Consider the following 57,671-nt stretch of genomic DNA (forward strand, 5'->3'; position numbering starts at 1 on the left):
TAATCTCAGTTGCACTCGACTTAATAAATCCTCAACATTTAAGAAACTGGTTTGCCAGTTGCTGCTACTGTACCTCATAACAGCCGTAAATGCTGTAACTGCTGGAGAAGTATGATTAAACTTCTTTGCCTGCTACTACCTTGTTTACCCTACTCCCTCCGCCCTCTCATACTTTGCAGTACGACAAATAAGATGCCGATAAATCCCAAAATTGGGAGAGCGATCGCTAAAAGTGGTAATTGTCTAGATTCACTTTGTGCTACACCACTATTGACATCTTGCAAATCTTGTGAACTATTAGAAGTACCAGCCGCTACGGTAACTTCAAATTTAAAATTAAATGGTTTAAAAGTTGTCTCAGAGGCCGGTTTACCATTCAGTTGCAGCTGATAAATTCCTGGCTTGGGGAAAACAATTTCTGCACCTGGTATACCTTGATAACGCTCAGCCGCCACAGCGTTTAAAGATGGCTCCAGTAGTGGCGGCTCTCCTGGTGCATAGGGTTGGGCATAAACAGCTAGTCGGCAATTACACTGCGCTAGCGGAATCACCCTTCCGCCTTTGCGAGTAAGCGCAAACCAGGCTTGCGTAGGTTCTCCAGCACGAGGATTATCATTTGGTTCAATGTGAAGAGTGCCGCCGACATCTCCTGCTATTTTCACACTATGGGCAGAGGCGGGATGAACATTAGTTATTGGTATAACTAAGCAACTCAGCAGTAATAAATACTTGATTGTTCCTTTATTTGAGTTAGGAGAGTTTGGTTTACCGGGATTTTGGGGGGACATAAAACTTTTCTAGAGTTAATTTTGACCAAAACAAGCGCGATACCTACGGCAAGGGCTTTGACCTACGCACTAGCAACACACCGAGGGTGACAATTCCCATCAGTATTGCCGCTAATTTATTCCCCCAATTTGATTGTAAGGAACCCAAGTAATGGGAACCAATTAGTACAGCATGAATGGTACTCAAGAGCAAAGCTGGCACACCCAATAGATGAATCTGTCGCCAACGCTTACCCAAAGATTTCTGCAACGAGTCCACACTTGTGAAAGCAGCGGGGGTCATTAATATCAATGCTACAGCACCCGCAGCCATGCCCCACTGAAACTCTGGCGGCAAGAAAAAGAAGGCAGCAAAATTCCATTGCAATGAGTGTTCCAGCATGTGGGCGGTGTGAACCACAGAAAGCACAAAAGCTCCGACTCCCAAAGCGCGACGGTAACGCAGAGGCGACGCCCACAACTTACTGATGGGGCGAGCGATTAGCGCCATTATTAAGCAAATCAATGCAGCGTGTCCGGTGTAGTCTACCATTGTGTCACCAGTCCGCAGCAAAGTGATTGCGCCAATGGTGATAGTCACCCAGCCACCTAACCGAAATAATTGACTACGCCTGTCTTTATTTACCAACGACGTAGAGACGCCTACACCGAGCATAGTGGGCAAGGTTCCCAAGCCAAAAGCCAGCATAATTGCCGCACCCATCCACCAATTACCAGCTTCCGCAGCTTTAATCTGGGCAGCATACAGAAAACCACAGGGCATCAAACCCCAAGTCATTCCCAAAATTGCTGGCGTCCACCATCTAGTTTTTGAGGAAAGCTTGACCATTCCCGTACTTAGGCGGTTATGCAAACTGCCCTGCAATAAGGGATGTAATACGGGAATACGTGGTAACAACTCAGGCTTGACTTGTCCTAAGCCAAACCAAATCAGCATTACACCAGTGATAATTGCCATCCAACGGCGTAAATCGCTGCCAACACCCGCTAGCTGTCCACCCTCTACCAACACCGAACCCAGTGCGCCAATGCCAGCACCGACTAGAGCATAGCTCAACATCCGCCCCAGGTTTAGCAGGGTGTGAAATTTTAATTGCTGTCGCCAATTGGGCGTTTTCTGCTGATGAGAAAGAGAAAACGCCACCGTTAAGGGGCCACACATCCCAAAGCAATGTCCGAAACTGCCCAGGAACCCCAGGATCGTGATCAGCGACAAATCTAGCATATTACCTATTTATTTACCCTGATGTCTGAGATTACTGGTCGCAGGTTCTTTGATATTGATTTCATGCGGAACTTTAAGCCAAGTTTTTAACTTTGTCAAAAGACAAACCGTCAAACTTGGTGTTTACGTTAGCCTAAGTCTGGGAGACAGAGATAAATTTATATGAAAAAATGGATTTGGCTGATGCTGTTGGTGCTGATGGCAGTTGCAGTAGTAGGTAGCAGGGGTAATGCACTTAACGGGTTGTTTCAGCATACCTCGCCAGAAATTGTTGAGAGCATTCCAGTAGAAACACCCCAACCACAGCCAGAGTTGCAGAAAGTGAAGATTGCCCCGCAAGTATCTGCTAATCAATTGGTAACTCACATCGAAAAGTTAGATTTTCAGCGTTATACGACAGCAGAGCGATCGCGTACTCGCACTTATATTACAACTGAACTGAGAAAATTAGGCTGGAAACCCAAGCTAGAAAACTTCTCTGAAGGTGTTAACATCTTTGCCGAACGCTTAGGAACAAACAAAGCAGCTGGAGCAATTCTTGTAGCGGCGCATTACGATACTGTTGCTTCATCCCCTGGCGCTGATGATAACGCCAGCGGTGTGGCTGTGGTGTTGGAAGTTGCCCGACTTTTCGGTTCACGTCCAACGCCACGGACTTTGCAGTTAGCTTTTTTCGACAAAGAAGAGGCGGGACTCTTAGGTAGCAAGGCTTTTGTGAGCAAAGCGACACGCTTGCAAAACCTGCGCGGGGTAATTGTTATGGATATGGTGGGATATGCTTGCTACACTCCTGGATGTCAGCAGTATCCTGTTGGATTACCTGTTACTCCACCTAGCGACAAGGGCGACTTTTTAGCAGTAGTTGGTGATACCGAACATTTACCTTTGCTGAATGCCTTTCAAAACTCACAAATGAACCCTCCAATTGCCTTAAATAAGGAGGATTCAAATCTCCCACCAGTCTTAACATTGCCAATTCCTCTTAAAGGTTTGCTGGCACCTGATACTTTACGCAGTGACCATGCGCCGTTTTGGTATCAAGGAGTGGGTGCAGTACTAGTAACTGATACTGCAAATCTCCGTACTCCTCACTATCATCAACCTAGTGATATCCCAGCTTCCATAGAGCGATCGTTTTTTAGGGGAGCAGCCCAGATTGTAGTAAACGCTACTACTACATTTCTAGAACAGAATAAAGTTTTGCAAACTCAACCATCAACCTAACCAAACAAGGGAAAAGGGCAAGGGTTAAAGGGAAAGTAATAATTTTTCCCCTTTCCCCTTTCCGAAACAGTAGAGGACATTGCTATTAAAGTGGGATATCACAATAGTGTTCATTTCTTTCGTCAGTTTCGCCAACATCACGGGACAACGCCCCAAGTCTGGAGAAAAACACAGCTATCTATATCAGTTATATCAATTTATTGTCTAGTTGTTTGGCGCTCGGCGCGACTGCGCCGCACCGTCGCTTATGACAGTTGCGTAAGTCCTGAGTATAGACGGAAATACTCTAGATATATCTGCAATCCCAATTTTGCGATCGCATACGCAATTACTCTATTTTCATCTTTAGAGTAGCCAAATACACAAATATCCGCTATATTCCCGTAAGTATCAATTATTGTAGCTATTTATGGGAATAAGTTGGAGAACTCTAAAAATAGTTGCGGGTTTCTTGTTTACCGTAGCTCTCACACAGTTTTTTGGGGCAAATACCTCTGTACAAGCGGCTGACACCGTTGTGGTGCGTTTTGGTCTGTTTGCAGAATCCATCTCCCTTGCCGAATTGCGAAAAGCGGCGGAAACTGGAGAATTTCCTCCAGGTTTAGAACTTTTCACCCAGAGGTTATCGCAAGAACAACGCCGCTTTTTCTTGGGAGCGCTGAGAATGGGAGTACCAATAAATGTTGTCACTATTAATAGATTACTCAATACTCAGATTGGCACAACGATTCTCAACGACATATCCACAGCCATAGTCCGAAAGGACAAAGCCGGTGTACAAGCACTGAGAGCGGGATTAGTGTTAGGCTCTACTTCACCTCAAGGTCTTTCCGTACTGAGTTTTATCGCCGCCTATCCTAGTCAACGCCTGGAAATTAATTTGCCACAGGCTTTCATGGTTTCAGGGAGTTTGAATACGGCTTTTTGGCGCACCCAGCAGTTTATGCTGACAATTGCTCCCCAACTTGATCCCAGACAACCGCAGATTTCTTTCCCCTTTGACCCCAGCCAACCAGGAAGCGCTCAAGTACAAATACTCAAATTAAACCTAAATGACCAAAAGCGCCAACGCCAAATTCCTGTTGATATTTACTGGTCAACTGCTGCAACTCTCAACAAACCCGTAATTGTCTACTCTCACGGGATGGGATCAAACCGTACAGACTTGCGCTATCTAGCAGAACATTTAGCATCTCACGGTTATGTGTTCGCAGCTTTAGAACATCCTGGTAGCAATGGGACAAGTACCGACTTAGCAATCCAAGGTAAGACCAGGTTTTTGCAGCCTCAAGAGTTTTTAGATCGTCCAAAAGATATTAGTTTTGTCCTCAATGAACTCGAAAAGCTTAACCAAACAGCTAGCAATCCCCTTCAAGGAAAACTCGCAACCAATAACGCGATGGTCATTGGCTATTCTTTTGGTGGTGGTACAGCCTTATCAATTGCTGGAGCCGAGTTACAACCAAAACGTCTCAAACAACGTTGCAAGGATAACTTGTCTGTTTTGAGTTTGGGAGAAACCATCCAGTGCGTTGGTCAAGAACTACCAGAAGACAGCTATCAGCTTCGGGATACTCGGATTAAACAAGCTATCGCTCTGAGTCCTACAACTTCTCTAATGTTTGGCGAAACAGGTTTAACTAAGGTGCAAATCCCCACCCTAGTCTTGGCAAGTTCCGCAGATAAAAGTACCCCAGCTTTAACTGAGCAAATTGTGGCATTTGACAAAATCCCATCACCTAAGTGGCTGGTTGGTATACTTGGAGGTACTCATCTAAGTGTGAAAGACCCCAGTACTACTTTGGATCAAGCAGGACAACCCAATACACCTTTTAGCGGTGGCGAAATCGTGGGTGAACAAGCAACCGACGTTCGCGAATTCCTAAAAGCTATAGCTTTGGCATTTGCTGCCCAGATGACTCCAGAAGCTAAAAGCTACGCGATCTTTCTCACACCAGATTACGCCCAGTTTGCTTCAACTGCGGCATTTCCGTTTCGTCTAATTACGCAGATTCCCCCTGATGCTATGGCAGCGGTGAAGGAATTTTTTGGCAAAGAATAAAACTCACCTCAATAACTACTTATACCATTTCACGAAATTCTTGATCTAAACCATTCACTCTGCTCCTCTACCCACTTATAAAATATATTGAAACCCTGACGCACAGGACTTACCACGAGGCATCGTTCAATCTATGTCTATATCTAAAGTTTAGAGTAAGTAAAATATATTTCTCTCTGTAGAGAGAGAAAAAAGCTTCTAGAGTGTCAACATCGACATCATTGATAGTATTATCAATAAATAGTCGAAAAAATAAGCTTGTTTGAACCAAATGTTTTTATTCTCACCGTCAAAAGATGATAAAGAATCTGAAATCTTTGCCATGATTGTATTTAAGACGTTTTGAAAAACATTTGAGTTTTGGTTAGATAATCTGTGGAAAGGATGATTTAAAGTGTGTGTACTCTGACAAAATGTAGGCTATGGGCAATAGACGGTAGGCGCAAATAGTTGCCACGAAATATCAATAACCTAATAGATTAGGTCAGGCATGTTACACATGAACAACAAGGTGCTACGCCAAGCTCAAGAAGATTTAGAAATGAGCACTGAGGAACGTACTGCTGAGCTTTCCCAGACCAACACAATTTTGCAACAGGAAATTAGCGATCGCCAGCGTATAGACACATCACTACAACAGCAAATCGATTTACAGCGATTGGTGATGTCTGTTGCCCAGCGCATCCGCCAAAGTTTGAATTTTAACATGGTTCTAAACACGACTGTAGCTGAAGTTCGACAGTTGCTACAGGCAGACCGAGTGTTTATTTATCGCTTTGAGCCAGATTATAGTGGCGCTGTGGTAGTAGAATCAGTTGCCGAGGGCTGGATCTCTGTTCTGAATGCCCAAGTCCAAGACACTTATTTCATAGAAACTTGCGGTAAGGAGTACAGACAGGGATGCTTCCAAGCTGTAGCAGATATCCATACAGCAGGTCTTACCGAATGCCACCGCGATTTACTTGCTCAATTTCAAGTCAAGGCAAATTTAGCAGTTCCCATCTTACAAGGAGAAAATTTGTGGGGATTATTAGTTGCCAACCAGTGCGAGACATCCAGACAGTGGCAACCCTGGGAAATCGATTTTCTTCAGCAATTAGCAATGCAAGTGGGTATTGCCATCCAGCAATCGGAATTGTACGAGCAGGTACAAACTGAACTTGCTGAGCGCAAGCGGATAGAATCCGGTTTAAGAGCAAGGGCACGCCAGCAAGCAGCCGTAGCTAAACTAGGTCAATTGGCTCTCGCTGATACAGATCTGTACGCATTAATGCATGAAGCCGTTGCTCTGATTACTAAAAGCCTTGAGGTAGAGTATAGCAAGGTTTTAGAACTGCTTCCTGACAACAACAATTTACTCTTAAGAGCAGGAGTCGGTTGGCAGTCGGAACTTGTGGGAGATGGGATAGTTGGTGGAGGAAGCGACTCTCAAGCGGGCTATACGCTACTTTCTAGTGAGCCAGTAATTGTTTGCGACCTTCGAGAAGACAGGCGGTTCAGTGGCCCACCGTTGTTGCAAAACCACGGAGTAGTCAGCGGTATTAGCGTCATCATCCAGGGTCAGCAACAACCTTTTGGTGTCTTAGGCGCACACACAACCAAACGCCGAGAGTTTACTCAAGATGATATTCATTTTTTACAGGCGATCGCTAATGTGCTGGCTACGACAATTGAGCGCAGATGGGCAGAACAAAAAATCCGCGAACAAGCGGCTCTACTCGATATCACCACAGACGCAATTATTGTCTGCACTCTAGAGCAGCAAATCCTATTCTGGAATCAAGGCGCTGAGCGGCTGTATGGCTTTTCGGCAACAGAAGCCAACAGAAAAAATGTTAATAAGCTTTTTCGCCAAGAAATTTCGCCACAACTCGAAGAAGCGGAAAAAATTGTGATTGAGTATGGCTCGTGGCAAGGTGAGTTGCGTAAACTGACAAGATCTGGTAAAGAAGTCATCGTTGCCAGTCGCTTGATACTAATGCGGGATGAAGCAGAGCAACCCAAATCCATCCTCATTATTGATACCGACATCACCGAGAAAAAACAGTTAGAAGCCCAATTTCTCCGCGCTCAACGCTTGGAAAGCCTTGGTACACTGGCTTCAGGTATTGCCCACGATCTCAATAACATCTTGACGCCCATTATGTCCTCAGCCCAAATGTTGGCGCTCAAACTTCCTAATCTCGACGCGCGGTATAAACCACTACTAAAGGTTCTCGAACAGAACTCTAAACGTGGAGCGGATTTGGTTAAGCAAATTCTGACGTTTGCACGTGGTTCTGAAGGCAGAGGTGTTACTTTGCAACTAGAATATCTACTGTTGGAAATTGAGCAAATAGTTAACAGCACATTTCCAAAATCTATCAAACTTAGTAAGAGTCTACCTACACAAAATCTCTGGACTATTGTGGCAGACCCTACACAAATGCATCAAGTGTTAATGAACTTATGCGTCAACGCTCGTGATGCGATGCCCGAAGGTGGCACTCTATATATTTCAGCAGAAAATTTATTCATTGATGAAAACTTTGCCAAGATGAATCTGGATGCTCATGTGGGTTCCTACGTAGTCATAACTATCTCCGATACAGGATTTGGTATCCCTCCACTAATTTTGGATCGAATTTTTGAACCCTTCTTCACAACTAAAGAATCGGGCAAAGGCACAGGGCTAGGTCTGCCAACTGTAATTGGTATTGTCAAAAACCACGGTGGTTTTATTAACGTGGAGAGCGAGGTAGGTAAAGGTACTACATTTCAGGTCTACTTACCCGCTGTCAAAGAAAGAACAAAGCAGCAAACAGAGAACTTAGAATTACCCAATGGTAACGGAGAACTGATTTTAGTTGTAGATGATGAAGCCGCTATCCTAGAGATCACCAAAACTTCGTTAGAAGACTACAACTACAGAACCCTCACAGCTAGTAATGGCATTGAGGCAATCTCATCGTATGCTCAGCACAAAGATAAAATCAGCATTGTATTGATGGATATGATGATGCCATCAATGGATGGGTTAACTACCATTCGCATCCTGCAACAAATGAACCCACAGGTCAAAATTATTGGGATTAGCGGCATCGCGGCAAACAGCCAGCTTATTGAAGCTGCTGGCGCTGGCGTCAGTGTATTTGTGAAGAAGCCCTACACTTTCTACGAATTATTGCACGCAATTAACGACGTTTTGAGCGAGCCATAAGCTGTTAATGCTAATTAACATCATTATAATCCTCTACTGTTTAGCTTTAGACAGCCAGTAGCGACGTTAGCACATAGCAACAGGAATTGTGACCATAGCGCTTTTTCCTATTGAGAAAAATTATGGAGTGGGTGCAGGTTTTAGATGTTTTCCTGCGTAGTAGACAATTACTTTCAATTGTTCTTCATGAGGAACATAAAATACTCTGTCCCCTTTTGTCACCTCGTATTCCCATGCACCTTTGTACAGTTTGCCTTTTAAAGAGAAAACACAACTAGGTAGCCTGGTTATAGGTGCAGTACATAAATCGTCGTAACAACGACGAGAATTTTCTGGATGGCGCTGCATTAAGGCTTCCCAGTCTTGATTCACCCGGTGATTTTTAGCTACCACTAACCAAGTGCTTTCTGTTTTAGATAATGCATGAGCCGTCAGTTTAACTTCTGGCGGCTCCACATTCTCTATGATTGGATCTTCACTTGGATTATCTGACACACGAAAATTCACGCAGCATTTTTACTAGAAGGCTGTGTTAATAATATCTCATCAGTCTCATCATTAAAAGCTGCGGCTAGATCAGGACTGGTAATTGCTATGGCACTTTCATGCCATTCATGGATTATTGCGTCAATCAAGTCCCATGCATTGTTAGAGACATCAGTTAAGCGAAAAGCTTCACTAACCTCTTTAATCAAATCTTGAAGATCATCTGCATCAAATACTCTAAGCCATCCATAAGGATGCTCAGAACCGATTTCTTTTCCTAGTAACAAACTAAAAGCAACGGATAGTACTTCAAAAACAGCTTTACTCTGTGTTACTCCCTTAACAAGGTAAGCCGCATCTTCACGACGCAACAGTGCAAAAGATTGATCATTGCGAGTAATTGTTACTGGGCGTTCACAGGCTTTGTCTAGAATTCGCCCAGGTTGACGATTTAACTCTGTAGCCGTAATCAGTTCATCTGAGTAAGCATTGCTAAAAATTGCAAGAGACATGATTTGTGCGTTTTCTGGAAATGCCGATTTAATAAAATTTAGTCAGATCAATAAAGCTTATACGTAATATTTTACGTAATACTTTTTATTTGTCAATAGTAATTAAAACTCTTTTTGCTGAAACTATTCCTCTCAAAGCATTCCAGACTTTTTGCTAAGTAGACGAGGGAAACGAGGAAAAATAACTTTTATCAAAAGATATATGTCATTTTTTTGTCAAAAATGATGCTAAAAACTAAGTAAATTTTACAGATATTCGCCATGCTGAAGTTTTAGCCTTGTTGAAGAAATTCTTTTTTTAATGAGATAACTTCCAAAAGGCATTAAGTTAAGTACATCTACCCAAGGTGAGATGCGAGTTCTACAAGCATGGTATCCAGAACAAAAACCATTCAAATTTCTCAAGATTTTAAGAATCATCTAAGAGCCAAGCAAACTTCTACCTTCATGTTGAGACAAATCAACCGTCGCTATATGCTCACGGTCTTGATACTTTATTCCAAGGGTGTGCTAAAAACCGTATATTTTTATAACAATTTTAATAAAAAGCGGGACTACTATGCAGTCAAAATTAGTCAAACCATTCATATTTTCAACTGGCAGCACTTGCTAAACCAAGTAGGTAAGAGTGAACGCAACATTCCCAAAGATTGGGATAGCTTCTGGGAGTTTTGGAAACAAATACAAGATAACCCAAAGGTAAATCAAAAACCAGATACAAAAATAAAACCTGAAACCATAGCAAACTATTTCAAAGCTGTTGGATGTCGATATCCACCAGTCATAGCACCAGTTTGACAAGACTCCTTTTGGACAAACCCAGCAGTTCCACAGCTGTCGACTGCTGCTAAAACACTGATGAAAGGTCAAACTAGCCCATTTTATATTGTCCAAAACCCAGTTTATAGCTTAGTCCTAAAAGACAATATTTGGGGTAAAGCTCTCCATCGAAGAGTTGTGTCTAGTGTATCTCCAGAGCAAGCAGCTGATGAGACAATTGAGCAAAGCAAGCAAATTTTTGACGAATGGCAGTGAGCCAAATAAAAAACAAAAGTTAGAATGCAGATTTAATCATAAAAATTTATTTTATACAGGCTTAAGAAATATGTTGTTTATTGCATAAATACCCAAAAAAGAGGTGATAAATTCCATATTGGCATCTCAGCATTGACTTTTATTAAAAGTCTATTGGATTTCACCACTGAGTAGTTTTGTTTCTTACTGTTCCTTTAGTTTCTTCGTGACTATAACTTATGAAATTCTGGAATCAGCACCTAACAACTAAAGTTGCCAGTTCCTTCTTACTCCTGTCTTTAGTGAGTGTTGCTGTAGTAGGAGGAGTTACCTTCATAGAAGCCAGAGAGGCTTTAAAGCAAGCCACCTTTGATCGACTAAGTGTAACAGCAACGCTTAAAGAGGAAGAAATTTCCCGTTGGTTTGAAGACCAACAGCGGGATTTTCTCCTAACAACTCAGTTTCCAGATGTACAAACGAACCTAAAGATACTCCTAAGTCGTGAATCTGATGCAAAACATAGTATCGCTTCCACGGTTGTCTCTAAGTACTTCATAGAAATCACCAAACTTAAACCTAACCTCAAAGAGATTTTTATTCTCGATCGCAGCAATCAGGTCATTTTATCTACTGACAAGCTGCGTGAACGTCAGCACGAAGTTTTAGCGAACATGACTTATGTTGAACAAGTTGAGCCAGGAGACTCCTTTACTCCCATCTTTTATGTCTCGCATCTAACTAATAAGCCATCAATCACCTTGGCGACACCTTTACGTGACGCGGTTGGAGTAAGACAAGGTGTGCTTTTAGCTCATCTAAACTTAGACCAAATTGATCAAATTGTCCGCGAACGTACAGGTTTGGGTAAAAGCGGCAAAACCTACTTAGTTGGTTTGATAACTAAAAATACCTTGATCTCAAAAGCGCAAGTCAACACACAGCAAGTCTCTGAGAGTGTCAGCAGTCGAGGTATTGATGCGGCCATGAGTGGAGCTAGAGGCTTTGGGCTTTATCGCAACTATGCTGGAGTACCAGTCATTGGAGTGTATCGCTGGCTAAACGACCAAGATCTGGCCTTAGTAGTTGAGATGGATCAAGAAGAAGCATTTGCTCCAGCTCGTCAGCTCGCAGGGACAATTATGCTGGTGGGACTGGGTTCAGTGGGAACACTATTAATTGGAGTGTATTGGCTGATGCGAGAGTTAAAAATGTCTCGTGAACAGTTAGAAAATTACAGCCGCCAATTGGAGGTGAAAGCCCAAGAAGCCGAAGCTGCAAACCTTGCCAAAAGCGAATTTCTGGCCAATATGAGCCACGAACTTCGTACCCCTCTCAACAGTATTCTTGGCTTTACACAGCTAATGACTCGCGATCGCTCTTTGAATGCTTGTCAGTTAGAACATCTAGAAATAATTAATCGCAGTGGCGAGCATTTGCTGACCTTGATCAATGACGTGTTATCAATGTCCAAAATTGAAGCCGGACGAACGACACTAAATGAAAATAGTTTTGACTTGTATTCTCTACTTGACTCTTTCGTAGAGATGTTGCGACTCAAAGCAGAATCTAAGGGCTTACAGCTAATCTTTGAGCGGACTCCAGAAGTCCCGCAATATGTACTTACAGATGAGAGTAAATTACGTCAAGTCTTGATAAATCTCCTTGGTAACGCCATCAAATTTACTGAAGAAGGTGGTGTGATTTTGCGAGTCGGAATCAAGCAAGAAAAAGTAGAAACAAGACAAAATTCTCAGTCTTCATCCTGCTTGTTACATTTTGAAATCGAAGACACTGGGCCTGGTATTGCACCAGATGAACTGGAGAAGTTGTTTAAACCCTTTATTCAAACGGAAACTGGTCGAAAATCTCAGCAAGGAACTGGTCTTGGTTTAACTATTAGCCAACAATTTGTGCGCCTGATGGGGGGAAACATTGCTGTTAGCAGTACTTTAGATCAAGGAACGATTTTTGCTTTTGATATCAAGATTAGCCCAGCAGAAGTAGCTAAAGTTAAAACTCGACAGCTAAAACGACGAGTGATTGGTTTAGAGCCTAATCAACCAAAGTATCGGATCTTAGTAGTTGAAGATAAATGGGAAAATCGCTTACTTTTAGTCAAGATGCTGACATCACTTGGGTTTGAGGTACGTGAAGCTGAAAATGGTCAAGAAGGGGTAAATCTCTGGGAGACTTGGGAACCTCACCTGATTTGGATGGATATGCGGATGCCTGTGATGAATGGGTATGAAGCCACTAAACAAATCAAAACCCATTTAAAAGGTCAGGCTACCATCATCATTGCTCTGACTGCTAGCGCCTTTGATGAGGAACGATCTGTAATTCTATCTACAGGCTGTAACGATTTTGTGCGTAAGCCCTTCCGAGAAGAAGTAATTTTGAATAAGATGGCTCAATATTTAGGAGTACGCTATATCTATGAGCAAAAAGCTCTTAAAGTAGAGCAATTTGGCGAAGATTCAGAGATTGAGTGTTGTTCATTAAAAGAGGTTCTGACTCGGATGCCCTCTGGGTGGGTGGAAAAACTACATCAAGCAGCACTGTGTACAGATGAGAAGCTAATTTTCAGCTTGATTGAGCAAATTCCTCAAGAATCTGCCCATCTGGCAAACACTCTGGCTGATTGGGTCAATAACTTTCGTATTGATAAAGTGATTGATTTAACACAATCAGAAGAGAATGGATAATCATCTTCAGTTATTTAAAGCAAATATTCTAGTTGTTGACGATACACCTGATAATTTGCGACTTTTATCCGCCATGCTCACTCAGATGGGATATGAAATTCGCAGAGTGATCAACGGACAAACAGCTTTAAAGACAGCGCAAGCCGCCCCGCCCGATCTAATTTTGCTCGATATCATGATGCCAGAGATGAATGGGTATGAAGTCTGTCAACATCTCAAAGCTTCGGAGAAAACCCGCGATATTCCGGTGATTTTTATCAGCGCTCTGGATGAGGTACTCGACAAAGTTAAAGCCTTTGCCGTTGGGGGCGTGGATTATATCACCAAACCATTTAGTGAAGAAGAAGTTTTTGCTCGTGTAGAGAATAACTTGACTATTCGGAGGCTGCAAAAGCAACTTACCGAGCAAAATATCCGGTTGCAAAAGGAAATTTGCGATCGCCAAAAAGCAGAGTTAGCACTGAGACTCAGCCAATTTTATTTAGACAGGTTTAAAGACTCGATATTTTTTATTAATTCAGATGCTCAAATTGTCTACGTGAATGAAGCAGCTTGTCGTACACTCGGCTATTCGCGTGAACAACTGCTGACTATGACTGTTCACAATATCGACCCAAATTTTCCAGCGGTTACTTGGTGCTTACAATGGCAAGAACTTAAACACAAAGGCGCTTTCACCTTTGAATCTATTCATCAAACTCAAGATGGTCGAGATATCAGAGTAGAAATAAACCTTAATTATCTGGAGTTAAATGGACAGGGATACCATTGTGCGAGCGTCCGCGATATCACCACTCGCCCACAGCAGAACAACTAGACCATTGTAAAGACGTTGCAATGCAACGTCTCTACCGAAGGATTTGTTGCAATCATTAATTGAATCGGTATGAGAGCAAGGATTCATGCCAGAGGCCTATTGACTTCCTATGTATATATTGAGAAGCTAATAATTAGTTTGTCTAAATAAAGGAAGTACATGAACTTGTGACTATAATGACAGGACAAGCAGATTGGTCAGAACCGCTTGAGTGTGAGCCAAGACCGATCATTCTAGAAACTCAGGGACTCACACGCCGCTTTGGCAAGGTAACTGCTGTTGATTACCTAAACATATCTGTGGAACAAGGTGAAGTATTTGGCTTGCTTGGCCCCAATGGAGCTGGCAAGAGTACAGTTATTAAAATGTTGACGACTTTGCTGCCTTTGAGTACTGGTAAAGCAATATTGGCTGGTTATGACGTGACTCGTCAAGCCACTGCTGTTAGACGGGTTATCGGCTATGTGCCTCAAGCCCTCTCTGCTGATGGCAGTCTTACAGGTTACGAAAATCTCTTAATTTTTGCCAAGCTGTACGAAATTCCCTGGAAGAGGCGCGATCGCCATATCCGTGATATGTTGGCGTTTATGGATTTACAGGATGCTGCAAATCGCCTAGTGCGAACTTACTCCGGTGGCATGATCCGCAAGCTGGAAATCGCCCAATCAATCCTGCATCAACCACGCATTTTATTTCTTGATGAGCCGACCGTAGGACTAGATCCACTAGCTCGGACTCAGGTATGGAAACTTGTACAACAACTCTGTGCAGATCACGGCACAACCATATTTTTAACAACCCACTTTTTAGAAGAAGCCGACAGTCTGTGTAGCCGAGTAGCGATTATGCAGCAGGGTAAAGTTATAACTACAGGTACACCCAGTGACTTAAAAGCCTCTCTAAATCAGCCTAACGCAACTTTGGATGATGTGTTTATTTACTATACAGGCGACCAATTAGCATCAGGAGTCAGCTACCGTGAAACCGCAAGAAACAGACGTGCTGCTCAGCGGTTGGGTTGAGCCACTACCTACTCGCCGATCCAATCTGATCTCTGCAATTCATGAGCTAGTTACAAAATCCCTTGTAATTGCAGAACTTGAAGTGCGGAAACTGCGGCATGATCCGACAGATTTAATTGTGCGAGCCGTACAACCAGTACTATGGTTACTAATCTTTGGACAAGTGTTCTCCCGCACTAAAGCGATTCCCACAGGGAATTTACCTTATTTAGACTTTATGGCCGCTGGAATATTAGCACAGAGTGTATTGTTTGTAGCAATTTTCACTGGTGGGATGACGCTGATTTGGGAGCGCGATTTAGGAATTGTGCATAAATTCCTAGCTAGCCCTACACCTCGTGTGGCAATGGCGTTAGGCAAAGCAATAGCATGTGGAGTACGGTGCCTACCACAGGTAGTATTCATTTATGGATTGGCACTGCTGTTAGGTGTCAAACTCAATCTCAATCCCCTGGCGATTTTGAAAGTGCTAGTGATAGTCATGCTGGGAGCAGGTTGCTTCTGTACTTTTTCATTAATTATTGGCTGTGTGGTGAAATCACGAGAACGGATGACGGGAATTGGGCAATTATTAACCATGCCGTTATTTTTTGCCAGTAATGCTATTTATCCCATCTCACTGATGCCAAATTGGTTAAGGTTTATTTCCCGTTTAAATCCCTTGACTTATGAGGTTGACGCCTTACGCGGCACGATGCTGTTGAATGGCACTAGTCTCTATGGTTTCGGTCTGGATTGTACAATTCTCTTGGTAACATTAATAGGCTTGACGATTATCTGTGGAAAACTTTATCCACGGGTAGCAATGTAATCAGGAGAATAACCATCCCATGACCTTGGATAAACCCGCTAAAGGTGCAACTTCCCAAGAATGTGCCGCTAGAGTGATGGATACAGTTCCATTGGTGATGCGGTTTATCCGAGCAGATATGCGTGTTCACAGTGCTGCTTTTTTATCTATACCTCAGTTGCGATCGCTGGCATTTATCAACCGAAATCCAGGAGCCTCAATATCAGAACTGGCAGAACATCTAGGTGTAACTTGTGCTACAGCATCCGCCACAACAGAACGCTTAGTACAACGCAACCTGGTAGAACGCAGCGATCATCCTCAAGAGCGGCGGCGGGTTATTCTGAATCTGACTGAAGATGGCAAGCACCATCTTAAGCAATCTCAAGATCAAACTCGTGCTCATATTTCCGACCTATTGAAAGATCTTACAGAAGAACAAATTTCCAATATTGAAGAAGGCTTAGCTCTACTAAAAAATGTCTTCGAGCAAACGGAACTCAAATCTCCACAACCATAAAGTTACAGAACATGATCCCTTTGCAGCGTTGAAGTTTCGAGACTATCAACTATTGACGAATTAGCCCTACTGTAAAGCGAGGATCTATGACTCAAGAACAATGGACTGCGGTTGACCATTATATCACCGATCTGCTTGTGCCGCCCGACCCCGCGCTAGATGCGGCGCTCCAGTCCAGTGCCGCGGCCGGTCTACCGCCGCACAACGTTTCGCCGAACCAGGGCAAGCTGCTACTGCTGTTGGCGCAGATCCACGGGGCACGTACCATCTTGGAGATTGGCACGCTAGGCGGCTATAGTACAATCTGGCTCGCGCGATCGCTGCCTGCCGATGGCCGCCTAATTACGCTGGAGTCTGACCCAAAGCACGCTGAAGTTGCCCGCGCCAACATCGGGCACGCCGGCCTAGGCGATATCGTTGAGCTGCGCCTCGGACGAGCGCTCTCTACGCTGCCGCAGCTTGTCGCCGAAAATCGCCGACCATTTGACCTGATCTTCATCGACGCCGACAAGCCAAGCAATCCAGATTACTTTGCGTGGGCGCTCAAGCTCTCCCGTCGCGGCAGCCTGATCATCGCCGATAATGTTGTCCGCAACGGAGCGGTGATCGATACTACCAGCAGTGATCCCAGTGTCCAGGGGGTACGCCGTTTTAACGAACTGCTCGCTGAGTCGTCACGTGTGAGTGCCACCGCGATCCAGACCGTGGGTAGCAAAGGGTACGATGGCTTCGCTATCGCCCTGGTTACTGCTGAGGATTAGCGCTTGCCCTCACTAAGGTGATTGTAGCGTTTTAAAAACCTTTCGCTTGGCGGCAGTCAAGCCTTGCAGCATACACTGCTACGACATCTCACATCTCCAACACCTCACGTACCAAAGACGCCAATTTCTCAGCACTATCGGGAACAGCGATCGCCTTTGCTTTCTCTGCCATTTTTGCCAACTCATCTGGCGATCGCAATAAATTCAACACCTGAGCTTGCAATATTTCAACTGTCAACTCCGATTGCTGAAATGTTAACGCTGCACCAGCTTTTGTAAATATGTCCGCATTGTAAGATTGATGGTCTTCCGCAGCAAAGGGGTAAGGAATCAAAATCGCTGGCGTTCCACACACCGCTAATTCTGTTAAACTACCCGCACCAGAACGACTAATTGCTAAAGAAGCCCGCCGCAATAAAGCTGCCATGTTGTCATAAAAGGGCAACTCTATATACTGCGGATGCTTGAGATTATCTGCTTCGGGATCGCGATCGCCAGTTAAATGCACTACATACGCACCAGCATCAAACCAAGCTTGAGTTGATTGGCGCACTAACTTATTAACTGCAACTGCACCTTGACTACCACCAAAGACGACAATCAAGGGAGCATTATCAGGAATGGGTAAATCTAGTGGTGTATTAATTCCTGCATCTAAGAATTGCGAGCGCACGGGAGTACCCACGCAGACATTTTTTGCACGAGGTAAATACTTAGTAGCTTCTATAAAGCCTAGAGCTACCGCACTGCACCAAGGGCCAAAAAAGCGAGTCACTTTACCTGGTAAAGCATTAGATTCGTGGAAAACCACAGGTAAACCGAGGGAACGCGCCGCAATGACGGCTGGCCCTGCAATATAACCTCCTGTAGTAAACATCCCTTGAAAATTTCCCTGTTTGAGAATTCGCCTAACTTCCAGAATCGAACTGACGAGTTTACCCAAGATGCGGAGAGAGGAGAGTCCAAACCCTTGCTGAAACCCTTCAACTGCAATAGTATGCAAAAGATACTGTTTGGGGACAAGTTGAGTTTCTAGGCGATTGGGTACGCCCAGCCATTCGATTTCATAATCTGGCAGTTTCTCGGCCAGTGCGATCGCTGGAAATAAGTGTCCACCAGTCCCACTGGCAGCTATTAGTAATTTTATCGGTGCGTTTGCCATCAAACCTCTACCGTTTAGCGCCTAGCTTAACTAAGATAAAACAATTTCCCTACCTTCTCTACTCAAATCAGTAAACTCTTACCAATGAATAACATTATTGCCTTATTAGTGAGACACCAACCAAGATTTTCCGTGAGCATCTGGTTGATTTTGTTTCTACTGACACTTGGTTTAAGCAGTAGTTGGCAACGCGCTCAAGCTAATGCACCACGACAATTACTTAAATCTGGGGAACTTGCTCAACGTAATACCTCCCAAAATGCACCCGCAGAACTGAGAAACTTGTTGACACAAGTTGATGCAGCCGCCAGTAAAGGCGATGTCAAAGGGGTGATGCAATTTTACGGTACTAATTTCATTCATGGGGATGGATTAAATCGCCAAACTTTAGAAAAAGCTTTAACTTCACTCTGGCAAAGATATCCAAATTTACGATACAGCACACAGCTACGCTCTTGGAAATCTGAAGGTAATGCGATCGTCGCCGAAACGGTAACTAATATCACCGGCTTACCTTCTGCCAACAGTAATAATATGGCTCTCAATGCCTCCATTACATCGCGTCAGCGCCTTACAAATGCAAAAATCGTCCGCCAAGACATTTTGGCAGAACGCACCCTGCTCACCTCTGGTAGCAAGCCACCCCAAATTGATTTTAAATTACCTCAGCAGGTGAGAGTCGGTCAGAAGTATAGTTTTGATGCGATCGTCAAAGAGCCACTGGGTGAGGATTTTCTTCTGGGAACAGCTTTGGAAGAACCTATCCAACCAAATAAATATCTCAATCCTACAACTGTAGATTTGGAATTACTGACATCTGGCGGACTTTTTAAAGTGGGACAAGCGCCATCCACCCCTGGTAGCCAATGGGTTTCGGCGGTGATTCTCCGAGGCGACGGTCTAACAATGGTAACTCAGCGCTTGCAAGTAGTGAAAAAGTGAGCATCGATTCAGTAATTGCAAAACCTAATTTCTTTTCAGTAAAATGACCAATTCTCATTGACTGTAGAGACGTTGCAATGCAACGTCTCTACAAAATAATCGGTTTTTCTCGCCCCTATCTTGAATACTGAATCGGTGTTCTAGTTGAGTTGTAAATTCGCGTCAGTTCCATATTATTGGACAATTGAGACTGAACTCTTGACTTTTGACTAATAATGATTTCTCTGCAAAATCAAATTATTTTGATCACTGGCGCAAGTAGTGGTATTGGTGCTGCTTGTGCGAGAGTTTTTGCGGGTGCAGGTGCGAAACTGATTTTGGCGGCGCGGCGATGGTCACGTTTGCAAGAGTTAGCAGATGCACTCACAAAAGAATTCAGCATTGAGATTCATTTATTACAGCTAGATGTGTGCGATCGCGCTGCTGTTGAATCTGCTATTTCTACCCTACCCCCTTCTTGGTCTAACATCGATATCCTAATTAACAATGCTGGTCTGAGTCGCGGTTTAGACAAGTTGCACGAAGCTAGCTTCCAAGATTGGGAAGAAATGATTGATACTAACGTTAAGGGTTTGCTTTATCTGACTCGTTATATTGTTCCTGGAATGGTAAGTCGTGGTCGCGGTCATGTGGTAAATCTAGGTTCTATCGCCGGACATCAAACCTATCCTGGCGGTAATGTCTACTGTGCTACGAAAGCTGCTGTCAAGGCAATTTCTGAAGGCTTAAAACAAGACCTGTTAGGAACCTCTGTACGCGTAACTTCTGTTGATCCAGGTATGGTAGAGACAGAATTTAGCGATGTCCGCTTTCATGGTGATACTGAACGTGCCAAAAAGGTTTACCAAGGAGTTACCCCCCTCACCCCAGATGATATAGCTGATGTGATATTTTTCTGCGTCACGCGATCGCCTCATGTCAATATCAACGAAGTTGTACTTATGCCAGTTGACCAAGCTAGCGCCACGTTGGTTAATCGACGAACATAAAAGTACCTATATTTAAGAAGATAAGGTTGCTAAACCCATGCAAAACACTGCCAACGTTGAAAAAAGTAGGGTGACAGCACTCACAGCCATTAACACAGCAAAAATTCTCACAATTGTCTGCTTGGTGGCTTTTGCTGTCGTCTTCGGTATCCAAGACTTTCGACAGATTATCTATCTCTGTCTGCATATTAGCTATTGTCTCTGGTGGCTAGTGGAACAGTGGTTTTATCCCCAGCGGCGACAGATATTTAATGAACCTATGGGGGTTAGTAGGTTTATCCTTGTATTATTTTTTGTCGGGTTTTTGTATGCCCTACCTGGATATCTGGCATTTACCAATCCTGTCCCTCTATCAATGACAACAACTGCTGTAGCACTACCGCTGTATACTTTTGGTACGCTGATCAATGCAACCGCTGATGTCCAAAAGCTTAGCGCTAAACAATACGGTGCGGGGCTGGTTCGTGATGGGATTTGGCGATTTTCTCGTAATATTAATTACTTTGGCGATTTGCTGCGGTATCTAAGTTTTAGTGTTGTGGCTGGTTCGCCTTGGGCTTATTTTGTACCAGTAGCAGTCTTATTTACTTCTCTCCAACGTATGTCCCAGAAAGACCAGTCAATGTCCGCCAAGTATCCAGACTATGCCGAGTACCAACAATCCAGCGTTCGCTTGATTCCGTTTATTTGGTAATTCTCTTGATATGCAGATTTAATTGAATAATTAATCATTCCAAAGATATATTTTTATCAATCGCAGACATTTTTCCGCCTGCGATTTTTTTATAAAATTAGTTACAAATCATAATCATTTCGACTATGATTTATTTAGAAAATTGGATAAAGAATCCCAGGTATGGAAAGCCTTGTAATCGGTGCGATCGCTAGTTTAGGTGCAGGACTTGCCACAGTCATCGGTGCCTTGCCAGTTTTATTACCAATAAATCTCACACAGCGAGTGCAGGGAATCATGCTGGGGTTTGGTGGAGGAGTGATGTTAGCAGCAACATCATTTTCGTTAATTGTGCCAGCAAAAGAAGCAGCAACAGATCAAGGTCAATCTCAAGCTAGTGCAGCTTTAATTATTGTTGGGGGGATGCTACTAGGCGGAGTTTTTTTACAACTGGCACATCGGTTTTTACCTCACGAACATTTCTTTAAAGGACAAGAAAATGTTCACCGTAATAACCTTAAGCGAATTTGGCTATTTATTGCTGCAATTACTATTCACAACTTCCCCGAAGGTTTAGCTGTAGGAGTTAATTTTGCTAACAACAACATTAGCGATGGTATACCTGTAGCTTTGGGAATTGGTTTGCAAAACATCCCAGAAGGTTTAGTAGTGGCATTATCTTTAGTATCTGAGAAGTATTCACCAGGTTATGCAGTGTGGATATCTCTGCTTACAGGTTTAGTTGAACCAATTGGCGGTTTGATTGGTGTAGGTGTGGTGAGTGTCGCTAATTTTGTCTTACCTTGGGCGATGGCGTTTGCAGCGGGAGCAATGTTATTTGTGATTAGTGATGAAATTATCCCCGAATCTCATCGCAAAGGCTTAGAGAAAGAAGGAACTATCGGTGTAATGTTGGGCTTTGTAGTCATGATGTTTTTAGATATTGCTTTAGGGTAATGTAACTTAATTCCTAGATCGCGATCGCCAACTTGATAGCTGGCATTACAGGCGATCGTTTACCTTATTGCGTCAACTCTGAAGTTTATCTATAGCACGTCAATAACCTCGCTCCGAGACGTTGCATTGCAACGTCTCTACACGCATGAAATTTGTACAAAAAATAGACCTCTTGCACGAATATCTGAAAATAAGAATTTTAAGGTTCACGCAGAGGCGCAGAGGCGCAGAGAGTAACGAGAAATTTATCTATTTGGAGTTCATAATCTGATTCATGCAAGAGGTCTAATCTTTAATTGGCGTTGCTGAATCCAGGTATGAATTTATCGGGCTACGCCCCGCTACGCTAACACGCAGAGACGCAGCGGAAAGTCTGAGCGCCGGCTTCCGACGAACAGACGCCACTTGCTTCAAGCCGGGGAACCCGTCCAACGCAGTGGCTCAACTTTTCAAGACAGAGGCGCAGAGAGTAAGAGTTTAAAATGTTAAGTTTTTAAATTTCATACTTCAATTCAGCAATGCCCTTTAATTAAACTGTGTTGTACTATAATCGCGGATCTACAGGTTCACTCTCTAGCGCCAAAATCCCGAAAACACATTCATGCACGCGGCGCAGCGGAGTATGAGAGACAAATCGCTCCAAGGCTTCAACACCCAGAGCAAACTCCCGCATCGCCAGAGAACGCTTGAGGGATAGCCCACGTTGTCGCAGACGTTGCAGATTCTCCGGCGCTGAATATTCTACACCGTAGATAATCCGCAAATATTCTTGTCCGCGACACTTCACCGCAGGCTGCACAATGCCGCGACTGCCTTGGACAATGAATTGCATTGGCTTGACAACCATACCTTCACCACCCGCAGCAGTAAGTTCTTCCCACCAATGAATTCCTTCAGCTTGGCTGCTTGGGTCAGTCAAATCTATGACTTTATAGGCAGTTGCTAAGAGCAAGACGGGGTCTGATTGGCAGATTTTGGCGATTTGCTCCATATGCCAGCGATGATCTTTGTCGATGTGGGCGGCTCCCTCTGTTGCCAGGATGTGGAAGGGTGCGAGTTTTAGATCAGAAATATCGGTGACAGACCAGCAGTAGCGGCGGTAGGCAGTGATATACTGATGCGCCATCTCTGCACGTTGCTGGTAGTGGCTGAGTTGGTTGCTGATTTCGACGTTGCGATCGCTTGCTTGTTGCAATAAGCTAACAGCATCATTGAGAGCAAGGCGTGATGCCACTCCCACAGGTGCATACTGTTCTCGCAGTAACCCTTGTGCTTTAGCTGACCAAGGCATCAATTCACAGTCTAGACACACCCAATCGGTATTAAACTCTTCCCAAAAGCCGCTTTGGGAAAGAGCAGCATTCACCCGCGCCAATAGTTCCGCTTCCAATGCTGGATTATCAAAGAAACGCCTTCCTGTGCGGGTGTAGCAGATGCCAATACCTTCATTCACCACACCAAACCGTTTCTCGGCAACTCCTAAATCCCGGCAAATAACCACCACTGCCCGCGAACCCATGTGTTTTTCTTCGCAAACTACTTCAGTGATTTCCTGTTGGTAGTAGGCAAAGGCTTGCGCTGGGTGTTCCAAATATCCCAGTGTTGAAGATGTTTCCACAGGGGACATAGTGGGTGGTAGGTAAATCAGCCATTTCGGATTAGCGGCAAAACGGCTCATCACTTCTAAAGCCGCGATCGCATTTTCTTCTCGAATGGTAATGTTGGGCTTAAGTCGCGTGTTAATGAGGCGCTTACCCAATACGTCCTCAATGTGCAGGACATCATCGAGTTCCTGCTGAGATGTGCGTGTGACTGTGTTTTGTACCAAAGGTTTCACAGGTTCGCAGTATATACGAGCAGCCGGAATGCTCACCAATTCTTTTTCTGGATAGCGGAGGGCGGTGAGTTTGCCGCCAAAGACACAGCCTGTATCAATATCAATAGTGTTATTCAGCCATTCTGCTTCTGGTACAGGAGTATGCCCGTAAACTACCATCGCTTCACCCCGATATTCTCCCGCCCAGTTATAGCGGACGGGTAAGCCAAACTCATCAATCTCGCCAGTAGATTCACCATACAGAGCAAACTCGCGCACCGCACCAGATCCCCGTCCCTGCATTTCTTGTTTCATCCCCGCGTGAGCCACCACTAACCGTCCGTCATCTAGGAGGTAGTGACTTATTAAGGAATCCAGAAATTTTTGCAGTTCTTTTGCGAAAGGTTCGCGCACCTCATCGGGTAACGCCTCAATCTCATGTAGGGTTTGCTCTAACCCATGATTGACTCGGACATTTTTACCTCGTAGTTTCCGCAATAGCTTGTTTTCATGATTACCAGGAACGCAGATAGCTGCACCTGCCATAACCATGTTTCGCACCAGCTTGACTGTATCTAAGATACGCGGGCCACGGTCTACTAAATCACCCAAAAAAACAACTTTCCGTCCTTGGGGGTGGTAGTAAATAGGAGTGTCCCAGAGAGTGGAAGTAAATTCTTCCCCCCTGCTCCTCTGCTCCCCTGCCCCTCTGCCCTTCTCATAGCCTAATTGTTGGAGTAATGCTTCAAGTTCGTCGCAACAGCCATGAATGTCGCCGATGATGTCAAAGGGGCCGTGTTCGTGTTTTAGGTTGTTCCAGAGGGGTTGGCGTTCGATTTCAACAGCTTCAATTTCTGCTAGAGAGTTGAGAGTGTAGACATAGCGGAAACCTTCTTTTTCCAAACCACGTAGAGAACGCCGTAACATTTGGCTATGACGCCGCACTACATGGGAGCCGAACTGGCGATTGCTGCGCTGTTGGTTGCGTTCATGGCATAATTCTTCTGGTAAGTCGAGGACGATCGCGATCGCAAAGCAATGATATTGTCGTGCCATTTGCAATAGAATTTTGCGATCTTCCATCTGCACGTTGGTAGCATCAATTACAGTCAGTTTAGCTGCTGCTAGCCGTTTGGCAGTAATGAAGTGCAACACCTCAAAGGCATCTTTGGTAGCAGACTGGCTATTTTCATTATTGGAAACCAAGCCGCGACAAAAGTCTGAAGACAGCACCTCGAAGGGTTGAAAGTGCTTATGGGCAAAAGTTGACTTACCGGAACCGGAAGCACCGATGAGGACAATTAGGGATAGTTCGGGAATAGTTATTTTCATAGTTTTTTTTAACGTAGACGCGTAGCGGCTTGCCGCAGGCTACCGCCAAGGACGCAAAGGGCGCAAAGGAAGAAATAAGTAGGATGAAATTAGGAATTATGGTTAAACACTGCCATCTGTGTGGGTGAACCTACTTCTAAGTCTTCTGTGCCTACAGGTTGAAGTTCCACAGTATAGCCAAAGCGTTCTGCTACTTGGTTTGCCCAGTTTGTAAACTCTGCGCGCGTCCATTCAAAGCGGTGGTCTTTGTGTCGTAGTTTCCCCGCAGGTAAGTTCTCAAATTTGACGTTGTACTCAATATTGGGCGTTGTCACCACTACCGTTTTGGGTTGGGTAAACTCAAATAAAACTCGCTCAAATGACCCCAAACGCGGCAAATCAAGATGCTCAATTACCTCAATCACCGTAGCAGCATCGTAGCCACTAAAGCGTTTATCTTGATAGGTAAGTGCGCTTTGGATTAATTGCAGACGTTCCCATTGATTGCGAGGGAGATGCAGGCGGTCTAATCGTTCTTGAGCGACTTCTAGCGCCCTGTAGGAAACATCGACACCCGCAATTTGCTCGAAATAACCATCTTTAAGCAAGAGTTTCAGCAGAGTTCCCTGACCACAGCCTAAATCAATCACTCGCTTTGCACCCCTTTGCTTCAAAGCCGCAATCACCGCATTCATCCGCTGCTGATTTAAACTAATCGGCTTTTCTACCGCTGCTTCTTCCTGGGCATGAGTTTCTTCAGCACTATCGGGATCGGGATTGTCTTCCTCTGCTAATTGGGCTAAAGCCAGACGAGTTAAGCGATGTTGTCGTTTTAGGTAACGTTTGGTAATTTGTTCTCGCGCTGGATGTGTAGTTAACCAACCTTCGCCATGACGCAATAGTTTTTCGATTTCTTCATCGCCTACCCAGTAATGTTTATCGTCGTCTAATACTGGAATCAAAACGTAGAGGTGACTTAACAAATCGCTTAAGGGTAAGGTGTGCTGAAGTTCGACGCTAAAGTATTGGCTCTGTCCCCATTCAGGAAATTCCTCATTTAAAATGTGACCTTCGGCACTCACACTGTAACCCAATGGCTCAAACAGTTCCCGCAAAAAACTTTCACCACCGCGACAGGGTAAGACAGACAGTTTTGCTGTCAAAGGAATAGGAGTTTGTACTAGTTCTGGGAACTCTTTGCAGCGACCTCCTAAAGCCGTGCTAAATACCTGAGCAATCGCTACACTTAAAAATGAAGAAGCAACATAAGGGCGATCGTTTACATATTGTTCCAGCCTAGCACTGCGTCCCCGCACCAATTTCACGGGGTCAACATCCAACAATAACGCCACCATGCATCGCTGGGTATTTGCTTCCGGGTAAAAGACGTGCGCTTGTCCAAAAGAAAGAGAAAAAGACTGACAGCGGTCAGGGTGTTTATGCAACAGATAGCCTAACTCTGTTGCTGGGAAGTGTGTCGTTGCGATCGTTAGCAGCATTCACTTATGTAAAGGTGAAAATGAGGCAAGAGTTAATAAATACCGCTTCAGGGTAAACGATTACGGAAAGAAATGATGGCGTTGTTGAGGAATATTACAGCGTTTTTCAACTGGAAGTCCCTTGCAGGTCGATGCAATAGCATTGCAGGTCGATGCAATAACATTGCAAGCCGATGCAATAACATTGCAAGCCGATGCAATAACATTGCAGGTCGATGCAATAACATTGCAGGTCGATGCAATAACATTGCAGGTCGATGCAATAACATTGCAGGTCGATGCAATAACATTGCAGGTCGATGCAATAGTATTGCAGGTCAATGGTGTTTAAGCAGTAGTTGGTATAATCCATTCAAGTGTTGCCATATTAATCACCTCTAGCCATCAACCCTGTGTTGGATATACAGACAATTCAAAAATTCTACCAAGACCACAGAGAGTTCATTAACACCCTCATTTCTGGTGGTCTATCTGCAATAATTCCTGTAGTTGCAGGTTTTATTTGGTGGTTAAGATGGCGACACCGCCAGCAACGCATTCCCTCTTCAAGTTTTCCTTTTGAGGTGATTAAGCCACAAAGTCAAGACGTGTTACAGCGGATTCTCGGCGGGGATGATAATGACCCCTTGGCTGATAGAAATATTGGTTACCAAGTACGAGTGACTAATCGCAATGTTTGTCACGAATTAAAACAGTTGTTGGAGAAAGAAGAATCGCGCTGGGTATTGATTCTAGGACAGAGTGGGCTGGGAAAAACGCGAGAAGCAACAGAATTGGCAAATCATCTCAACCAAGAAGGTTGGACAGTTTTGTTCCTCAAGCCGGGAGAATGGCTAGATTTTCCGGCGCAGTTGTCATCAGAGATTGGCACAGACCGGAAGTTGCTATTTTTCCTAGATGATTTAAATCAAAAGATGCAGCGCGGTCATGAAGAAATATCGCCAGAAGCAGAGAAAATTCCTGTACAAAGATTAAAAGTATCATTGCAAGAGCGACTACTGCAAGCGTTGGAGAAGTACGAAAAGTTTTGCGGTAAGTCAGAAATTCGGGTAATTGCTACGGCGCGAAATGAGAGAATTTCAGACTTTGAGGGAGAACCAACCCATTGGGACAAACTGCAATGGGAAAAATATCCGCAGTTATTGAATCGCTTTACTCGTTACGAGTTGGCGAAACCAGAAGATAACGCAATTATTGAGTTGTTCAATGAAACCATTCCCAACACAAATATTTCCGCCAAGGTTGAAGATTATCCCGCATTAGCTAGCCGCAATGACCGCACTTTTAGAAATGTTGTCGAGAATCTCCGCAGCCTGAAAAATAACGAACAACCTTTGAACCTCAAAACTTATCGACACAGCCTAAAAGACACTTGGGAAGAACGCTACAAAAAAGCTGTGCGGAAATATCCGGCAAGCCGTTACATTTATGATGCTGTGGATTTGCTGCAAAAATTCGACATCGAACTACAGCAATTTACCGTGGAAGCGACAGCACGACTGTTAGCAGGTGGAAATTTTTGGCAGCAATTGCAGTATTGGCGGCAAATTCGGATTGCGACTAACTTGTTGATTCATAGTGAACGCATTTTAGAACCCCATGATGGACAAATTGAGGCAAAGAGAAGGCGGGTAGAAGCAGGAGAATACATTTTGCGCTTATCACGCTTATTGCTAAAACTAGCAGAACGTTACCCTACACAAATGCAGGAATCACTGATTAGTTTTGGTAATAAAGTTTCTCGATTAGGTCGCTATAAAGAAGCATTAGCTAGCTTTGATAAAGCTATAAATATATCACCTGAGTCTAGTTTAATATGGTTTTTAAAAGGTAATGAGCTATTTTATTTAGGAAAATTTCAACAAGCGATCGCCTTTTACGACAAAGCTATAGAATTTAAACCAAGCTCACACAAATCTTGGTACAACCGGGGCATGGCACTGGATAAGTTAGTTAGGGAAGAAGAAGCGATTGTCTCTTACGACAAAGCCATAGAATTCAAACCTGATAAGCACGAAGCTTGGAATAATCAAGGCTACACACTATCTAATTTAGGAAGATTTGAAGAAGCTATTACTTCTTACGATAAAGCCATAGAGTTCAAACCTGATGACCATGTAGTTTGGTACAATCGAGGCAATACGCTGTCTATTTTAGGAAATTTTAAAGCAGCTATCACTTCTTACGATAAAGCCATAGAATTTAAACCAGACTTTTACCAAGCTTGGAATAACCGAGGCTTAAGATTGTCGAATTTAAACAGATTTGAAGAAGCGATCGCCTCTTATGATCAAGCTATAAAATTAAAATCAAACTTACACGAAGCTTGGTATAATCGGGGCAATACACTGTGGAATTTAGGAAGAAAAAAAGAAGCGATCGCATCTTACGATAAAGTCATAGAATTCAAACCAGACTTTTACCAAGCTTGGTATGAAAAGGCTCGCTGTTATGCATTGCAGGGGAATATTGAGCAAGCAGTCTATAATTTACAACAAGCTATCAATCTAAATCTTGAAGAATGCCGAGAAAGAGTGAAAACAGACTCTAATTTTGACAGCATTCGTAATGACAAACGATTTCAGGTATTACTGCAAAGTTAGATGGGCAGTTTACACTAAATTAAACTACAACAGCCAAGATATAAAAACTCTTCTTGTGAAAAGACATCGTACCATTAATCGTATTACTGCTAATGAAATTTGCAAACAAGCAGGTTTATTACCTAATTTTTAATTGCTCTGCTAGTTTGTATTGAAGCACTGTTTTGAAAGGATAAACCCGCTCTTGAGTCAACCATGCAGCATAAAGTAGAGATTGACGAATATCCTCTGGTTCTAAATCAGGATATTCTTCTAAAATTTCCTCTACAGGTTTTCCATTAGCTACCAAATTTACCACTAAAGAAACCGGAATTCGCATCCCACAAATGCAAGCCCACCCATAATACTAGGGTAAAATGTAATTTTGTCTAGACCTAACATAAATTATCCCTCCAACATCTATTTGTTGCTTAGAAGAAGAGGATGTTTGAAAAGTCCTTGGTGATGTATCAAATACTTTTAGATCCCCCTAAATCCCCCTTAAAAAGGGAGACTTTGATTCCGTTTCCCCCTTTTGAAGCTACGGTGTACACACATCTCTGTACAAAACCAAAATCGTTGTATATCCTCCTAAATCCCCCTTCAAAAGGGGAACTTTGAGAGGTTTTTGCCCCTCTTTTGAAGGGGGGTTGAGGGGATCAATAAGTGCCTAATATCACAGCCGACCACTTTTCAAACAACCTCTAAGCCATATATTCATGAAATCTCGCGTTCTGTCACCAGTTTTATCTTAGTTTAAATCGAGTTATGAGGTTAAATGATGAGCATTAACGCTTATTCATAAAATTTTCTGCGCTAACTTTCAAATCCCATAAGAGCGGGGATAAGGCTTTAGAAGTGTCTTAGCCTGATAGACATAAACGACATTAATAACCACCCCACCGCGTCGAATTGGTATCGTTTCAATCTCACTCAAGCTGTTAAAGTAAGTTCGATAGTTAGCCATCAAATCTTGTCTTTTATTAAAGGGATTAGTAGTGATGTATAGCGCATCTTTTCCCAGCCATTGATTAGCCTCTGACCAAAAAGCAAAACCACGCAAATCTTTGCCAATATCAAAGCAAGTAATCGGTATGTCAGCAATGGGTTCAAGAGACATAGCTATCGGCCCACCCAGGTAATAGCGATTGGTAAAAATAAAGCTAGAGTTTTGTAGCGCTGCACTGAGGACGGGAGATTTAGCAAAGCCGCGCCGCAGTTGTTGAATATCAATTAGTTCTGTAGATGGGTCATCTTTGGGAGGCAAGAACCCACCCAGTAAAGCGTATTGGCTAGGCTTTTGTACTATTCCTGTTGTGACTTGCAACAGTGCAATGAGTAAAATACTGCTCACCATAATTCCCGAACCTAAAAGCCATCGCCGTACACTACGTCGAGATTGCTGCTGCCATAAGATTGCTTGTTGTCCTAACAGCAAGGTTAACCCCCAAAATCCTGGCATTGACCAGGCAGGCAAAATTTGCCGATATCCACCTATCAGAGTAAACCCTAAAGTTAAGGGCAGAGACACCCATAAAATCAAGAGCCACGAAGACTCTAACTCTTTTCTGGAGGTTAGTGATTTTTTAGAAAAAACTTGCATTGTTCCAGCCAAAGCTGGTCGCAAACTCACCCACCAGAGGGGAAATCCTATAGTTGGGAACAGATAAGCTACCCCAGCTAAACAAACGCCTCCTACACTCAGCAGATTGTAGCCGCCTCTGGGTACTGCTCGCTCTGATTGAAAACGAAACGACACCCAATCATGCTGCATATTCCAAAGCAAAATTGGGGAGATGGTGAGCACAAATAAGCCTAATGCTAACCATGCCCAAGGAGAGCGGAAAACAGAGCGATGGCGTGGACTCGTTAGACAAAAACCAACTAGCCCTAGTCCTAAGAGAAAACCGTGATATTTGCTGAGGCAGGCTAATCCGACCAGAATACCAAGAATTGCTAAGCGGTAACTGGGAAGGTATGAATTAGATGAGCAGGGTTCATCCTGCAACAGGCTTTGTTTTTGAGTTTGAGGCTGCCGAAAAAATTCATCCGCTGCACAGTATAAACTAGCTGACCAAAAAAAGATCAAGGGACTATCGGGGAGACTGAGGACGCCAAAGCCAACTAGAAAAATTGGACTGATGGTAGCGATCGCTAAAGTCAAGCTAGCAGCCTTAGCAGAAAATAATTTCAGGCTAGTCAGATACAATAGCACCAAACTGCCTGTATGCCAAATCAATGCTCCCAGACGAATCGTAAATTGCGATACAACACCAGTTGACCACGGACCAAAACCAGTTGTCAGCCCCACAAGCATTGGATGATCAAAATAACTCCAGTCCAGATGCAGGCTGTAAAGATAGTAGTAAGCCTCATCAAAGGTAGGGTAAAGCCAGAAAGCAATAAAGGCTCGAAACAGCAGTCCCCCAACCAGTAAAAAAAGCACTGACTGATTAGTTTTTTGAGCTAACCATTTCTGAGCTATTTGCATTTACTTAAATTCCTATACAAACAAAATCATCTTATGGCAGCAGCATGGCAACGTAAAACTTTATTTGTGGTCTTTGATACTCGTTCATCCACCTTTGAACTGGATTAACGAGTGTTTGAACCGGATGAATCTACCTCTCAACTCCGTTAACGAGTCTTTGAACTGGATAAATCCACCTCTAAACTTCGTTAACGAGTCTTTGATACTCGCTAACAAGCATAAATACTCCGCCCCTCTGCACCTTTAAACCTAATTGGCAACACCAAGTTTTAATATGAAGCTATAATTTGCAGAAATATAAACACCTTATCTGTTTTTTTGTATTTCCTGGAGTTGAGTAATGGTATTTTGGGGAGATCACACTGGCTTACCAAAGCCTTACAAGGGCTGGAATGTATTCGTAGGTAATGGGCCAGACAATACAGAAAATCAGCTTGTTGCTTCTGTCAAAAAGCTGCTTGGTTGGCTAAAAGAATATATGTCTGTAGATACTGTCACGCTTCTACTACCTACTAAAGACAAACAGAATCTATTCGTGTATGCCACCATCGGACTTAAAGAGGAAATCACAGAAAATATTCAAATTCCCATTGGGCAAGGTGTTGCTGGTCGTATTGCCGCCAGCAATGAACCAATGATAGTCAAAGATCTATCAAAGGTAGAAGTTGTAAGTCCTATTTTGCGACAAAAGGGTTTGCGATCGCTCGTCGGTGTTCCATTGCCCATCAAGCAGGGAGTAACCGGGGTTTTACACGTTGGCACGTTCAAATCCCACCAATTCACCGAGCGCGATATACAGCAATTGCAACTCGTTGCTCATCGCCTGAGATTGAAGATAGCAGATATAGAACTGTTTAATCTGCAAAAGCTGGATGACTTAGTATGTTGCTTTAATCTTCAAAAGATAGCTACGTTGAGGACTTCAATTATGTCCCTCTGGTGGAACAGGTTAAAGTTAAGTTTTTCAGCAATTAAGCAAAAATGTCAGCCCAGCAAATATGCTTTGATTTATTCACCCCAGCGATGCCACTGATGAAAATTAGCTCCTGCACTCACTGCTAAACCAATTTGGTGCTGTGACGATAGCTCATCATAGCCACCTTCGTTAGCGCCAATGTAGTACATACGGAAACTACCATCATCCATTGGCACTACACAAGGCGTACCTACTGCTCGTGCGTCCCAGCGACCAGAACCCTTCTGGGAATGACAAAATACGGAACCATTGGCTTGCTCACCTTTATCTTTTTGCCAATGAATGCCATCATCAGAAGTGGCTACACCGATAGAGTGATAACCGCTGCTGTTGACACCTTCGTAGAACATGACGTACTGGCCGTTTATCTTCAGTACATGGCGAGTACCAATACCCCGTTCATCGAAGCTTCCAGGCTCACCTGGGCCGAGGATTTGGCCGACTTTTTCCCAGCACAAACCATCGGTAGAAACCGCTAAGCCTACTAGGAATCCTTTGTCTGGGTTCAAGGTGTGATAGTACAGCTTCCAAGTTCCATCATCATCACGTAGTACTTGTGGCCACGCGCAGAACAGTGCATCGAATTCTTCTGGTTTGCCTATATCAAGGAAGGCTCCTTGGTAAGGGCCTTCCAGTCGTATCCAATTGATGCCGTCACGCGAAACGGCACACCCAGGGCGCATCTGCACTCCTTTAGCTTGAAACTTTCCCATGTTGACAACTGTATGGTTGCCACCGAAGTACCACATCCAATAAAGACCATCATAGAAGTTTACATTGCTGACACCGACATGAGCTGAATCAAAGCGACTAGGTTCTGGGTGAGGCTCAAAAATAGCTCCCATAGTTAGAGAACCCTTCACCCTTTCCCAATGAACACCGTCAGTAGAAATAGCTAAACCACAGCGACCAGTAGGCAAGTTAATTTGCCGATCAAAAGAAGCGTCTCGACCGTAGTACCACATCTTCCAAACGCCATCGGGACAGCGCATAACCTGCGGTGCAGAAACCCGCTCGGAATCCCACCAGCCTTTTGAACCAGGTGCTAATACCAAGCCGGGTTGATTGATTTGCATTGCTTCATGACTCATAATCTAAAATCCAAATTCTAAGATTTCAGCAATTACCGAAGTAGTGATACCAAATTGGGAAAGGAAGTATTAACAGCACTCAGGACTTTTTCAAATCAGTTGCTACGGTTGGCTTATAGTTATACAGCCACTCCTCAAACTCAGTATCACTTACTTGGGCTTTCTCCATCATTCCCCGAAGATATGTTTCGCTGTCGGCTTTATAGGCGCGGTTCGCCTGCACTGCGTTGCGGATCTGGATTACTTGTGTGCGCGGTTTACGATTGTTTTCGTAGTTAGCAAGGGCTGCTTCTATAGTGGAGGCAGATGATAAGCATTGGGAAAGTTCCCATGCATCTTCAAACGCAGTATTCGCTCCTTGTCCTAGTAATGGAACCATCGGATGGGCTGCATCACCCAAGAGAGTGACTCTGCCTTGGCTCCAATTTTGTAACGGCAGTCTGTCGGATATTGGTCGTTCTATAATATCTTCAGCATCCGTTGCTTTGACGATCGCCTGCACTGGTTCTGCCCAACCAGAAAATTTTTCTTGAACGCGAGACTTAACATCAAAGGTACTCTGGGCGACAAATTCGTCCGGTGCTAGTGTAGCAGCACTCCAGAATAAATATCCGCTACCCAAGTCAAAGAAACCGAAAATTTTGCCATCGGCTGCTGTCATTGACATGACTTCGTTAGGAGGTAGTAGTTCATGGCTGTACTTGATAACGGCACGCCAAGACATACGACCAGCATAGCGAGGAGATCCGTCACCAATCAACGTCTGTCTAACTGCGGAGTTTAACCCATCAGCCCCGATCAACAAATCAGCCTGCACTTTCTTACCTTCATCAAAGTAGACTTCAACACCGCTGTTGTTTTGCTCAAAGCCAATACATCGATGATTGAGGTGAATAGCGTCGTTTGGCAGTGAGTCTGCAAGAATCTCTTGCAGACGTGACCACCTGATCTGCAACATTGGCCGCCCATATTTCTCCATGAACGTAACTGATTTCTGGGCAATTAGCTCACCAGTGCTTTTTCTCAAGTTAAGCATACGGGTTTGACTACCCGCGCCTTCCAAGGACTCAACTATACCAGGAGCGATCGCATCAAGACTATTTAAACCGTTGGGAAAAAGCGTTAGACCAGCACCAATTGGTCGTAAGGAATATGCTTTCTCGTAGACTTGGGCATCAATACCTTGTTTTCGCAGGGCGATCGCAACTGTTAAACCACCAAGTCCAGCACCGATAATAACTACTTTTTTGACCATGATTTTGGGGCTTTTGCTGGGGTTTTCCTAACAAAAAGTTGTACTTTGCCTGATTATTGATTTTTAGATCAAACAATACAAGTTTTCATCAATCCTTAGAGAGTTTTCTTAACAAAGCTTCGTATGTATGTAGGTCAAAGACACCTTCTTATCCCTAACCTAATCGGCATTGCTGAATCAATATATGAAAAATATGAAAAGCTCACGCAGAGGAGCCAGTGCGTTGCGCGGGTTCCCACGGCAGTCCGCTCAAGTCGGGAAACCCGCCCACGCGGCTGCCTCCCCGTTGTAGCAACTGGCGTCGCGCAGAGGCACAGAGAATAAGAGCATTGCCGAATTTAAATATGAATGATTTTAACTTTTTCATTTAATGCTTTCCTTTGCGTCTCTGTCTTGAAAAGTTATGTTCGCCGGAAGCCGGCGCTCATACTTTTCGCTGCGTCTCTGCGTGAAGCAAATTCATTTTTTCGTTCAGCAACGCCGCCTAATCTACATTAATTAGATTTACATACTTAAACTAAATCCTGATGAGTAAAAGACTTAGCATTTGCCCCGGTGTAAGTGGCTACAATATGACCATCGCCAGTCATTTGATACTTGTATGTCACCAATCCTTCTAAACCGACAGGGCCGCGGGGTGGCATTTGTTGGGTACTAATTCCCACTTCTGCACCGAAACCGTAGCGAAAACCATCAGCAAAGCGGGTAGAACAGTTGTGGAAGACATTGGCTGAATTTACCAATCCGATGAAAGTTTTGGCAGTGGTTAAATCTTCAGTGATAATCGCATCCGTATGGCGAGAACCATATTGGTTAATATGAGCGATCGCATCTTCTGTAGAATCGACTATTTTAATCGACAAAATAAAATCGCTGTATTCTGTTTCCCAATCTGTTTCTGTTGCAGTTTTAATATGAGATAAAATTGCCAAAGTGCGTTTATCACCTCTTAATTCTACGTGGCGTTCTTCTAAAGCCTCAGCAGCTTTTGGTAAAAATTCTGCGGCGATTGACTGATGAACTAGCAAAGTTTCAATTGCATTACAAACAGCAGGGTATTGCGCTTTGGCATCAACTGTAATAGCAACTGCTTTGTTAATATCAGCAGCTTTGTCTATATAAAGATGACAAATTCCATCTGCATGTCCTAATACTGGAATGCGCGTATTTTCCTGCACAAATCGCACAAAAGAGTTAGAACCTCTAGGAATAATTAAATCTACATATTTATCTAACTTCAAAAGTTCTAGAGTTTCCTCTCTAGTTGTCAACAGCTGCACCGCATCAGGGTTGACAGCAGTTTGAGATAATCCTTGTTTTATTGCTTTGACTATTGCTTCACAAGAACGGATCGCTTCCTTTCCACCTTTGAGAATCACACCATTACCCGACTTGATAGCCAGAGAAACAATTTGAATAGCTGCTTCTGGACGTGCTTCAAAAATAATTCCCAAAACACCTAAAGGACAAGTAATTCGCTTGAGAATTAAGCCAGTATCGAGTTCACGGTGAATCTGAATTTGACCAACTGGATCAGCTAGCTTGCCTACATCTCGTACCCCAGCGATCGCATCTCTTAACTTATGTTCATCCAACTGCAAACGCCTGTAAAGTGGTTTAGGAATTCCGTCAGCAGCAGCGGCTTCACAATCAGCAATATTTGCTCGGCATATTTCATCTCTAGCTGATTCTAAAGCCTGGGCGATCGCTGCGATCGCTTCATTTTTCGCCTCAGTAGAAAGAAGTGCTAGCTTACTTGCAGCTTGGCGCGTTTGTTGGGCGATCGTAATCAGGGGACAAGGAATATCGAGAATAGTCATAGCACAAAATAACTTTCAAATATGGCAAAAATCTTTACCTTTTTCTCATCCTATCAACGTTGGTTGGTTATTTGTCATTTGTCATTTGTCAATGGTCAAGAGTAAGTATTTATTTTCCTTGTGCTTCACTCCCCTTACTCTTTATCCGCCTTCCTCCAATCGGGTGAACCATCTGGGTAGATAAAAACTACTCTGATTGGGTGAGGCTTGAATGGGTTTAAATTACTTATTCTGTAATTGTTGAATACAGACACAACAAGAGTAATCACTGAGCAGCAAAATAAATAAATATAAGTATTAATACAGTCATACAACAAATGTAATTATGCGTCCCCAAGACTAGAGAGAAGAGATACAGTGAGTCTCCTTTCTCTAGTCTTTTACTAAAAATGAATAATTTATACTGTCATTATTTAAACTTTTACGAAATTGTGATGACGTGTGTTGGATCTATTGAGTATTCATGGATCAAATACCACTCCTTTATTAGGGAGATCCTATGTCATTGCAATCTGGATTAGATGCCTTTCAACAAGGACGTTATCAAGAAGCAGTTCAATTACTAGAACAGTTTTGCCGTAACGCTGTTGATTACAATTCCTCAGATTATCTTTCCGCACAGATGTGGCTGATGAAAGCCTATCAAGGCACAGGCGAAATCGAGAAAGCTACGAGCCTGTGTCAAAAGCTAATGATGAGCGAAAACCAACAGGTTCGCACTTGGGCAGAACAAGCACGTCAATCCTTTCCCCAACTACCAGCAACCCAGTCTAATGCCGCTCAAAAAGCTAGCCGTGCTGCTACTGTTGGTGTGAAATTAGCAATGGGGGGTGTGGGTGGGAGTCTGGTGTTAGCTTCTGGTGTCACCATGACCTTGCTGTTTGGTATGGTGTTGGCTTTAGGTTTGAGCTTAGTATTTATTTTGGGTAGTGACGATCCACTCCAAGGGCTAGCGATCGCAATTGGTATTACCCTAATTTTTAATATTGCCGCTTTTTTCTTGTCTCCCTTTCTGATGGACTTAACCCAACACTGGCTATACCAAACTCGCTGGGTAGAGTTAGCAGAAATTGAAAGCCTCAGTCCAGAGACAGCTAAGGTTATTCGTCAAGTCTGTCAGCAAAAAAATTTAAAAACGCCCCGCCTGGGAATCATTAACGACCAAAACCCCACGGCTTTTACTTATGGTTCGTTGCCTAACAGCGCCCGCCTAGTAGTCAGTCAAGGACTTTTTACTTACCTTGATGATGATGAAATTGCTACAGTCTACGCTCACGAGCTAGGACATATCGTCCATTGGGACTTTGCAGTGATGACAGTAGCTTCTACCTTAGTACAAATTTGCTACCTCATTTACAGCACAGCCAGAAGATTTGGACGTGGCGGCGACAGCAAAATCAAAGATGCTATGCAAACAGCTGCTTTAGTTGCCTACGTATTTTACATCTTCGGCACTTACCTACTGTTGTATCTCTCCCGTACCAGAGAGTACTTTGCTGACCATTTTGCAGCAGAAAGTACAGGGAACCCTAATGGATTATCCCGCGCTTTGGTGAAGATTGCTTACGGAATTTTAGAAGAAGGTTCGCGATCGCCAGAACCCAGCCGCTTGATTGAAGGTACTCGCGCCTTGGGTATCTATGACCATAAAGCCGCTGCTTCCACAGGAACCGCCTACCGCATTGCATCCGACCCGCAAAAAATCGGTCGCGTCTTTTTGTGGGATATGTTTAACCCTTGGGGTTGGTGGATGGAGTTAAATTCCACTCACCCCTTAACTGGCAAACGAGTCCGCGCCCTCAGCACCTATGCCGAACAGCTGGGTTTACCGACTGAGTTTGATATGGGGCGAGTTATTGGCGAAGGCAAAAGTCTGAGTAAGAGTAGACTCTACGGTAACTTCTTCTTAGATGTTGTACTGTATGGGGCTGAAACTATCGGTTTCTTCGCCGGCTTGGTAATGGGTGTGATTCTATGGTCAAGTTCACCCAACTCCGGTTTAATATTGGGTGCGCCATTCATTGGCTTAGGGATAGGAATTCTAATTAAAGCCTTGGTGATGTTCCCCGACTACAAACAAGCAGCAGAAACGGACATTCTTACCCTAATGTCAGACCCCTACGCCAGTCCGTTGCGTGGACAACCTGCAAAACTTGAAGGTCAACTAATTGGTCGTGGCGACGCAGGTTATAAATTTGGTTCCGATCTCAAAATCCAAGACCTTAGCGGGATGCTTTATCTGCATTACGCCTCACGCTTTGGCCCCATCGGCAATTTTCTATTTGGGATGAAGCGAGTACAAAGCCTAATTGGTGAACAAGTTGGGGCTGTGGGTTGGTTCCGCAGGGGCGTTGCGCCTTGGATGGATCTCATTCAACTCCAAAGTGAAAATGGCACTATTGTCAACAGTTACCATCGCTTCTGGTCATTCATCCTTGGTGGTGGATCGATTATCCTAGGAGTGGTCTTGACTATGTTTTTGAGCAGCAGATAGCTAAGATTTTAGCTTGCTGCCTGGGCATTTTTCATTCCATCCAAGCTTTATTCATAAGGAGGCGGTTCTCAACTGCCTCCATTTTTTAGGAAGAATCTCTGCGTTTCAGTGCTATATTTCCAGATATTATGGAAGCAGAGCGCAACAAACTAACAATCATGCATGACTTTGCGATTCAACCTAAAACTTTACGTGAAGCATGGGAACAAGGTTTGCAGCAGGGGTTAATCCAAGTTGCACTTAATATGCTGCGCGAAGATATTGATTTAGCTCTAGTAGCAAAACTAACTGGGCTACCACTTGAAAGAGTGAAGGGTTTACAAGTTAGCAACTTAGATGATTCTCAATCACTAGTAAAAGATTTTCTAGAATTAAGTGAGTCATCACTAAACAAAGTGTGGCTCGATCCAGAGGAAGACAAAGCTTGGAAGGATCTATAGAAAAGCTTGGCAAAGGCCATGTCATCTCTGTGCCTTTCCCATTTTCTGATGAATCTGGGGCTGGGAGCGATCACTGTCACAAGAGTCAGCACTTTGAGCGCCTTGTATACAGATGTTAAAAGAAATGGTTGATATTATTAATGCAGCGAGAAACCGCAGCAATTTAGGACATTTATTATGTCGTCAGTCACGATTAACCTGCCAGAAGAAGTATTTAGCGCCCGTCGCCTAAGTCCAGAAGAATTTGTGCGCGATATGCGCCTCGCTGCTGCGATCTACTGGTATCAGAAGCAGGAAATCTCAATGGAGAAAGCAGCCTCTGTTGCTGGGTTAAACCGCCGAGACTTTCTAGCCGTCCTAGCCCGTGAACAAGTAGATGTCTTCGCTGTTGACCTTGATGATTTGCAGCGCGAGTTAAACCGTGGCTGAACTGCCTGCTATCAACACATCCCCACTAATTTTTTTGACCAAGGGCGGCTTTGTCGATTTGTTGCTCCTAATTAGCCCATCAATTATTGTTCCATCGGCTGTGGCCGCAGAAATTTTTGAGTATGGGGAAACAGACGTAACAGCAGTTACACTCAACAATACTGATTGGTTGATTGTACAAGAAACACCACCAGTCCCAAATGTGATTCAGAATTGGGATTTGGGTCTAGGTGAGTCAGCTGTACTGACCTGGGGCTATATCAATCCCGGCACGGAAGTAATTCTGGATGATTTAGCAGCCCGTCGTTGTGCTGCCACTTTAGGAATTCCGGTACGGGGGACATTAGGGATTGTTATTACTGCCAAACAACGAGGGGTAATTCCGGCTGCACGTCCAGTGTTAGAACAATTGTGCCTGTGTGGGATGTATTTATCTGACCGCGTGATAAATCAAGCATTGGCATTGGTAGGGGAATAGATTGACTCCCAGCGGTGAGTTGATAACTCTTCGCAATAACTTTAACGCTTCTCATCTCTTTACGGAAGAATAGGGATCAGAGCGCGGTAAACTGTCTGTAATACAACCCTAAAACCCCTATAACTGGTATAAAAAACTATATATACACCTGTATAAGCTTTCCTTGGAGTAAAAATCATGGAGAAGTCACAAATTCACGAATATGCACCGAATAGTTTTACTCTTAAGATTAAAAACGATTTTACTGAGCAAGTTGTCAGATTGCTTAGGACTTATCCACCTCGCATTGAACCAAACAAACTTGTTCTTGAGGTTGAAAACCTTCTTGAGGAGTGCCAAAGAGTTGAGGTTTCTTCTTTAGGGCCTCCTGATGTGTCTGAAGTATTTGATGTACTTCTTCATAGCTCAATCAACGCAGCTATTGAAGAAATGAGAAGACGGAAAGATTTTGATTACATTTGTAGAGCATTGGATTTAAGAGAAAAACTCACTTCATGGGGAAGTTATATTGTCACTTCCTATGATGAAGAGTTTTTCCCCTTGGACTAATTAGTTAATATTTATTATCTAAAAAGCGGACTAGATAGAATATGGATATTCAAATAGCTTTAACAGACACTTTAGTAAATATGTATTACTAATTTGAAAGGCTTCTTGCATAATTTTTTCAGAGGTAAATTGCGGTTTATTTGATTTAATTTGGGGATGAACAATGCTATTTCCAACTTCAGTAATCGCTGTTACACTGTCATTCCAATTAAGTTCTTTGGCTTTTTTCTGAATTTCTATATATTCCTCTATAGGTTCTAAACGAATATCAAGAAATTTTAGTAAAAGTCTAATTTGTCCAGATGCCTTTAGTCCGTTAAATCCATCATAAGTACATATCTATTAACTTTTAGGAATGTCCAAGCTATTTTCTCTAGAGCAGCCTAGAAGTGTTTCCATGTAAATTGAATGTTAAGCAAAGCCGAAGAATTTATAAAGAAACCTAGCAAATTGCTGTGTAGACAGAAACATAACTAATAGATTTAAGCAAACTTTTTCTTAAGCTTAAGGAGGGCCTGATGGTTACAGCAACAGTACCAGGACAACAGGTCAAAATCGGCGCAACTAAGTTGCTGATTAACAACGAGTGGGTAAATAGTATCAGCGATCGCCGATTTGCAACTATTAACCCAGCTACAGGTGAGGTAATCTGCGAAGTAGCAGAAGCAGACGCCGCAGATGTAGATAAGGCAGTACAAGCAGCCCGCGCTGCCTTCAATGGGGAATGGAGAAAGATTTCTGCTACTCGTCGCGGCGAGTTGCTTTACAAGCTAGCCAATTTAATTGAGCAAAATATTGATGAATTGGCGCGTCTGGAAACTCTGGATAACGGCAAGCCGCTGCAAGATTCATTAGGAGACTTGGGGTTAGTCATCGCCTGCTACCGCTACTATGCAGGCTGGGCTGACAAGGTTCAAGGTAAAACTATCCCAATTAACGGGCCGTACTTCTGCTACACTCGCCATGAACCAGTGGGTGTGGTTGGGCAGATTATCCCTTGGAATTTCCCGCTATTGATGCAGGCGTGGAAGTTAGCCCCGGCTTTGGCAACTGGCAACACTGTAGTTCTTAAAACTGCTGAGCAAACTCCTTTGTCAGCGCTGCGGGTGGGAGAGTTGATTATTGAGGCTGGTTTTCCCCCTGGTGTGGTAAATATTTTATCAGGATATGGCCCAACAGCCGGAGCTGCGATCGCTCGCCATAACGATATTGACAAAGTGGCCTTTACTGGTTCCACTGAAGTCGGTCATCTAATTATGGAAGCAGCTGCCAAGAGCAACCTCAAGCGCGTCACTCTAGAACTTGGTGGTAAAAGTCCTAACATCGTCTTTGCTGATGCTGATATGGATGCAGCGATCGCAGGTTCCCACGATGCCCTATTCTTTAACCAAGGGCAGTGCTGCTGTGCTGGTTCACGGCTATTCGTGGAAGAAAAATGCTATGACGAGTTTGTCGCCAGGACTGTAGAAAGAGCTACACAGCGAGTTGTCGGCAATCCTTTCGATGCTAATACACAACAAGGGCCCCAAGTAGACAAAGACCAATTCGACAAGGTGATGAGCTACATTGAATCTGGGATGCGCGAAGGTGCTCAAATGCTTTGTGGTGGTAATCGTGTAGGAGAACAGGGTTTCTTTATCGCCCCCACAGTCTTTGCTGATGTCCGCGATGACATGAAAATTGCTCAAGAAGAAATCTTTGGGCCAGTAATGAGCATCATCAAGTTTAAAGATCTCGACGAAGTAATTCAACGAGCGAACGCCACCATGTACGGACTTGCAGCCGCAGTCTGGACTCAAGATATCACCAAGGCGCACGCGATCGCTAACAACTTACGTGCTGGTACAGTCTGGGTAAATTGCTACGACGTATTCGATGCTGCTGCGCCCTTCGGTGGGTTCAAGCAATCTGGTATTGGTCGAGAACTCGGCGAATATGGCTTGCAGCAATATACAGAGATCAAGACTGTTACTATCAAGTTGTAAACTGAGTATATTACTACTCTTTGGCTAGTTGGGCTTTTGCCTGCTGCCAGAGAGTTTCTAACTCATCCAAACTGTAATCAGAAAGGGGGCGGTTAACAACTGCCTCCATTTTTTGTAACCGCTGGACGAATCGCTGATTGGTACCTTGTAATGCGTCACTAGGATCGAGATTATGCCAACGCGCAAGCTGAATCACTGCAAATATTAAATCGCCTAATTCTGCTTGTTGTCGTGCTGGTGTTTCCTCAGCCAAAGCCTGCTGAAACTCGCTTAATTCCTCGTGAAACTTGTCCCAAACCCCATCAATATTTTCCCACTCAAACCCAACAGCAGCAGCCTTTTGGGAAATCTTCATCGCTGCCGTTAGTGGGGGAAGAGTACGTCCATAGCGACTAAGTTTAGCACTAAGTTTTTGCTCCTCTAGTGATGATTCGCCTTTTTCCGCAGCTTTGATTTGTTCCCAGTTTTGCCGCACCTCATCTACACTTGCCACGGACACATCACCAAACACATGGGGATGACGACGAATCAACTTTTGGGAAATCCCTTGAGTTATTTCTTTAAGAGAAAATTGCCCGGATTCGCTGGCGATTTGGGCTTGCAGTACCACCTGTAATAATAAATCTCCTAACTCCTCTGCGATCGCTTCTTTATCCCCACTCTTAATCGCGTCTACCACCTCATAAGCTTCTTCTATCACATAAGGTGTCAGTGTTTCGGGAGTTTGCGCCAAATCCCACGGACAACCACCATCAGGCGATCGTAATTTCGCCACCACCTCAATTAATTCTTGCAACGCCGCCAAAGTATCAACTTTGTTATTTGTCATTTGTCATTTGTCCTTTGTCGTTCTTCCGTTGCTCTTTCTGCTAACTGTAGCTCGACGACTACCGCGAGTTGTAACTTTACGCTTTTTAATTTTGCCACTAGGAAGCAAACTCCTAATTCCTTGTTTTTGCACGCGCTTGTATGCAGAACCACCCCAATCACTCAGAGAATGACTCATTGCACCAAGTTCAAAGCCCAAAAATAGGGAGATATATTCAGTACTGTAACTCGTGAGCGATCGCCCGACAGTTACACCTAAATCCTGCCAAGTAAAAGCAATATTCCATAATTTTTCGGCAACTGCCAAAATTACAACTGCCAAGATAGCTAGCAAACCGCCCAGATAAAGCACCCGCAGCGTTGTACCGATAATCGGCCCGTGAGAGAAAAAAGAACGATGACGGAGGCTTTTTTGATAAGGTAGCCAAATCCAGCGCAAGAAACCCCAGCGTTGAAATTGCACAGAGTAAATATCCAAATCGGGGCCAAACATCAGCCCCCCAAATAGAAACCCACCTGCAACTAACAAAGTCGCATTGCTACTGCGAGTTTGCCAGAAAGTCACGCCCGCCACGAACGGCAAAGCATACATAGTAATGCGATCGTGCGTCCGACCAGAGGGCATTATTAAATCCTGAGTACTGAGTGATTATAAGACGAAAAAATATTTTCCCAAAAATACTAGCGCGATGCGAGATATTTTGCTATATTATTTAATTGTGAGACAAAACGGGCGGTTAGCTCAGTTGGTAGAGCGCCTGCCTTACAAGCAGGATGTCATCAGTTCGAGTCTGGTACTGCCCATTACTTAAAAGCCGTCAACTTGGCGGCTTTTTTGCTGGAAGCATACGCCAATTAGCCCAAGTCGGCAGAATCGCCCAAGCTACTGGCTCAATTTTGCTGTAATTTCAGGTAAATATTTTTGAGTTTGGCTTTGATATCTAAGAGGTTGTTTGAAAAGTGGTCGGCTGTGATATTAGGCACTTATTGATCCCCCCAACCCCCCTTCAAAAGGGGGGCAAAAACCTCTCAAAGTCCCCCTTTTTAAGGGGGATTTAGGGGGATCTAAAAGTATTTGATACATCACCAAGGACTTTTCAAACATCCTCTAAGCTTCTTCAGAGTCTAAAACATCTGCAAAGTCTAATGTATCTTCTAAATCTGAAGTTTCTTCTTCCAAATCCAACATCATTTGTTTAGGCGAAGGCTCTAACTTAACATCACCTTTCTTAGAAACATAATTTACGAGCTTAACCCAATCTATCTGGCCATTATTCATGAAGTATTGCATGAACTCAAAGGTCATTTCATTAACCTTAGTTTGGTATGTAGTCTTAAAAACTTCATCTTTCTTCTTAGCTTCCTGATCAATTGGTACGATTATCTCTTGGTAGAGATTTTCATCCTCTGAAATAAAGTTCCAGAATTCCTGCCCAGCATACTTGTAATAAGATTTATCTAGATCTACATCTTCTTTTAAAGGATTACGGTCTTTTCCATACATACAACCATTGACAGCAATAATTTCATCTGTCACACCTTGCTGTCTTAAAGATTGTTTCGCTTTTTTAAAATTGTCCTTCATCCTGTTTATCTGGTCAGAGTTACCCCAATAAGTTCCAGATTTAATTCCTACTAGATAGTAAATTCCATTTCTCTGAAACTCTAAATCAACACTATTAAGTCTAGATTTGAAACCACCATATAATGTTTCAGATATATAGATAGCAAACTCCTCTAATAAATTGCCAAAAATAGTTTCTTCTTGAGACGAAAGAAAAGCGTCTACAATACCCTTAACGAAATCTTGAGCAAATTCTATATTTTTTGCCTTAAACAGGTATGGATTCTTGCGCTTAAGAATACTTTTAAGCTTAAGTTTACTCAGTTTCTCAAACCTTTTATCATAGAAGGGAGTGAGAACATGTTGTATCAGATATTCATAATAAGCTTCATAGTCTGCATTAACCTTATCTTGGTCTTTAATACTCATAGATGGTGTCAAAGTTATAAGTTGAGTGTTGAGTTTTGCTTTTTCAATATTTGAAACAGCCAATTCACAATATTCTTTCTGTAACTCAATACCTATATAGTTTCTACCTAACTCTTTTGCTGCTACACACGTTGTCCCAGAACCAAGGAATGGGTCTAGTACTGTATCACCTTGCTCAGTAAATAATTTAATGAACCAAGATGGAAGAGATTTAGGAAATGCCGCACTATGATTTTTATTACCGCATTCTGTTGATAAATGTAGAACGTTGGTTGGATAAGCCATTTTTCTTTCCAACCAATTTGATATGTTCTTACCAAAACCACTTTCAACTTTAGAATTATCTCTTTTTTTATCAGTGTCACTCAAGTTCTTAAGCCTAGACTTAGCCCAGTCACCCATAGGAACCATAACGCTTTCCTGATACATATTAAATTTTTTTTGTTTATTGAACTGGATACAATGTTCCCAGTCATCAGGAACTTCTTCAAGATTTTGTTCTTTATTGAATTGTATACAGCGTTCCCAAGAATCTCTAAAACGATTCGACCACTTACCAGGAAAGCTATTCTTTTTATGCCAAATATACTCTTCAGTCCATAACCAGCCTTGATTTTGTATCTCTAAAATTAGCTTGATTACGTAGTTATGCCTTTGTCCATTAACAACTTTTTCTTTAATATTAAGAATAAATGTTCCACCTGGTTTTAAAACTCTTTTTAATTCTTGAGAAATCGGTAGAAACCAAGTAACATACTCATCTGGTGTAATGCCACCATACGTCTTCTTACGGCTGTCAGCATAGGGAGGAGACGTAACAATTAAGTCAACTATGCCCTCTGGCATCTGCTGCAATACTTTTAGACAATCACCAAGAATAACTTTGCTATTCCAATGCAGATTGGCTGCTTCTATCTCCCTCAAATCTGTGATTAGTTTTACCTCTGGTATCTGAACGCTTAAATCTACTTCAGGCATGGCTTGGAGTTTTAGGGAATATAATCTCTTGCTAATAAATCCCCTAATGGCAGTTAGGAGATTTTGCTGCTAAATATGCAAAGATTTAGTCTAGCCTAAATCTTATACATTATTAATTCTATGTTTAGGGTTTCTGAGGACAGATGCTCATTAGACTTATTGCATAAATATTTTTTTACCTTACACACAGAAAGAGTTTAAAATTAGAACTTTTGCAAGAAGCCTATTGTTATGGAAGATGCTCGCCTCTTTTTTGATACCATAAGAGATCCGACTCTTTAAACACCGATTGACGTATGAGCAAAGGAACCCTGTTTGACAAAGTTTGGGACTTACACACCGTTGGTACACTTCCTTCAGGGCTGACGCAACTATTTATCGGGCTTCACCTAATTCATGAAGTCACCAGTCCCCAGGCCTTTGCTATGCTACGCGAGAGGGGTCTAAAAGTACTGTTTCCAGAGCGGACTGTTGCCACAGTCGATCATATTGTGCCTACAGAAAATCAGGCACGCCCGTTTAGCGATCGCCTAGCAGAAGAAATGATCCAAGCGCTAGAACAAAATTGTCAAGAGAATGACATAACTTTTTACAATATTGGCTCTGGTAGTCAGGGTATAGTCCATGTCATCGCTCCAGAACAGGGACTAACTCAACCAGGAATGACGATCGCTTGTGGAGATAGCCATACTTCGAGTCATGGGGCATTTGGGGCGATCGCATTTGGCATTGGTACTAGCCAAGTTCGAGATGTTCTGGCTTCCCAAACTCTCGCCCTCTCTAAACTGAAAGTCCGCAAAATTGAAGTCAACGGCACTTTGAACCCCGGTGTTTATGCCAAAGATGTCATTTTGCATATTATCCGTATACTTGGCGTCAAAGGTGGCGTGGGCTACGCCTACGAATTTGCAGGTACTACCTTTGAGCAAATGAATATGGAAGAACGGATGACAGTTTGCAATATGGCGATCGAAGGCGGTGCTCGTTGCGGCTATGTCAATCCCGATCAAGTCACTTACGATTACCTCAAGGGTAGAGATTTTGCTCCCAAAGGAACAGAATGGGATCAAGCAGTGGACTGGTGGGAATCCATCAAGACTGATGCTGATGCCGAATACGATGATGTAGTGGTATTCAACGCTGCTGATATTCCGCCGACAGTTACTTGGGGAATCACTCCTGGTCAAGGTATCGGCGTCAACCAGTTAGTGCCTCAGCCTGAAGAACTGCTTGAAGAAGACCGATTCATTGCAGAAGAAGCTTACCGCTACATGGATTTATTACCTGGTCAACCCATCAAGGGCACTAAAGTTGATGTCTGCTTTATTGGTAGTTGCACCAACGGACGGATTAGCGACCTGCGGGAAGCTGCGAAAATCGCCAAAGGTCGGCGAGTCGCCGAGGGAATTAAAGCCTTTGTTGTCCCTGGTTCCGAACGGGTGAAGCTAGAGGCGGAAGCCGAAGGATTGGATAAAATCTTCCAGGAAGCTGGATTTGAGTGGCGTGAACCGGGATGTTCCATGTGCTTGGCCATGAACCCCGACAAACTTCAAGGAAGGCAAATCAGCGCCTCCTCCTCCAACCGCAATTTTAAAGGAAGACAGGGTTCATCTTCGGGCCGTACATTGCTGATGAGTCCAGCGATGGTAGCCACTGCTGCAATTAAAGGCAAAGTTTCTGACGTGCGCGAGTTGCTGTAATTTTCAAAGTGCGACGGGGAAGCGGGTTCCTTCTAAAAATGGGAAGATAATTGCCCCGTCGTCGTCATTGGTCAGTAGTCAGTAGTCATTTGTAAAAACTGCTGATACAGCGCGAAGTCTTCCAACTAGCAATCATGAAGTTGATAGGTAAATATGGTGAGTGAAGTTAAAACAGTTTCCGGGTGCGGTGTCCCCTTAGTGGGTAATGATATAGACACCGATCGCATCATTCCGGCTCGTTATTTAAAAGCTATCACCTTTGATGGTTTAGGCGAAGGCGCGTTTATCGATGACCGCAAAGCATTAAATGGTGAACATCCATTTGATCAACCACAGTACCAAGGGGCGAACATTTTAATAGTTAATCGCAACTTTGGCTGTGGTTCATCACGGGAACACGCACCCCAAGCGATCGCTAAATGGGGAATTCAAGCTTTAATAGGTGAAAGCTTTGCGGAAATCTTTTTCGGTAACTGCGTTGCAATGGGGATACCCTGCGTGACAGCCGATGCAACTACTGTTAAACAACTGCAAGAACTAGTAGCAGCTAATCCTCAAGCAGCCGTCACTATAAATCTAGAAACCTTGCAAGTGCAAATTGGTGATTACACTGCTCCAGTTGCGATCGGTGAAGGTACTAGAAGCACATTCATTTCTGGGACTTGGGACGCTTGCGGTCAATTGGTGGCTAACGCCAACCAAGTTCGGGCAACTGCTGGCAAATTACCCTATGTAGCTTGGGGCAGTGCCAGTTAGCTCTTGTTCCCTGGCTCTACCGGGGAATTTTAATTCAATAGAATTGAACGGGCATTTCGGCTAGCACGTAGAATTAATTATCAACCTGGAGTTAAAGTAGTTGTCGCACACATAGAAGCAATTCTTGATCGCTACAACGGAAAAGATTCAATGTGGCTATCAGCAAAGCTTATGGAGCTGAACTTCACTGATTACTTCCCTCGATTTCTGGACAGAATTAAGGTTCTTGGCAACTTTTGGTGATGATGGAAAGTTACGCGCTTTCAAAAAATCTAGATAGGTACGCAAGACTTAAAAATTGCTGCGATCCCTCTGGTTAACTAGGCAATTCTCGTTACGCGTAATTACAAAGATTTTAGGAAAGTTCCTAATTTATCTCTTCAGGATTGGACTATAGACGAGTATTCTTGAAGTTTGATTCCCTTAAATTATTTTGGCATTATCTGAAACGTTTGTTATGTCATCATACCGATTCAATTAATGATTGCAACAAATCCTTTGTTAGAGACGTTGCAATGCAACGTCTCTACATGGTGTATCTGTCACATTCTTTTTTTAATTGGTATCACTCACTTCTATCTACCCAATTTTGGAAAACAGTAGCTTTCCAAAACCCGATCGCACACTCAAGTTAACTAGCTACAGATGGCTCGTAATTATAAAGCCAATTCTGAAAATCATCACTATTTATCTGCGTTTGTCTAGCAGATGTTTCGTTGTCATCGTAGTAGCGCATCTCACCCAAAGCACTACGAGCTTGTATCACTCGTGTGCGCTCGATGCGACGTTTTTCGTAGCTAGTAAAAGCTTCTTTAAAATTAGATGACTGGGAAAAACACACTTGCAGTTCGTATGCATCTTCAAAAGTGCTATTAGCTCCCTGTCCAATAGATGGAGCCATTGGATGTGCTGCATCGCCTAAAAGAACTACTCTACCTTGGCTCCAGTGTTTTAACGGTGGGCGATCGCAAATCGGCCCTTCCCAAATTTGCTCGGCTGGTGTCATTTCTACAACCGCCCGAAATGATTCATCCCAACCAACTAATTCATTGAGAATGCGAGATTTGACCTCATCAGCACTTTGGGAAAGCGAATAATTTGGTATGAATTTACGACTAATCCAACTAGTATATCCTTCACCCACGTTAAGAATATACATAAACTGTTTATTGCCTTTAATAAAAACTAAATCATAGGAATTAAATAGTTCGTGATGATACTTTAAAACAGAACGCCAACACATACTTCCCAGATAATTAGGCTTGCCATCCCCAATTAAAGCTTCTCTGACTGTGGAGTTGACGCCATCAGATCCAATCAGTAAATCTGCATATACTGTTTCTCCACCATCAAAGTAAATTTCTACACCGTTTTCATCTTGTTGAAAACCGATACAGCGATGATTGAGGTGAATGATGTCGGATGGTAATCTGGATGCGAGAGTTTGCTGCAAACGCCACCACCAAACAGTTAATAATGGCTGTCCGTATTTTTCTAAATATTTGCTTGAGTTAGTCCTAACGGTTTCTCCAGTAAATTTTTTTAAAACCGATTGGTGAACTGGACAACCCGAAATTGTGAGCGTTTCGACGATTCCTGGCGCGATCGCATCTAGGCTATTTAAGCCGTTGGGAGCCAATCCTAAACCAGTACCAGCAGGGCGAAGTTCTTGTGCTTTTTCGTACACCTGAACGTTGTAACCAAGGTTTCGTAGGGCGATCGCAGTAGCCAAACCGCCTAGTCCGGCACCGATAATGGCAATTTTATCTACTATGGGTTTTTTGTCCTTTGTCATTTGTGCTTTGTAAATATGAATAACTGATGATAAATGACAAAATGCTTACCCTTACTTCTATATTTGCTAGATTAACTAATAATTCTAGAAAAAGTCACAGACGAAAGATAGATAATAAATATAATTATTAGCAGTCTAAATATGGAAGATAAATCATTAACTCCAATAACTTCAAACTCTCTTCCTCAAGAATTGCAAACATTGGGTCCAGAGGTAGTAGATTTATCACTGAATATCAACGATATTGATTACTCACTAAGATTAGAACCTCGTGTTACTTTACTCGATGCACTCCGTGAATATCTCGGTCTAATGGGTAGTAAAAAAGCTTGTGATCGCGGTGAATGCGGAGCTTGTACTGTGCTAATTGATGGTCGGCGAATTAACTCTTGTATGACTTTAGCAGTGATGCACATCGGTGCATCAATTACTACCATTGAGGGATTAGCCAAAGATGGCGAACTCCACCCCATGCAAGCAGCTTTTATTACCCATGATGCTTTTCAATGTGGTTACTGTACATCAGGTCAAATTGTCTCAGCCGTGGGAATGATATTAGAAGAATTACCAAAAACTGAGACAGAAATTAAAGAAAAGATGAGTGGAAACCTTTGTCGTTGTGGAGCATACCCAAATATTGTTGCTGCAATTCAAGACGTGCTAGAGGAGATGAAAGATGCAGCCATTTAGTTATACTAAACCTACCTCACAAGAAGTGGCGATCGCTTCAATTGATCAAGACAAAACTGCTACATTTATCGCTGGTGGCACAGATTTACTGGGATTGATGAAAGATGGTGTACAAACAGCAAATAAATTAGTTGATATTAACAGTTTACCTTTAAGAAATATTGAATTTCAAGCTCATAAAATCCGCATAGGTGCAGTCTGCAAGCTGAGTGATGTGGCATTTCATCCCAAAATTCAGGAGTGCTATCCAGTTATTAGTCAAGCATTGCTACAAAGTGCTTCTCCCCAACTGCGAAATATGGCAACAGTGGGCGGTAATTTACTGCAAAGAGTACGCTGTGGCTACTTTCGAGATCCGGTTTTTGCCTGTAATAAACGCACTCCAGGTATAGGTTGTTCAGCAGTTTCAGGATATAACCGGATGCACGCTATTTTTGGGGCTAGTGAGTCTTGTATCGCCGTTCATCCTTCAGATTTAGCTGTAGCCCTAACGGCATTAGATGCTGTAATTTGTACTCAAGGATTGCAAGCAGAACGTCGAATTTCAATTCATGATTTTTATCTTTTACCAGGTGAAACACCAGAAAAGGAAACTTTATTACAGCCTGGAGAATTGATTACTGCTATTGAAGTCCCGCTTGCGTATAAATCCCATTATTTAAAAGTCAGAGATCGCGCAGCTTATGAATTTGCTCTAGTTTCTGTTGCTGTTGCTTTAGATATAGAACAAGACACGATTAAATCAGCACGAATCGCTTTTGGAGGAGTAGCACCCAAACCTTGGCGTGCGTGGGAAGCTGAGGAGTTTCTCAAAGGAAAACCTGTTAATGAAGCTACATTTACAGCCGCAGCGACAATATCCGTCAAAGAAGCCAAACCGCAAACACATAATGAATTCAAAATTGAGTTAGTCAAACGCGCTTTGATACGTGCATTTTCGGTTGTGGGAGGAAAGGAACAAATGAGGCGATAAAAGCAAGCGATGGCGTACCCGCCCGCTGTAGGCGATCGCATAACAAAGACCCTATATTGTACAATCGCAAGAGACACAATCTGGAGAGCGACTTGCCTAGATCGATTCACTCTACTCAACCACCACTGAGATTTATTCCCCTACGTTTTAACCCATTTATACTCAAGATTACTCAGTGCTTATTACCGCTCTTGCTACGGTTTCGGACTAGACCCTGGCTACCTGCTGGTATAGTCAATATTGAAGCCAGAAACGTTAAGGTATTAGCCGAACTTTATCAACAATTCCAAGCTGGCAAAATTCGCTTTTTGATAGCATTTCGTCATCCAGAGGTAGAAGATCCCCTTTGTATGCTATATCTGCTTTCCCGGATTGTGCCAAAGGTTGCTCGTCAGCAAAATATTGAGCTAAAAAACCGGGTTCACAGCTATTTTCTTTATGATCGAGGTATGACAATATGGGCCGGGGACTGGCTAGGTAGATTGTTCTCTCGAATCGGGGGTGTGCCAGTTCGTCGTGGTAGGCGATTAGATAGAAAAGCTATCCAAACATCACGGGAGTTGTTTGCTAGTGGCAAATTTCCCATTTCAGTTGCACCCGAAGGCGGTACAAATGGTCTGAGTGGTGTTGTTAGTCCTTTGGAACCTGGTGTTGCCCAAATGGGTTTCTGGTGCGTAGAAGACTTGCAAAAAGCCAACCGTTCTGAGACTGTTGTAATTGTACCGATCGCCATCCAGTATCGCTACGTTGAACCACCTTGGTCAAAGCTGGATTGGCTATTGAGTAAATTGGAATTTGATAGCGGCTTGCCAATGAAGGAAATTGACCAGGGCGAGCAACAAGAAATATACTATCAACGCATCTGTCGCTTAGCTGAATACCTGATTGCAGAGATGGAAGAGTTTTATCGGCGCTTCTATCATCAAGATATCCCCAAAATCATCTCAACTGAAGAATCTGCTAGTCCTAATCAAGTATTGATTGACCGACTGCACTACTTAATGAATATAGCTTTGCAAGTTGCCGAGCAATATTTTGGACTCCAGTCACAGGGGACTTTTATTGACCGCTGTCGCCGTTTGGAAGAAGCTGGCTGGAGTTATATTTACCGAGAAGATTTGCCAGACATCAACGCTTTACCACTCTTCAAACGTGGTCTAGCAGATTGGATTGCCGAAGAAGCAGACTTGCGGATGCGACACATGCGGTTAGTAGAAAGTTTTGTCGCAGTTTCCACTTATATGCAAGAACAACTAACTGCTGACAGGTGTGCAGAAATAGCGTTACTCATGTTCGATATGCTCTCTCGAATTAAGGATACAACACTTCCAGGGCGACCGCGGTTAGGTTGGAAAGAAGCGCAAATTACCGTGGGTGAGCCAATTTCAGTTAGCGATCGCTGGGCGAGTTCTCAAGGCGATCGCCATGCAGTTAGACAGGCTTTGAGCGATTTGACAAGAGATTTGCAGATTGCCTTACAGAAAATGATTGATTAGTTAGGTGTTGCATATTTTCGGGATGATTTATCGGGCTACGCCCCGCTACGCTAACACGCAGAGGCGCAGAGACGCAAAGGAAAGCATTAAATGAAAAAGTTAAAATCATTTATACTCAAATTCACCAATGCCCTTATTCTCTGTGCCTCTGTCTTGAAAAGTTATGTTCGCCGGAAGCCGGCGCTCATACTTTTCGCTGCGTCTCTGCGTGTTAGCACTCGCGGAGCGTCTCGTAGAGAAGCGGGGCGTAGCCCGGTAAATTCATATTTTCGTTCAGCAATGTCAACAGGAATGTACAGCAAGAAGCCTGAAGATGATAGTACTTCCTGTTAAGTATATGTGTTTATCTTTTGTAAACTTTTATATTATTAACGAATATGAAAAAACTTTTTAGTTTGCATATATCTATATAGACATGTGCTATATCTACCTACAGATTTTAAAATGCATTTAACAATATGAAACGCCAAAAAAACCCTAATACTGGTGTATTTAGGGTCATATATGCTTTAAAAACTAAGGTTGTCTTATTAATCTGTGTTTTTGTCATTAGTTTGTTTGGTATTCTGTTATCAAATTGCTTGATAACCAGCGAGATAGCCATAGCTAAGAATGGCCTACTGCAATCGGCTCCAACTCAACCTTTAGGCTATTACGACTATTTTGGGAAATTGCTAAATCCTCAACAAGCAGCAAGAATAGTTGCTAAGCAAGGACTTGATCCTAATGACCCAATTTCCTATCAACGAGTAGGAGCAGTTCAAATCACTGAAGAGTTAATTGCCAAAGGTAAAGATATATTTTTCAATCGCAAAATTGGCGATATATTTGGTCTGCAAGGAGTATTTGGTTTTGGAACTGGCGTTGCAACGATTTTGCCAGAACTACAAACAGCAATAGTTAAGTTGCAAGGTCAGCCGACAACAAACTTACAAATTACTCTTGAGAAAGATATAACGTTAGGTAGTCGAACTGTTCCTCAAGGAACTGTCATTAATACAGGCTTAAAAATGGAAAAGGGAGGAACTTTTCCCATTGGACTGGGAATCACACCTAACATTGATATTAGCTGTGCTGCTTGCCACGTATCCATTTCAAGTCAGGGGGAACCTCTAATCGGAGTACCTAATGGCGAAATTGCTACACCCTTGTTAGTTGCTTTAGCACCAAATTCTGCTGCGGCATTTTCGCGGTTAAATTTTAATCCTCTAAACCCAGAATATCGAGGTAATGGAAAAATCATTCTAGACAGTAAAGGTAATGAAGTAGAATTACCTGATCCTGAAAAGTTTGAAAAAGCTTTTGACGATGCAGTATTAGATGTGCCTTTCGGGAATTTTGAAAGTTCTTCAGATAGTATCAACAATACTACTCAAATTCCTAGCGCTTTCACATTTAAGAATCATCCTTATTTCTTTGATGGACAGTTTGCTGTCGGGCCGTTTGCGGGATTAAGCGCTAATAACAACGGCGTTCACTCTTCAGAAATCAATCTATTAGCAGCTGCTCAACTCAGTTCAGAAACTCTTAATATTGATCCAGAAGTTTATATTGGTACATTCCTTCAGAATGCTGCCGACCCACGTCTACGTTTACCAGAAGGAGTTACAGTCAAACCTTCAGAGTGGTTGCGTAAAATTGCACCAGATGCTACAAAAACAGAATTAGAAGACCAAGTTGCTGCCCCAGGAGCCGGGAATTCTCCCAATCTGCGCCCTAGCTTATTTACATACAACGGTTTGGTTTTTAGTCCAAATACTGGAAACCTTAATGATATCGCTAGTGGCTCTTTTTTATTTGCTAATAACGCCATGTCTGCTTTCCAAAATAGCTTAGTACCTCCTGCTAACAAAACTTCGGAAAACTGGCAAGCATTGAATAGCAATTCTGTTAGACGTGGAGCAAAAGTTTTTGAGAAAGCTAATTGTGCAACTTGCCATATTCCACCTTTCTTTACTGATAATAAAATTCATTCAATTGATGAAATTCGTACTAACCCAGCCCGTGCAGAGTCTCGGCTAGGGCTGAGTAACCTATTAGTGCCACCCAAACTGTACACTTTCAATACTCCCGTTCCCATACCTGCTAACGCTGAGGTGTTAGACGTGCCAACGCAGGGTATTTCTGACAGTCCCACGACGTTACCCAAAGGTATATTGCCAAAAGGTGGTTACAAAACTACTTCCTTACGTGGTCTTTATTTAAGCGCACCATATTTGCACGATGGTGGGGTAGCAGTGCGAGCCGGAAGTCTGCAAGTTAACCCAAATGGCAGTTTCACTGTTGTTGACAAGAGTGGATTAGGGCTAACTGGCACTCTTAGCCAAAGTATACCTGCTAATGCTGCTAGTAGCTTGCGTGCCTTGGTTGATCGTGAACTTCGTGCTTTAGTTGTGAAAGCCAACAAAGCTAACCCTAGTTTAGTACGTAGTAATCTTGATGGTACTGGACATGAATTTTACGTAGATAGGCAAGCTGGGTTTAATTCAAACCAGCAAACAGACTTGATTAATTTCCTACTAGCGCTTGATGATGACCCTGGTAATTTCTAATTAAAGGTGCGTTTGATTTCCTTCATTGGTATCAACTTCAGGCGAAAACCTTTAAATATCGAATACAAGATGTTCGGCGTTGCTGAGTAGAAATATGAATTTGTATCACGCAGAGGCGCAGCGAAAAGTTCTGTAGGCGGGTTTCCCAACCTAGGAAACTTTTCAAGACAGAGCCGCAGAGAGTAAGAGTTGAGAAGAGTTGATTTTTAAACTTCATATTCAAATTCAGCAACGCCAGATGTTCTTGTAGGGCGGGTTACAGTGTTTCGCTTAACTCACCCTACGCAAATCAAGACTAGCGATCGCAACACTTAATTTGTTAACTTTATTTTTGGAGAATTATCTGATGCAATTAACCAATAAGCTTCGTATTGCTACTGTTAGTATTGTTATCAGCTTCACTGGTGTTAGTACATCTGTAGCACAAGCTGCACAGTTCTTTGATTTTCAGTACTCTTTTCCCAGTTATGAAGCAAATAGTACAGCAATTTTCACTAGCGGCATCCTCACCACCACAGATTTAGATCCTATAAACAACAACTACACAATCACAGGAATCAGTGGGACAAGAACGGTAGAAGGAATTACAGAGAAAATTATTGAACTGCTCTCGCCTGGCGAATATGGAACCAATGATAATCTATTGAATGCAAGTATGCCGCTGTTAACCAAGAACGGTTTTTCTTACCGAGTTGCTGGAAGCGGCGAAGACGGAAATGGGAACGTTAACGTATTCTATAGTAATTTCAGTGAAGGTTATTCAGAGTTTTCCAGTAATGTGGATTATGGCAACTTTAGTGTTACTCCACGTCCTATACCCGAACCTTATACAATAGGTGGCTCATT

General features: G+C 43.1%; 47 protein-coding genes, 1 tRNA gene and 2 pseudogenes (1 of these 50 running past the window's edge). 34 read left to right on the forward strand and 16 right to left on the reverse strand.

Going from position 1 to position 57,671, the window contains the following annotated elements:
* Nucleotides 1-149 precede the first annotated feature (149 nt).
* Nucleotides 150-788 carry a hypothetical protein gene (locus HCR01_RS26830; protein WP_193199096.1) on the reverse strand — a complete coding sequence of 213 codons (639 nt, stop codon included), beginning with the start codon at nucleotides 786-788 and terminating at the stop codon, nucleotides 150-152.
* A pseudogene (locus tag HCR01_RS26835) lies at nucleotides 766-2,013 on the reverse strand (sulfite exporter TauE/SafE family protein). Before HCR01_RS26835 ends, HCR01_RS26830 begins: the two are co-directional and overlap by 23 nt.
* Before the next feature lie 162 nt (nucleotides 2,014-2,175).
* Between HCR01_RS26835 and HCR01_RS26840 the strand changes: the two are divergent.
* The 4 genes and pseudogenes from HCR01_RS26840 to HCR01_RS26855 all read left to right on the forward strand — a co-directional run bounded on the left by HCR01_RS26840 (nucleotide 2,176) and on the right by HCR01_RS26855 (nucleotide 8,498).
* Complete coding sequence (locus HCR01_RS26840) at nucleotides 2,176-3,237, forward strand: M28 family peptidase (protein WP_193199098.1); 1,062 nt, start codon at nucleotides 2,176-2,178, stop codon at nucleotides 3,235-3,237.
* Nucleotides 3,238-3,312: 75 nt separating this feature from the next.
* Nucleotides 3,313-3,591 (forward strand): annotated as a pseudogene (locus HCR01_RS40520) (hypothetical protein); the annotation flags it as partial.
* Nucleotides 3,592-3,646: 55 nt separating this feature from the next.
* Nucleotides 3,647-5,299 carry an alpha/beta hydrolase gene (locus HCR01_RS26850; RefSeq protein WP_193199099.1) on the forward strand — a complete coding sequence of 551 codons (1,653 nt, stop codon included), beginning with the start codon at nucleotides 3,647-3,649 and terminating at the stop codon, nucleotides 5,297-5,299.
* Between the two features lie 499 nt (nucleotides 5,300-5,798).
* Entirely contained in the window at nucleotides 5,799-8,498 is a 2,700-nt protein-coding gene (locus HCR01_RS26855) for a GAF domain-containing protein (RefSeq protein WP_320073181.1), read from the forward strand.
* Nucleotides 8,499-8,618: 120 nt separating this feature from the next.
* Here the strand turns inward: HCR01_RS26855 and HCR01_RS26860 are convergent, their stop codons facing one another.
* Both HCR01_RS26860 and HCR01_RS26865 read right to left on the reverse strand, forming a co-directional pair.
* Entirely contained in the window at nucleotides 8,619-8,993 is a 375-nt protein-coding gene (locus HCR01_RS26860; protein WP_193199100.1) for a hypothetical protein, read from the reverse strand.
* A gap of 8 nt (nucleotides 8,994-9,001) precedes the next feature.
* On the reverse strand, nucleotides 9,002-9,496 hold the full coding sequence (locus HCR01_RS26865; protein WP_193199101.1) for a hypothetical protein: 495 nt from the start codon (nucleotides 9,494-9,496) through the stop codon (nucleotides 9,002-9,004).
* A 369-nt stretch (nucleotides 9,497-9,865) separates the two neighbouring features.
* On the opposite strand from HCR01_RS26865, the gene HCR01_RS26870 reads away from it, so the two are divergent.
* The 8 genes from HCR01_RS26870 (at nucleotide 9,866) to HCR01_RS26905 (ending at nucleotide 17,125) form a co-directional block, all read left to right on the forward strand.
* Nucleotides 9,866-10,294, forward strand: coding sequence for a hypothetical protein (locus tag HCR01_RS26870; RefSeq protein ID WP_193199102.1), 429 nt, complete (start codon nucleotides 9,866-9,868; stop codon nucleotides 10,292-10,294).
* Nucleotides 10,295-10,354: 60 nt separating this feature from the next.
* Complete coding sequence (locus HCR01_RS26875) at nucleotides 10,355-10,531, forward strand: hypothetical protein (RefSeq protein ID WP_193199103.1); 177 nt, start codon at nucleotides 10,355-10,357, stop codon at nucleotides 10,529-10,531.
* 218 nt (nucleotides 10,532-10,749) lie between these two features.
* Nucleotides 10,750-13,215 carry a hybrid sensor histidine kinase/response regulator gene (locus HCR01_RS26880; protein WP_193199104.1) on the forward strand — a complete coding sequence of 822 codons (2,466 nt, stop codon included), beginning with the start codon at nucleotides 10,750-10,752 and terminating at the stop codon, nucleotides 13,213-13,215.
* Nucleotides 13,208-14,032, forward strand: a complete 825-nt coding sequence (locus HCR01_RS26885; protein ID WP_193199105.1) for a response regulator — start codon at nucleotides 13,208-13,210, stop codon at nucleotides 14,030-14,032. The genes HCR01_RS26880 and HCR01_RS26885 overlap by 8 nt, the downstream gene beginning before the upstream one ends.
* Nucleotides 14,033-14,208: 176 nt before the next feature.
* Nucleotides 14,209-15,054: an ATP-binding cassette domain-containing protein gene (locus HCR01_RS26890; protein WP_226889660.1), complete on the forward strand. Its 846-nt coding sequence runs from the start codon at nucleotides 14,209-14,211 to the stop codon at nucleotides 15,052-15,054.
* Entirely contained in the window at nucleotides 15,011-15,865 is an 855-nt protein-coding gene (locus HCR01_RS26895; protein ID WP_193199107.1) for an ABC transporter permease, read from the forward strand. The genes HCR01_RS26890 and HCR01_RS26895 overlap by 44 nt, the downstream gene beginning before the upstream one ends.
* 19 nt (nucleotides 15,866-15,884) lie before the next feature.
* On the forward strand, nucleotides 15,885-16,364 hold the full coding sequence (locus HCR01_RS26900) for a MarR family winged helix-turn-helix transcriptional regulator (protein WP_193199108.1): 480 nt from the start codon (nucleotides 15,885-15,887) through the stop codon (nucleotides 16,362-16,364).
* Between the two features lie 86 nt (nucleotides 16,365-16,450).
* Nucleotides 16,451-17,125 (forward strand): O-methyltransferase, encoded by a 675-nt coding sequence (locus HCR01_RS26905; protein WP_193199109.1) that lies wholly within the window; start codon nucleotides 16,451-16,453, stop codon nucleotides 17,123-17,125.
* Nucleotides 17,126-17,213: 88 nt separating this feature from the next.
* Here HCR01_RS26905 and murG read toward each other — a convergent pair whose 3' ends face one another.
* Nucleotides 17,214-18,287: an undecaprenyldiphospho-muramoylpentapeptide beta-N-acetylglucosaminyltransferase gene (gene murG / locus HCR01_RS26910; protein ID WP_193199110.1), complete on the reverse strand. Its 1,074-nt coding sequence runs from the start codon at nucleotides 18,285-18,287 to the stop codon at nucleotides 17,214-17,216.
* An 84-nt stretch (nucleotides 18,288-18,371) separates the two neighbouring features.
* On the opposite strand from murG, the gene HCR01_RS26915 reads away from it, so the two are divergent.
* From HCR01_RS26915 to HCR01_RS26930, 4 genes are all read left to right on the forward strand, one after another.
* Nucleotides 18,372-19,229, forward strand: coding sequence for a nuclear transport factor 2 family protein (locus tag HCR01_RS26915; RefSeq protein ID WP_193199111.1), 858 nt, complete (start codon nucleotides 18,372-18,374; stop codon nucleotides 19,227-19,229).
* Between the two features lie 215 nt (nucleotides 19,230-19,444).
* Nucleotides 19,445-20,218 carry an SDR family oxidoreductase gene (locus tag HCR01_RS26920; protein WP_193199112.1) on the forward strand — a complete coding sequence of 258 codons (774 nt, stop codon included), beginning with the start codon at nucleotides 19,445-19,447 and terminating at the stop codon, nucleotides 20,216-20,218.
* Nucleotides 20,219-20,255: 37 nt separating this feature from the next.
* Nucleotides 20,256-20,912 carry a DUF1295 domain-containing protein gene (locus HCR01_RS26925; RefSeq protein ID WP_193199113.1) on the forward strand — a complete coding sequence of 219 codons (657 nt, stop codon included), beginning with the start codon at nucleotides 20,256-20,258 and terminating at the stop codon, nucleotides 20,910-20,912.
* A 162-nt stretch (nucleotides 20,913-21,074) separates the two neighbouring features.
* On the forward strand, nucleotides 21,075-21,848 hold the full coding sequence (locus HCR01_RS26930) for a ZIP family metal transporter (protein WP_193199114.1): 774 nt from the start codon (nucleotides 21,075-21,077) through the stop codon (nucleotides 21,846-21,848).
* 544 nt (nucleotides 21,849-22,392) lie between these two features.
* On the opposite strand, the gene HCR01_RS26935 is transcribed toward HCR01_RS26930, so the two are convergent.
* Both HCR01_RS26935 and HCR01_RS26940 read right to left on the reverse strand, forming a co-directional pair.
* Nucleotides 22,393-24,996, reverse strand: coding sequence for a polynucleotide kinase-phosphatase (locus HCR01_RS26935; protein WP_193199115.1), 2,604 nt, complete (start codon nucleotides 24,994-24,996; stop codon nucleotides 22,393-22,395).
* A gap of 89 nt (nucleotides 24,997-25,085) precedes the next feature.
* Entirely contained in the window at nucleotides 25,086-26,474 is a 1,389-nt protein-coding gene (locus tag HCR01_RS26940) for a 3' terminal RNA ribose 2'-O-methyltransferase Hen1 (protein ID WP_193199116.1), read from the reverse strand.
* Nucleotides 26,475-26,595: 121 nt separating this feature from the next.
* On the opposite strand from HCR01_RS26940, the gene HCR01_RS26945 reads away from it, so the two are divergent.
* Both HCR01_RS26945 and HCR01_RS26950 read left to right on the forward strand, forming a co-directional pair.
* On the forward strand, nucleotides 26,596-26,805 hold the full coding sequence (locus tag HCR01_RS26945) for a hypothetical protein (RefSeq protein WP_193199117.1): 210 nt from the start codon (nucleotides 26,596-26,598) through the stop codon (nucleotides 26,803-26,805).
* Between the two features lie 64 nt (nucleotides 26,806-26,869).
* A complete protein-coding gene (locus HCR01_RS26950; RefSeq protein WP_226889653.1) occupies nucleotides 26,870-29,077 on the forward strand; it encodes a tetratricopeptide repeat protein in 2,208 nt (735 codons plus the stop codon).
* Nucleotides 29,078-29,195: 118 nt separating this feature from the next.
* Here the strand turns inward: HCR01_RS26950 and HCR01_RS26955 are convergent, their stop codons facing one another.
* Both HCR01_RS26955 and HCR01_RS26960 read right to left on the reverse strand, forming a co-directional pair.
* Entirely contained in the window at nucleotides 29,196-29,396 is a 201-nt protein-coding gene (locus tag HCR01_RS26955) for a DUF433 domain-containing protein (RefSeq protein ID WP_320073183.1), read from the reverse strand.
* A 483-nt stretch (nucleotides 29,397-29,879) separates the two neighbouring features.
* Nucleotides 29,880-31,547, reverse strand: a complete 1,668-nt coding sequence (locus HCR01_RS26960) for an ArnT family glycosyltransferase (RefSeq protein ID WP_193199118.1) — start codon at nucleotides 31,545-31,547, stop codon at nucleotides 29,880-29,882.
* 340 nt (nucleotides 31,548-31,887) lie between these two features.
* Between HCR01_RS26960 and HCR01_RS26965 the strand changes: the two genes are divergently transcribed.
* The gene (locus HCR01_RS26965) at nucleotides 31,888-32,580 is read left to right on the forward strand and encodes a GAF domain-containing protein (protein WP_193199119.1); all 693 of its coding nucleotides are present in this window, start codon (nucleotides 31,888-31,890) and stop codon (nucleotides 32,578-32,580) included.
* Here the strand turns inward: HCR01_RS26965 and HCR01_RS26970 are convergent.
* From HCR01_RS26970 to HCR01_RS26980, 3 genes are all read right to left on the reverse strand, one after another.
* A complete protein-coding gene (locus HCR01_RS26970; RefSeq protein WP_193199120.1) occupies nucleotides 32,556-33,614 on the reverse strand; it encodes a glycosyl hydrolase in 1,059 nt (352 codons plus the stop codon). The two genes, HCR01_RS26965 and HCR01_RS26970, sit on opposite strands and share 25 nt — an antisense overlap.
* A gap of 79 nt (nucleotides 33,615-33,693) precedes the next feature.
* A complete protein-coding gene (locus HCR01_RS26975; RefSeq protein WP_193199121.1) occupies nucleotides 33,694-34,869 on the reverse strand; it encodes an FAD-dependent oxidoreductase in 1,176 nt (391 codons plus the stop codon).
* Between the two features lie 512 nt (nucleotides 34,870-35,381).
* Nucleotides 35,382-36,689 carry a glutamate-5-semialdehyde dehydrogenase gene (locus tag HCR01_RS26980; RefSeq protein WP_193199122.1) on the reverse strand — a complete coding sequence of 436 codons (1,308 nt, stop codon included), beginning with the start codon at nucleotides 36,687-36,689 and terminating at the stop codon, nucleotides 35,382-35,384.
* A 499-nt stretch (nucleotides 36,690-37,188) separates the two neighbouring features.
* Here HCR01_RS26980 and HCR01_RS26985 point away from each other — a divergent pair, with 499 nt between their 5' ends.
* The 6 genes from HCR01_RS26985 to HCR01_RS27010 all read left to right on the forward strand — a co-directional run bounded on the left by HCR01_RS26985 (nucleotide 37,189) and on the right by HCR01_RS27010 (nucleotide 43,064).
* Nucleotides 37,189-39,183, forward strand: a complete 1,995-nt coding sequence (locus tag HCR01_RS26985; RefSeq protein ID WP_193199123.1) for a zinc metalloprotease HtpX — start codon at nucleotides 37,189-37,191, stop codon at nucleotides 39,181-39,183.
* 128 nt (nucleotides 39,184-39,311) lie between these two features.
* A complete protein-coding gene (locus HCR01_RS26990) occupies nucleotides 39,312-39,623 on the forward strand; it encodes a hypothetical protein (RefSeq protein WP_226889654.1) in 312 nt (103 codons plus the stop codon).
* Nucleotides 39,624-39,800: 177 nt separating this feature from the next.
* Complete coding sequence (locus HCR01_RS26995; protein ID WP_193199124.1) at nucleotides 39,801-40,052, forward strand: UPF0175 family protein; 252 nt, start codon at nucleotides 39,801-39,803, stop codon at nucleotides 40,050-40,052.
* Nucleotides 40,045-40,530: a DUF3368 domain-containing protein gene (locus tag HCR01_RS27000; RefSeq protein WP_193199125.1), complete on the forward strand. Its 486-nt coding sequence runs from the start codon at nucleotides 40,045-40,047 to the stop codon at nucleotides 40,528-40,530. The genes HCR01_RS26995 and HCR01_RS27000 overlap by 8 nt, the downstream gene beginning before the upstream one ends.
* A 177-nt stretch (nucleotides 40,531-40,707) precedes the next feature.
* A complete protein-coding gene (locus HCR01_RS27005) occupies nucleotides 40,708-41,079 on the forward strand; it encodes a hypothetical protein (protein ID WP_193199126.1) in 372 nt (123 codons plus the stop codon).
* A 518-nt stretch (nucleotides 41,080-41,597) separates the two neighbouring features.
* Nucleotides 41,598-43,064: an aldehyde dehydrogenase family protein gene (locus HCR01_RS27010; protein WP_193199127.1), complete on the forward strand. Its 1,467-nt coding sequence runs from the start codon at nucleotides 41,598-41,600 to the stop codon at nucleotides 43,062-43,064.
* A gap of 13 nt (nucleotides 43,065-43,077) precedes the next feature.
* Here HCR01_RS27010 and mazG read toward each other — a convergent pair whose 3' ends face one another.
* Both mazG and HCR01_RS27020 read right to left on the reverse strand, forming a co-directional pair.
* A complete protein-coding gene (mazG, locus tag HCR01_RS27015; protein ID WP_193199128.1) occupies nucleotides 43,078-43,893 on the reverse strand; it encodes a nucleoside triphosphate pyrophosphohydrolase in 816 nt (271 codons plus the stop codon).
* Nucleotides 43,894-43,896: 3 nt separating this feature from the next.
* The gene (locus HCR01_RS27020) at nucleotides 43,897-44,517 is read right to left on the reverse strand and encodes a metal-binding protein (protein ID WP_193199129.1); all 621 of its coding nucleotides are present in this window, start codon (nucleotides 44,515-44,517) and stop codon (nucleotides 43,897-43,899) included.
* A 106-nt stretch (nucleotides 44,518-44,623) separates the two neighbouring features.
* Here HCR01_RS27020 and HCR01_RS27025 point away from each other — a divergent pair.
* Nucleotides 44,624-44,696: transfer RNA gene (locus HCR01_RS27025), tRNA-Val, on the forward strand.
* Nucleotides 44,667-44,798 (forward strand): hypothetical protein, encoded by a 132-nt coding sequence (locus HCR01_RS40135; protein ID WP_264299943.1) that lies wholly within the window; start codon nucleotides 44,667-44,669, stop codon nucleotides 44,796-44,798. The genes HCR01_RS27025 and HCR01_RS40135 overlap by 30 nt, the downstream gene beginning before the upstream one ends.
* Before the next feature lie 202 nt (nucleotides 44,799-45,000).
* On the opposite strand, the gene HCR01_RS27030 is transcribed toward HCR01_RS40135, so the two are convergent.
* On the reverse strand, nucleotides 45,001-46,863 hold the full coding sequence (locus tag HCR01_RS27030) for a PmeII family type II restriction endonuclease (RefSeq protein ID WP_193199130.1): 1,863 nt from the start codon (nucleotides 46,861-46,863) through the stop codon (nucleotides 45,001-45,003).
* Between the two features lie 296 nt (nucleotides 46,864-47,159).
* Here HCR01_RS27030 and leuC point away from each other — a divergent pair, with 296 nt between their 5' ends.
* Together leuC and leuD are read left to right on the forward strand one after the other, a co-directional pair.
* Nucleotides 47,160-48,563, forward strand: a complete 1,404-nt coding sequence (gene leuC, locus HCR01_RS27035; RefSeq protein ID WP_193199131.1) for a 3-isopropylmalate dehydratase large subunit — start codon at nucleotides 47,160-47,162, stop codon at nucleotides 48,561-48,563.
* 153 nt (nucleotides 48,564-48,716) lie between these two features.
* A complete protein-coding gene (leuD, locus tag HCR01_RS27040; RefSeq protein ID WP_193199132.1) occupies nucleotides 48,717-49,319 on the forward strand; it encodes a 3-isopropylmalate dehydratase small subunit in 603 nt (200 codons plus the stop codon).
* 631 nt (nucleotides 49,320-49,950) lie between these two features.
* On the opposite strand, the gene HCR01_RS27045 is transcribed toward leuD, so the two are convergent.
* On the reverse strand, nucleotides 49,951-51,114 hold the full coding sequence (locus tag HCR01_RS27045; RefSeq protein WP_193199133.1) for an FAD-dependent oxidoreductase: 1,164 nt from the start codon (nucleotides 51,112-51,114) through the stop codon (nucleotides 49,951-49,953).
* Nucleotides 51,115-51,255: 141 nt separating this feature from the next.
* On the opposite strand from HCR01_RS27045, the gene HCR01_RS27050 reads away from it, so the two are divergent.
* The 5 genes from HCR01_RS27050 to HCR01_RS27070 form a co-directional block, all read left to right on the forward strand.
* A complete protein-coding gene (locus HCR01_RS27050; protein WP_193199134.1) occupies nucleotides 51,256-51,804 on the forward strand; it encodes a (2Fe-2S)-binding protein in 549 nt (182 codons plus the stop codon).
* Complete coding sequence (locus HCR01_RS27055; protein WP_193199135.1) at nucleotides 51,791-52,777, forward strand: FAD binding domain-containing protein; 987 nt, start codon at nucleotides 51,791-51,793, stop codon at nucleotides 52,775-52,777. Before HCR01_RS27050 ends, HCR01_RS27055 begins: the two co-directional genes overlap by 14 nt.
* Before the next feature lie 92 nt (nucleotides 52,778-52,869).
* Nucleotides 52,870-54,273 carry a 1-acyl-sn-glycerol-3-phosphate acyltransferase gene (locus HCR01_RS27060; protein ID WP_193199136.1) on the forward strand — a complete coding sequence of 468 codons (1,404 nt, stop codon included), beginning with the start codon at nucleotides 52,870-52,872 and terminating at the stop codon, nucleotides 54,271-54,273.
* 458 nt (nucleotides 54,274-54,731) lie between these two features.
* Nucleotides 54,732-56,825 (forward strand): di-heme oxidoredictase family protein, encoded by a 2,094-nt coding sequence (locus HCR01_RS27065; RefSeq protein ID WP_226889655.1) that lies wholly within the window; start codon nucleotides 54,732-54,734, stop codon nucleotides 56,823-56,825.
* Nucleotides 56,826-57,171: 346 nt separating this feature from the next.
* Nucleotides 57,172-57,671, forward strand: partial view of a PEP-CTERM sorting domain-containing protein gene (locus HCR01_RS27070; protein ID WP_193199137.1) — the 5' portion only. Its footprint extends 55 nt past the window's final position; 500 of the gene's 555 nt are visible here — the first part of the coding sequence; it begins with the start codon at nucleotides 57,172-57,174; its stop codon lies off the right edge, out of view.

The organism is Nostoc sp. MG11 (assembly GCF_014904695.1).
In the GTDB taxonomy this organism is placed as follows: domain Bacteria; phylum Cyanobacteriota; class Cyanobacteriia; order Cyanobacteriales; family Nostocaceae; genus Komarekiella.

Bases quoted from the DNA above. Each gene is read 5' to 3' on its own strand.
- HCR01_RS27055 (WP_193199135.1), top strand. From the start codon at position 51,791: ATGCAGCCATTTAGTTATACTAAACCTACCTCACAAGAAGTGGCGATC.
- HCR01_RS26935 (WP_193199115.1), bottom strand. From the start codon at position 24,996: ATGAAAATAACTATTCCCGAACTATCCCTAATTGTCCTCATCGGTGCT.
- mazG (WP_193199128.1), bottom strand. From the start codon at position 43,893: ATGACAAATAACAAAGTTGATACTTTGGCGGCGTTGCAAGAATTAATT.
- HCR01_RS27050 (WP_193199134.1), top strand. From the start codon at position 51,256: ATGGAAGATAAATCATTAACTCCAATAACTTCAAACTCTCTTCCTCAA.
- HCR01_RS40135 (WP_264299943.1), top strand. From the start codon at position 44,667: ATGTCATCAGTTCGAGTCTGGTACTGCCCATTACTTAAAAGCCGTCAA.
- HCR01_RS26960 (WP_193199118.1), bottom strand. From the start codon at position 31,547: ATGCAAATAGCTCAGAAATGGTTAGCTCAAAAAACTAATCAGTCAGTG.
- HCR01_RS26850 (WP_193199099.1), top strand. From the start codon at position 3,647: ATGGGAATAAGTTGGAGAACTCTAAAAATAGTTGCGGGTTTCTTGTTT.
- HCR01_RS27030 (WP_193199130.1), bottom strand. From the start codon at position 46,863: ATGCCTGAAGTAGATTTAAGCGTTCAGATACCAGAGGTAAAACTAATC.
- HCR01_RS26890 (WP_226889660.1), top strand. From the start codon at position 14,209: ATGACAGGACAAGCAGATTGGTCAGAACCGCTTGAGTGTGAGCCAAGA.
- HCR01_RS26925 (WP_193199113.1), top strand. From the start codon at position 20,256: ATGCAAAACACTGCCAACGTTGAAAAAAGTAGGGTGACAGCACTCACA.
- HCR01_RS26905 (WP_193199109.1), top strand. From the start codon at position 16,451: ATGACTCAAGAACAATGGACTGCGGTTGACCATTATATCACCGATCTG.
- HCR01_RS26830 (WP_193199096.1), bottom strand. From the start codon at position 788: ATGTCCCCCCAAAATCCCGGTAAACCAAACTCTCCTAACTCAAATAAA.
- HCR01_RS26880 (WP_193199104.1), top strand. From the start codon at position 10,750: ATGAAATTCTGGAATCAGCACCTAACAACTAAAGTTGCCAGTTCCTTC.
- HCR01_RS26885 (WP_193199105.1), top strand. From the start codon at position 13,208: ATGGATAATCATCTTCAGTTATTTAAAGCAAATATTCTAGTTGTTGAC.
- HCR01_RS27010 (WP_193199127.1), top strand. From the start codon at position 41,598: ATGGTTACAGCAACAGTACCAGGACAACAGGTCAAAATCGGCGCAACT.
- HCR01_RS26920 (WP_193199112.1), top strand. From the start codon at position 19,445: ATGATTTCTCTGCAAAATCAAATTATTTTGATCACTGGCGCAAGTAGT.
- HCR01_RS26985 (WP_193199123.1), top strand. From the start codon at position 37,189: ATGTCATTGCAATCTGGATTAGATGCCTTTCAACAAGGACGTTATCAA.
- HCR01_RS27045 (WP_193199133.1), bottom strand. From the start codon at position 51,114: ATGACAAAGGACAAAAAACCCATAGTAGATAAAATTGCCATTATCGGT.
- HCR01_RS26975 (WP_193199121.1), bottom strand. From the start codon at position 34,869: ATGGTCAAAAAAGTAGTTATTATCGGTGCTGGACTTGGTGGTTTAACA.
- HCR01_RS26930 (WP_193199114.1), top strand. From the start codon at position 21,075: ATGGAAAGCCTTGTAATCGGTGCGATCGCTAGTTTAGGTGCAGGACTT.
- HCR01_RS26855 (WP_320073181.1), top strand. From the start codon at position 5,799: ATGAACAACAAGGTGCTACGCCAAGCTCAAGAAGATTTAGAAATGAGC.
- HCR01_RS27065 (WP_226889655.1), top strand. From the start codon at position 54,732: ATGAAACGCCAAAAAAACCCTAATACTGGTGTATTTAGGGTCATATAT.
- HCR01_RS26940 (WP_193199116.1), bottom strand. From the start codon at position 26,474: ATGCTGCTAACGATCGCAACGACACACTTCCCAGCAACAGAGTTAGGC.
- HCR01_RS27020 (WP_193199129.1), bottom strand. From the start codon at position 44,517: ATGCCCTCTGGTCGGACGCACGATCGCATTACTATGTATGCTTTGCCG.
- leuC (WP_193199131.1), top strand. From the start codon at position 47,160: ATGAGCAAAGGAACCCTGTTTGACAAAGTTTGGGACTTACACACCGTT.
- HCR01_RS26955 (WP_320073183.1), bottom strand. From the start codon at position 29,396: ATGCGAATTCCGGTTTCTTTAGTGGTAAATTTGGTAGCTAATGGAAAA.
- HCR01_RS26840 (WP_193199098.1), top strand. From the start codon at position 2,176: ATGAAAAAATGGATTTGGCTGATGCTGTTGGTGCTGATGGCAGTTGCA.
- HCR01_RS26900 (WP_193199108.1), top strand. From the start codon at position 15,885: ATGACCTTGGATAAACCCGCTAAAGGTGCAACTTCCCAAGAATGTGCC.
- HCR01_RS26995 (WP_193199124.1), top strand. From the start codon at position 39,801: ATGTCGTCAGTCACGATTAACCTGCCAGAAGAAGTATTTAGCGCCCGT.
- HCR01_RS26965 (WP_193199119.1), top strand. From the start codon at position 31,888: ATGGTATTTTGGGGAGATCACACTGGCTTACCAAAGCCTTACAAGGGC.
- HCR01_RS26875 (WP_193199103.1), top strand. From the start codon at position 10,355: ATGAAAGGTCAAACTAGCCCATTTTATATTGTCCAAAACCCAGTTTAT.
- HCR01_RS27005 (WP_193199126.1), top strand. From the start codon at position 40,708: ATGGAGAAGTCACAAATTCACGAATATGCACCGAATAGTTTTACTCTT.
- HCR01_RS26970 (WP_193199120.1), bottom strand. From the start codon at position 33,614: ATGAGTCATGAAGCAATGCAAATCAATCAACCCGGCTTGGTATTAGCA.
- HCR01_RS26980 (WP_193199122.1), bottom strand. From the start codon at position 36,689: ATGACTATTCTCGATATTCCTTGTCCCCTGATTACGATCGCCCAACAA.
- HCR01_RS26865 (WP_193199101.1), bottom strand. From the start codon at position 9,496: ATGTCTCTTGCAATTTTTAGCAATGCTTACTCAGATGAACTGATTACG.
- HCR01_RS26990 (WP_226889654.1), top strand. From the start codon at position 39,312: ATGGAAGCAGAGCGCAACAAACTAACAATCATGCATGACTTTGCGATT.
- HCR01_RS26915 (WP_193199111.1), top strand. From the start codon at position 18,372: ATGAATAACATTATTGCCTTATTAGTGAGACACCAACCAAGATTTTCC.
- murG (WP_193199110.1), bottom strand. From the start codon at position 18,287: ATGGCAAACGCACCGATAAAATTACTAATAGCTGCCAGTGGGACTGGT.
- HCR01_RS26870 (WP_193199102.1), top strand. From the start codon at position 9,866: ATGGTATCCAGAACAAAAACCATTCAAATTTCTCAAGATTTTAAGAAT.
- leuD (WP_193199132.1), top strand. From the start codon at position 48,717: ATGGTGAGTGAAGTTAAAACAGTTTCCGGGTGCGGTGTCCCCTTAGTG.